Below are 57,671 nucleotides of genomic sequence, written 5' to 3'. Positions count from 1 at the left end.
ATCTGCCATCGCGACAGGCGGCTTCCAGCGCAGGTCGCCGGTCGGTGCCTCGGCATAGCGAATGCCGCGCCAGATACGCACGCCGCCATCGCGTATTCCGCGGAACGCTCCAGCGGGCGCTTCGGCGAGCGGTCCGTTCGGTGAAGGTGACGGGAGGCTTGCGCACCCTGTCACCGCCACTAGTGCAGCTGTTAGCAGGCTGGCTTTCAGGATCGTCATGTCGAGCCTAGAAATCGTAGCCGATGCGCACACCGAATGTGCGCGGACGCAGGCGGGCGTAACGGCTGTCGAAGAATGATTCGGGATGGACGTAGGTGATGTCGTCGGCATCGAGCAGATTCTCGACGTAGGCGGTTATCTTCGCCGCGCCGAGCTCCACTCCGGCAAGCAGGTTCACCACTTCGTAGGAGTCAGTAAAGTCGAAAACCGGATTACGGACAGCGGGATTACCTGGCAGATTTGGAAACAGACCCGGGAAGCTTCCGACATGCTGGATCGTGCCGGACACGAAGGCATCGGTATCGTCGCCGATCGGAAAATCGTATCGTGCTGTAGCCGACCCCTGGAAGTCCGGCCCCGACAGTTGCAGGCCCTCCAATGCGCCAGAAATGGCCGCTTCCTGCTCCGTCAGCTCGGTAATCTTTGCATCATTTATCGAACCATTGGCGAGCAGGCTGAGGCCCGGCATCGGACGAACTGCCAGTTCGAATTCGATACCCTTGCTGACCGCCGCACCAATATTCGTCGCGAACTGTAATTGGTCGGAGGTGCGGTTGACCTGCACCTGGATGTTCTTCCAGTCGATATAATAGGCGGCTATCGCGGCGGACAGTTTACCGTCAAGCCAACTGCCCTTCACACCGATCTCGTAATTGGTCAGATCGTCGGATTCGGCGCCTGGGGGGATGACCAGATCGTTTGGATTGACGACGCTGACCCGTCCGGCATTCGCGTTGACGACCGGGCTGCGGAATCCGGTGGAGATCGTAGCATAGGCAGTGGTACTCTCGACCGGCTTGAAGGATACGCTGGCTTTGTAGGACCACTGACCATCCGTCAGCTTGCGCCCTTCCGCTTCCGGGATTGGCGTCACCGTTAAAGGGATATCGCTCAACCCAACGATGCCTGCGACCAGATAATTGCTGTTGTAGCCGCCCTCCTCGGTAAAGCCCTGTGTTTCGTTGGAGGTATAGCGTACGCCACCGGTGACCCAGAATGCATCGGAGAACCGGTAGGTCAATTCGCCGAATCCAGCGAGCTCGCTCGAATTGATATGGACGCCGAACTGATTGTACACCTCGCCCGGCAGACCAGTAAGCCCGTGCGCATCGAGGAATTCCTGCCGCGAGCGGTAGTTGTAATCGACGTCGCGTCGCTTGTCGTAATAGAACCCGCCAATCAGCCAGTCGAAATTGCCGCCGCCCTGCGATGCCAGTCGCGTTTCCTGAACGAAGATATCGTCATAGGCGAAGGCATCAAGCGCGAACGGGAACGCCTGCGCGAACGTCCCGGCGAGATCGACCACGAAAAGCTGATCGAACGTGGCGTAGGTCGACGAGCTCGTGAGATTGGCGAAGCCGAGATCGGCATCCACCGTTAGGTTCGCGCTGGTCAGCTTCGCCCAGAACCGGTCCGGTCGGTCGGAACGCCGGACATAGGTTCCGAGCAGCGGATTGGTGAGCCCGGAATCTTCCGGCTTGCTGTTCTCGTGGATCAGGGTCGCACGAACGGTAACGCCGTCGAAGGGTTCACCGAGAAGGGAAGCGCGTCCGCCATAGGATTTCAGCGTATTCGCGTTGTCGATGCCCGTTCCGACATTGTCGACCCAGCCTTCCTCGTGGCGATAGAAACCGACCCCGCGGAAAGCCAGCCGACCATCGACGATCGGAATGTTGACCATACCGTTATAGCGCTGGCGGAAAGCATCGTCGTCGGTCAGGCCAAAATCGACCAGAGCCGAAGCTTCGAACCGGTCCGGATCGGGCGCATTCGTGATAATGCGCATCGCACCTGCCAACGAGTTCGCACCGAACAGGGTGCCCTGCGGACCGCGGAGGAACTCGACGCGCTCGACATCGAACAGCGAGGGGTCAAGAATGGTCGAGTTGCCGTTCGCCGAGATCGGTAGCTCGTCGATGTAGATGGCGACATTGCTGGCAAGGTTGGCGCCATACCCGTTCGTGGCGATGCCGCGGGCGGTAAAGTTATTGAAATTGGCCGTGGGCTTGTTGACCACCACGCCCGGTGTTTCACGTGCCAGATCTTCGTATCCGACCTGACCCTTCTCGCTCATCGCTTCCTGCTGGAACGCGGTGATCGACAACGGAACGTCCTGCAGGCGCTCTTCGCGTCGGGTCGCGGTAACAATGATGACGGAGTCTTCGTCGACGGCTTCGGCAGCCGGCGAAATGTCCTCGATCACATCTTCCTGCTGGGAATCGTCGGGCGCCCTCGTGCTGGCGGTTTGGGACTGTGCAGTCGCGGTTCCGCTCCACAGAACGGCCACGGCAGCAACTGAAACGAGCAGGCTGCTCTTCATACTTTCTCTCCCCGAATCGCGACGCATCTCCGGCGTCGATCCATGCACAGAAACTACTAATTCACTGGTGTGTCAACCTTCACTCTCATGTGCGAGAGTGTTTTTATGAAGTCGCATATCTGCTGATCGGATCGCTCTTGCGAGCATCACGAAAAGGGCGATGGCGATCGCGTAGAACGGCGTCAGCGTGTACAAAGCGAGTTGCAGGGAATTGGCGATGCTGCCCCTTGCTGCGAACCAGTCGCTGGCCGCTCCGACCCACGTCGGCCCCAGACCCAGACCGATGAAATTCATCACCAGCAGGAGGAGCGCTCCTGCAAGAACCCGCTGGTTGGGCGAGACCTCTTCCTGCACCAGCGTAATGGAACAGGAGAGATAGAAATAATTGAAGAACATCACGATGGTGAGGAGACCGAGGGCAAGTTCCCATGACGGTGCCCAGACGAAACCGAGATAGAAAGGCGCTGCGACGGCGAGCGAGGCAGCGGGCGCGGTGGCGAACGTCGTGCGGGATCGCCTGCTCAACCGGTCGATCAGCTTGCCCGATGCGATCATGCCGCCGCCCATTCCGACGATTATCGCCAAAGCGTACCAGAATGCGATCTCGGACAGCGTCATCCCCTTCTCGCGCATGAGGAACAACACCGCGAAATTGCCGAGCCCATAGGTAACGAATTGAGTCGCTCCGCTTCCAAGCGCAGCCAAAGTCAGGACGGGATTGGCGAAGAATGCGCGGACGGTCGTCCAGAACGGTGCGGCTTCCGGTTTGCTGTCGACATCCATCTCATCCGTCGCACCTCGCTTCGGCTCGGGAATGAGAAAGGGAAGCGCCGTAGCCGTTATAAGACCCACCACGCCGATCGCGATGAAAGCGTCGCGCCAGTCGAATACCGCAGCAATGGTTGCACCCAGCGCGATGCCCAGCGCCGCCCCTATCGGAGGCCCGAGATTGAATATTCCGAACGCGAAACCCCGCTTCCCGGCCGGAAAAGTATCGGTGATGAGCGCGTAAGACGGTGGAACCCCGCCTGCCTCTCCGAAGCCCACCGCCATTCGTGCAACGACCAATTGCGGATAGGTGCGGGCAAGTCCGCAGGCGATCGTCGCAGCGCTCCAGATACCGCATGCGATCGACAGGACGCCGACGCGGTTCGTACGGTCGGCCAACCAGCCTACCGGAATGGCGATGAAGCAGTAGAACATCGCGAAGTACAACCCGCCGATCAGTCCGAGCTGGCCGTCCGTGATTTGTAATTCGTCCTGGATCGGCTTCGCCAGAATGCCGAGCAGTTGCCGATCGAGAAAGTTCAGGATGTAGACGACAGTAAGCGCGGTCAGCACAACCCCCGGCCGTCGCATCTTTCTTTTGGTCGCAAACGCAGGCGCGCCTCCGCCGATCTCGACTTGCTGCACCATCTCTCTCCCATTCTTTTCTGCGACTCGTTTGACACCCGAAACCGCCTTCTGTCAATATACGCTCTCTTGTGTGTGAATGTTTTCGTGTTAGCGTTGTTGACGTGGCGCCGCTTTGTCGGGAGGGAGAACGGGATGGGTACAGTCAAGAAGCCGGTTCGGCGCTCGCGCAAGGCGGAACAGCGTGCTGAGACGCTCGAGCAGATCTACGATGCTGCCGAAGAGCAATTCTCCCAGCATGGATTGCATGGCGTGACGTTAAAGGATGTCGCCAAGCAGGTCGGCGTCCATCATACCCTGCTCAACTATTACTTCGACGACAAGAAAGCCCTGTTCGATGCGGTATTCGCACGGCGTGCAGTCGTTACCAGCGAGCGTCGTCAGCGAGCGCTCGATGAATATGAGGCCGCCGTTGGTGACGATGTGACCGTAGAAGGTGCGTTGCACGCGTTCCTCGACACCGATCTCGATACCTATATTGAAGGCGGACCCGGGTGGCAGAATTACGCCAAGCTCGGCGCGCAGGTCTCGAACACCCCCGAGTGGGGCGCGGAATTGATGGACGAGCATTTCGATCCGCTGGTGCTCAGACTGATCGGATTGCTGAAGAAAGCGCTACCCGATGCGGCCGAGGAAGACATCTTCTGGGGCTACCATTTCACCACCGGCGCTTTGATGCTAACGCTCGCGCGCACGGGCCGGATCGACAAGCTTTCCGAGGGTCTTTGCCGATCTGACGATTTCCCTGCCATAAAAGCTCGAATGGCAGACTTCATGGCAGCAGGAATTCGCGAAATCTGCGCACGGTAAGCTGGCCCCTGAGTTCGCTATGACGTAGGCTTGGTGTTTGCTCCGAGCGCAGGGCACAAACTGTTTAAAGCCCTTTGTTTGAGGCCATAATTGCCTTTCAATTAGTCCTGAACGAACGACGGCTTTCGGGTGGCGTCGCCAACCGCTCTAATGTCTCAATTGGGGCGCAAAGCGGACCCCGCCGGTCCCAAATTTAAACTGGGACTACTGGTCACCCCTTCGGATCTAGGCTCTTCGCTATCAAGTCGGACACATCATTTGCTGCTTGGAGCACCGGCTGGTTTGCTAAATGGGCGTACCGTGCTGTCGTCTGAACCTGTGTATGGCCGAGGAGCTTCCCAATCATCGGTAGGCTTTGACCGTGGCTGACAGCAACCGAGGCATAAGTGTGGCGCAGGTCATGAATTCGAGCATTCTTTAAACCTGCTCGGCCACGCAAGCGCTGCCAGAACGGCTGGAGATCGGTGAGGTGGGCGCCGGGATTGCGACCTTCGATCACAAAAGGGTTATCGGCTGCGGGAGTGATCTTCTCCAAAACGGCGAGCGCAGCATTGCCAAGATGGATTTCCTTCGCACCAGTCTTACTGTCGGGAAGGCGGAGCAGTTTGCTCTGGATGTCGACGTATTCCCATTTAAGCGTCATGATTTCATTCAGACGGCATCCGGTGAAAAGCAGGAGTCGAACAGCGGCGATGGCAGAGGGGAGCTCAATCCGCTCTTCTTCCATTTCGCCGAGCACACGACCGATGGACTGCAGTTCTCCTGCTGAATAATAGCGTTCGCGCTTCTTCTCTGGGTATTTTTTGATGTGCCGCCGAGGGTTGGTACCGTCCGGTCGCAATCCCCAGAGTTCAGCCAAATTGAACATCTTTGAGATGATCTCGAGATTGCGGTTGGCTTGGTAGGGACGGTGCCGCCAGTCGTGATGATACTTTGCAATATCGGCTCGGGTAACATCGACGATCCGCAAGTGACCGATGGCCGGTAGAATGAAGAGCTTAAGGTTGCGGCGGTACTCCTTAGCCGTGCTGGCCTTCAGGTGGATCGCGATATGCTCCTCATCGAAGCGATCTGCGAGTTCGCGAACGGTGAGGGCGGTGCGCTTAGCGCGCTTTTCGGCCATGGGATCGATATCTTGGCGGATTTTTACCATCGCCTCGAGAGCAAGGCCGCGTGCTTGGTCTGGTGTTATCGCGCCAAAGCGTCCCAAGCTCATCCGTCGTGATGTGCGACCGTAGCGATATTGCAGTACAAATTGTTTGCGTCCTGTTGGAAAGATCCGGACACCGAGGCCCGAGAGGTCCCCGTCCCAGACAAAGTAATCTTTGTCGGCTGGTTCAAGCGATTCTATCATGCGCTTAGTGAGCTTGGCCATTACGCCTCCTGTTACCAGTAGCGGTTTCGAGCCCCGACCCGTAAGCAAATAGGAAGCAGGCGGGAGCAAAGCATGGCGAAACCGTGCGTAGACACACAGTCCCAAATCCGTTCGACAGTCAATCTAACCTGTTGAAATTAAGGGCCTAAGCGTAAGAGCCAGTATTCAACGGTATTAAGACAGTGAAGCCCTCATAACCTGAAGGTCGTTGGTTCAAATCCAACCCCCGCAACCACAGAACCATCGACGCTATTGGGACAGCTCGCCTTGCTACTTACAGCGGGGTTTTTGGTGCGCATAACCGTAAGCATATAGTAGGCAGACTCTGAGCCACTCCCCATATCGCACGTTATGCAATTCGCGTCCGCTTTGCGTCCTAATCTAATATGTCCGCGGCGATCCCGGATGCGGTCATTCATTAGGTTGGTCAGCTAAGCCGCGATACGGCGCAGACAACCCCGCCATTCTAGGCGAACTATCTCGTCGCCTGGTCGACACGATGAACGGGCGGTTCAGCCTGATCGAGAGATGGCGGGAGTTCACCCTCGTGCCGTGAAGGCCCGCCGTGAACGGTGTTAGAAAAGGCGTGCAGCGTCAAGTCCGCGCGTCAGAAGGCTACTTGAGAAGCACGAGTGACTTAAAGGCATCGTTCGCACGGCTAAACTCTGCGTGAGCCGGCAATAGGTTCTCTGTGCTCTTCACGCATCTGAACCGCTCCCTTTGTAAAGGTTGCCTTAAAGCCTTTAAATTCATCGGCTGGCCTTACGGCCACCTTCGGCCATTTGTGCACGTTGTTGGCCGGCGCTCTGAGACGTTGAAGCGTTGTGTACTCAACGCTGAAGAATTCGGTTGCGATAGATCTCAATGCACCGCCCAGTAAGCCAATGAACAGTCGCTGGAGATTTTTCGGTTTGTGCCGGAGGACGGTCGCGTGGTCGATCGAGGTGAAGATGACGTGTAGCTTCGTTCTCTTCGAATAAGCAGGCGACGATCAGATCGAACTGAGCACAGAGTCTTTCAGGGAATGGAGAATGCCGCACCATGGGAGCTCTTAACTCCATGGGGAGAGGGTATTTTGGATATACAATTTTCTCGATGTCGGCTTTCGATAATTAAGGCGTCGATTTCCTCATGTCGGCGCGGAAATGTTGCGGCACTCCCGCTGCGGTCATGAAAAGTATGGTGATGTTATCGGAACCCTCGGCCTTTGATGTGGTCGGCGAAGCGCGGTTACCTTGCGCTTGCGTTACGGTCACGTCGCAGTCTGTCGAACGTCCGCAATGGTATTGCTTACCGAAATGCAGTTATCGGCTCGAAAAATTCCTAAAAAATTGTAACAATTACGAAGCGGAGTGCGACGGAGACGGTCTCGAGCATTTTTGTGAGGCTCGCTTAGGACTGTCCTACTCTCCTACCCGGCGCACGGGCACCGGAATGTTGCAGATGTCCGCCCCGCCTGCAGGCACTATAAAGAACGGGTCGCGGCGGTTGGCGCGGGCCTCGGCGTAGCGGGCGAAGGTCTCGCCTTCGGTCGAAAGGTACTCGAACCTGGGTCGCTGATCGGCAGGCAACTCGCTGGCGACGCGGATGGAGCGGATGGGCACACGCTTGGCTGTGTCCTCGTAAAAACCCAATGTGCCCTTGCCGCGGGGGAGGGACGAGAGATGCTCGATCCCCTCGACCACCCGCCCGATCAGCGCGATGTTGCGGTCGAGATGGCGAGGGGCGTGGCCGATCACGGTGTAAAGCTCGGCGCCGCTGCCCGTATCGGGCGAGAGGCTCCGCCCGACGCCGACCATGCCATAGCAGTGGACGGGCCATGCTTGCTCCAATGGCTGCGATCGCTCGTCTAAAGAAAACGGGGGGTCTTCCGTCAAACGTATTGGCGGGGGAAGGAGGGTTGTGGTCATCGCGATCGGCCAACCATTGCGATGAGAAACAAACCCAGCGTAAGCATCACGGCGCTTCATACGGTGCAAATTGGGTGTCTCGCGGCCCGTATCAGGCTTGGGAAGCTCCTGTGTATACTCGTCCTCCCCCATCACCCGCAGCCCCTCCGGCAGCGGCTTCGCCTCCCCGTCCGCTTCCGGGTTGTCGTAATTCGGATCGCCCCACTGAACGACGTAATTGTCCTGCACCCGGTTGACACTAATTCCGTCGTACCAGCCTGCGCGGGCGAGGGTGCGGATGTTCACCACCCACCCCTGGCTGAAGGGCGGGGGCATGAGCTGGATCACGACCTCGCGCGCCGACCCGTCCGCCGCATCCGCGAGGGTCATGACCAGCAGGTCTTCCGGCGCGATGGACGTCCATTCCTCCGGAAGCGCCTCGGCGACGATCTCATTGGGGCTGGGCGGCGCATCCGGCGCATCTTGCGCGAAAACGGCGGTGGAGAGCGAGAGACACACGGCGAGGCAGGTGAGGTGCGTTTTCATCGCGGGCGAAGGTGCCACGCCCCGCCCGCAAGCAAAAGCCCCTTTCCACGCATTGTGCCGTGCGGACAGGGGCTTTCCGGATAGCGTTCGCCGGGAATGCCGGGCCGTGGAGCGCCATCGAGACGGGTCGTCGGAGAAACGGCGGTCATAAAGGCGGGTTCGACCGTTCGTCGCATCGCTTGCGCCATCCCCGCAACCTCGCTAGAGGCGCGCGTTCAGCCAAGCAGGCAAGCGCCCGCGCAGCATATGCGCCGGCGCGGCTGAAATGCGGAGCGGTGGCCGAGTGGTCGAAGGCGCACGCCTGGAAAGTGTGTATACGGTAACCCCGTATCGTGGGTTCGAATCCCACCCGCTCCGCCATGGCCTCTCTTATCCATCGCTTCAGGGTAATCTATTACGATCTCTCGAATAGTGTTCGCTGTGATTCACAGTATCTACCAGCGACTTCAAAATAGTTGACGATCTAAATGTCGCTTGAGGAGAGAACGAATGTACAATCTTCTAGCCGAATTAACCTGAAATTGTCAGCTTGTGGCAAGCATTAATAAAGTTTCTAAAGTTGAATTGAGAGTTTATTGGATTAAAGATGATAGCTCGAGTATATACGCCATTATCCTGCAGCTTATACAAATTGAATACAAACCCGCCTAATCAGGTGCATAGGCATAAGGGCCGATCACCAGTCCGGTAAACAGCCCAGCGTGGACGGACGCCAAGGGCTCGACTTTGATCGGGCTGCACAACATCTGCCATTGATCCTCTTGCGCGCCCCGCCATGAAAGTTGTGCTGAACCCCCTCGTAGGGCGATCTGGAGTTCGAGCGGACCGTTCGTTTGAAGGGGTTGCTCTGCCACCACTTCACCTGTTTCATCTTGGGCAACATCGGTCCGTAAGCGGACAACGAGCCTCCCCTGTTCTTTTCCGACGGCAAGGAAATGGTTTTCATCCATAAGAGCCAACAGGCCGGCAAAGGCTCCCGGCCGAGATGGCTCGAAATCGATCCGCATAACGATGTCCGCGGAATGATGCCGTAGGCGACGCCCGACAAACGCCGGTTTGCCCGAGCTTCCGGCAGCGGCGGATCCCGCCACCAATTGCAACACGCCATCCGTAGTATCGACCGTCAGCTGTTGCTCCGGACCCGGGGTGCGCAGGCCGATCCACTCATCCGAAAGAGGGGAATTGAAATCGTCTCGCCACGAAGAATAATCGACAGGTTGGCTCGAAGGCAAATTCGGGCGGGGCAGTTCCATCGGAACTGGCTCGCCCTGTTCCAGAAAGCGCGGCCAGCCATCCTTCCATTCCAGAGGCAGCAGGAATGTCTCGCGTCCCAACAATGTCGATTGTCCGACGAAAGGTCGGGTGGCAAGAAACACACCCCACCAGGTACCATCCCCCAACTGCACGATATCAGCGTGGCCTGTCGCTTCCACCCTATCCTGCCGGTCGGCGGGCAAGTCTCGCTGCGTTAGGATCGGGTTGATTGGCCCCGGCCGATAAGGACCTTGAAGCTCCCGGGAGCGGTAGATCGTCTGCGAATGCTGGTACGCCGTTCCGCCTTCGGCAGTCAGCAAATAATACCATCCGTCAATCTTATAGATATGCGGTCCCTCGGCCCAGACCGGATTATCGGAAGGGTTTACGCCGCCGTCGACCAGCAATTCGCGTTCTGCCATCATCCGCATCGTGCCGGGGTCGAACTGCTGTATCCATATCGCCCGGTGCCCTTCGTATCGCGGGGGTCCGGGGGGTGCATCGTTATAGGTAATCCACGCCGTTCCGTCGTCCGCAAAGTAAAGCGAGGGATCGATCCCGCCGAAATCGAGCCACACCGGATCGCTCCATGGACCGGCCGGATCGGTTGCCATGATGACGAAATTGCCGCCGCATTCGATGCACGTATTTACGATCCAGAATTTGCCGTTGTGGTATGAAATTGCGGGCGCAAACAACCCGCGATTGGTGCCCAAGCCCGAGAAATCTACTTGACTGGGGCGGTCGATCGCATTGCCGATCAAGCGCCAGTTGACGAGATCCTTGCTGTGTAGGACCGGCAAGCCTGGAAACCAGCTGAACGTGGATGTTACGGTGTAGAAATCGTCACCTACACGGACGATCGAAGGATCAGGGTGAAAGCCGGGCAGGACCGGATTACGAAAGGTGTTGCTGGATGGGACAGCGGCAGCTTCCATGCTCGCTTGCGCGTTGGATGGAACGTCTACTGCAGCGTATTCCATATAATCTATGGTCGCAGTCGGCCCGGCAAGCGCCCCTTGAGAAAAAGCTGCCAGAAGAACAATCCCGCCCATTCCAATCGATCTCAGCATGCCATCCCCATCGCCGCCGCCAGGTAAATTCGGACTTGTTCCGCCCGTTCGCGATTAATATGATAGCGCTACCAACAGGGAGGGCAAGAGTTTCGATATGGCCTACGGAATCTTCGTTAGCCGGCTGATGGAATGTCCTTACGGCAGATTACTTGCCTACGTTCGGTCGTCAGAGATTCTACCTTGACCGGAATAGGCGCATCCCGCGGGTGTTGTTTTGGCAAAGGTAAAACGATGATGCGTCATGTGTTGGCATTTGCGGGATTTATCCTTTTTGCACCAACCCCAGTTTTTGCCGCGCCAACGCTAGGTCCGGCGTACGGCGATGGCATGGTGCTACAGCGCGATACTCCCGTGTTGCTGGAGGGACGTGCGAAGGCCGGCGATATTGTCACTGCGAGTATAGGCGGCGTGACCGTCCAGACGACGGCCAATGCTGACGGGACATTCAATCTGGCCATCCCTGCACGTTCGGCGTCCACAGTGCCAACGACGCTCTCGCTGAACGATACCACCGGGAACATCGAGTTTCGCAATATTCTGGTGGGCGACGTATTTTTGTGTTCCGGGCAGTCCAACATGGAGCTTCCGGTCAACCGCGCTCTGGATGCGTCGAACCAGTTGCGGATGGCGACCGACGACGCGATCCGTCTTCTCAAAATCGATCAGGCCACGGCAGCCGTGCCGCAAAGGGACTTCAAGAACCCGGTCGAATGGAATGCTGCGCATACAGAAACTGTCGGCGAATTTTCGGCTGCCTGTTTCTATATGGCGAAGCAACTACGGGCAGACGATCCTGCCGTGCCGGTGGGACTGATCCATTCCAATTGGGGCGGCAGCGCGGCGAGAGCCTGGCTTACGCCCGAAGGTATAGAAACCCTCTACGGAACAGAGGCACTGGAATTACTGCGCACCTATTCGGCCGACCCGCTGACGGCGACGCAGCGGTTTGTGCCCCGATGGTTCGACTGGTGGCGAGATCGAGATGAAGGGCGAGAACCGTGGGCCGATTCCTCGATCCTCGACTGGAAACCGATCCCGGAATTTTCTTTCTGGAACGAATGGAAGGGTACGGGCCTCGATACTGAGCCAAGGGCGAACGTCTGGTTGCGGCAGACACTGACGCTGACTGAGGAACAAGCGGCTGAGGAAGGGGCTCTGTCGATCGGAGCGATCGACGACTTGGATCTGACTTTCGTCAATGGTCATCCGGTCGGCTACACATTCGGCTGGGGCGTAGAGCGAACTTACAAGGTGCCGGCCGAATATCTGCGCGAGGGGCAAAACGAGATCCTGATCGCGGCAAACAACATGTGGGACACGGGCGGGTTCTATGCAGGACCGGAGAAGCTCTTCTTCATTTCATCCAGCGGGGATACGGTACCGCTAGGGGCCAATTGGGAATATTCGGTGGCGCGTGTAACCGGCGCCCCCCCGCGTGCGCCTTGGGACGCGAATGCCGGGCTGGGCGTGATGTATAACGCCATGATCGCACCGCTCGGTCCGATGCGTTTGGCAGGCGTCGCGTGGTATCAGGGCGAAGCCGATGTAGGACAGCCGAACTATGATGCGAAGTTGCGCGAGTTGTTCGCCGGCTGGCGCGACCAGTTCGGACCGAGGGTGAAGATGTTGGTCGTGCAGTTGGCTAATTTCGGAGGGCGTCAGTCCATGCCGAAGGAGTCCGCTTGGGCACAGCTCCGACAGGAACAGATCGACGCAGTTCAGACGGATCCTAACGCGGCTCTTGTGACTGCTATCGACATAGGCGAGCCAACCGATATCCACCCGGCAAACAAGAACGAGTTGGGTAAGCGATTGGCTTATGCATTCGAAGAAAAGGGGATGCCGATGCCTTCGGCGGCTGTGCGCCGGGGCTCTACGATCGAGGTGACATTCACCGGCATCGAAGGCGGGCTGGTCGCACTGGGCGGCCCGTTTCCGCTGGGAGTGGAATTGTGCGGCGCTGAAGAAAATACGTGTAGGTGGGCCGTGCCTCGTATCGAGGGCGCAATGCTATCGGTGCCTGTCGCAGGGGGCGTATCTGCCCTGCGCGTACGGCATGCCTGGGCCGACGCCCCGATCGTCAATTTGTATGATGGTCGCGGAATGCCGGTTCCGGGCTTCGAACTGGAAATCGCATCTTCGGACTAGCCAGTGTTAATGCGACTAATGCTCCGGTTTGTAACTGCGCTCTAAACGGCTAGGGCAGCGCGCTGCTCGACCTCACGAATTAGCCAAATACTTGCCACTGGTTACTGTCGCTCCAAGACTCGCCCCGGCGAAGCTAGTTACGTTCGGTTTGGCGCCAGCCCGTACTTCGCGCCGGAATGGACGTTGGCATGACGCCAAGAAACGTTCGCCGCGGAACCGCTGACAAGAGCGACGCGCCTGGCTAAGGCGTTGGCGTTAATGCAATCCCTGCGTGCCTTGATTCGAGATCATCGTCACTTGGCGCTTGCGCTGCTGGTGATGGCGTTCTGTATCAAGGCAACAATCCCGACGGGTTTCATGGTCTCGGCGTCGTCCGATACCGTATTGACCGTGAAGATCTGTTCCGATGCGACCGGCAATATCGAGCACGCACGCATCGTAGTTCCACGCAAGGAGCGAAGCGGCGAACATCGCGAAGGGGCGAACAAAGGCGAACACTGCGCTTTTGCGGGTCTCGCCAAGGTTGCGGTGGGCGGCGCTGATGCATGCCTGCTGGCGTTGGCTATTGCCTATACGCTCATGCTTGGCCTTGCCCCGCTGCGCCGTCTGTCGTTCCAGGAATATGCCCGTATCCGCCCGCCATTGCGTGGGCCTCCGGCTGCAGCCTGACAATCCAAGCCTGATTTGTCGGCGCTACCGGCTCGCTCCTGCGTTCGGACTGCAATTTCGCATCCGAAACGCAGGCGGCGACCGAGATGCAGTCTGCCATCAGTCGGATTGCCGTAACCAATCCATGGTCGCGTGAGGCGGAGGAAGGCCAGGATAAAAGCCGGCCCTCCATCCCAATTACCAACAGCGGCACGATCTCCAGCCAAAGCGCGCTCACCAAGTCCGAGCGGCTGGCCGTTTGACTAAGAAAGACACGTTCAGATGAGAAACGCCATTATCGCATCCTTTCTCGCCACCAGCGTTCTGGCTGCGCCGGTATCCGCGCAGGATGTCGCAGAAGACGAAGAACAGACCGGCAGCTGGCTTGCGGATACCATCGTGGTAACCAGTAAGCGGGAAGGATATGTTGCGCCTTCGTCGTCAGCATCCACCCGCACCGACACCCCGCTTATCGAGGTTCCCCAATCGGTTCAGGTCATCACCGACACCCTGCTGAGGGAGCAGGATCGCCGCCAGTTGAACGAGGCGCTGGTCAACGTGTCCGGAGTTACGCCGACCCGGTCCGAGGAAAACGTATTCATTCCGCCGATCGTGCGCGGCTTCCCGGCCGAGGTCTATCTCGACGGCCTGCCGATCTTCGCCGGAAACCAGCAGGCCTATGATCCCAGCAGTATTGTCGGGGTGCGCCGCATCGAAGTGCTCAAGGGGCCCACCGCAACCTTGTATGGGGGTGGCCTAGGGACACCGCTCGGCGGGCTAATCAATGTCGTAACGGCGCGGCCCGACGATGAGACGGGCGGTTATGTCGCGTTACGTGCTGGAAGCTTTTCGACGATCAATCCCTATGGCGACCTCAATCTGCCGCTCGGCGAAGGTATCGCCGCGCGGATCGTCGGCGAATACCAGAGCAAAGATAGCTGGATCGATCTCGTCGATGGAGAGCGCTGGTCGGTGCAGCCGAGCGTCTCGTTCCGGCCCGGGCCGGACACCGAGCTTCTGTTGCAGGGCCAATTAAATCACCGCAGCAGTCTCGAATATTCGGGCATCCCCGCAGGGCAAGCCTTGGCGGGCGAGATAGATCGCAATGCCTTTCCCGGCGCGCCAGTTGGGCAGCCGCGGACCGAGAACGACAACCGGATGGGCACAGCCAGCCTGCGCCATGCCTTCTCGGACGGGTTCGTCCTCAATGTTACCGGGCGCTATTACTCCGGCGAGATCGACGAGTTCGGCAGCTTCGTTTCGCCCTCTTTCTTCCCCGGCGATCCGGCGACCCCCACGGTCTTCCCGGTCGCACCGGTGACGATGGACACGCGCACGAAGGAAGCGACATTCGACGCGAACCTGATGCTGCGCACCCAAGCTCTCAGCGGCGAACACACGTTCCTGCTGGGTGCGAGTTATGACTGGACGAGCTTCTACAGTGCCATGGGCTTGTTCGTCAGCAACACGCCTTCGGGAACGATCGACCTCGCCGATCCGGCCTACGACTTGATCTACACGCCGCAACTTCCGGTGAATTCCTTCACCGACGACCGTTTCGAGACCTTCGCGGTCTATCTGCAGGATCAGGCGACCTACGGGCCGTTGCACCTTACCGGCGGTGTGCGGCTCACCTCGCTCAAGTTCATCGAAGACAGCAATATCGGAGTGGACAACGATTCCACCTATACGCGGCTTTCCCCGCGTATCGGTGCGACTCTCGACGTCGTTCCGGGCATCGCCCTCTACGCAGGCTATGCCACTGCCTTCCGCGCACCGTTCGGCTTCCTCGGCTTCGACAGCCCGCGACCCGAAAGCTCCAACAATGTCGAGGGTGGGATCAAGCTGGCGCTTCCCGAAGCGGGCGTATCCGGCACCATCGCTGCCTTTCGCCAGGTTCGCGAGAACGTGACCATCTCCGATCCCGACAATCTCGGTTTCTTCATCCAGAGCGGACGGCAACGCGCCAGTGGTTTTGAGGTCGATCTGGTCTGGGAGCCGAGCCCGGCTTTCTCGCTGCTGGCGAACTACGCCTATACCGACACGCGTGACGACGGCGCCGCGCCGAGCGATGAACTGACCCGCGTGCCCGAAAGCAGCGGGCGCATCGCTGCTCGCTACCGCGTGCTCGATGGACCGCTCTCCGGACTTTCGTTCGGTGCCGGCGTAACCGCCTTCACGTCGCGCGAACTTACCTTGCCCAACACCATCGCGGTGCCGGGCTATGCCGCGATCGATGCGCAGGCGTCCTACGATCTGGGTCGCTTCTCGCTTGGCGTATCGGTCATCAATCTCGGTGGTCGCGATGCATTCGATCCCTTCTCCTATTTCGGCGATGCTGTCGTCGCGCCCAATCAGCCGCGCTCGGCGTTCGTCACTCTCAAGGCGGAGATATGATGATGATCGGCAGGATAAATGCAGCGCTCGGCAAGCTGGCGATGATCGTTGCCGTGGTAGCGGCAGGTCACACGGCGCTGTCCGCACAAGAGCCCGGAATGGTGATACCCCTCTACGAAGAGGGGGAGATAGCGGCGCTTGGCGTGCCCGAAACACAGGTGCGGGTCGAGGAGATGGGCGAGACATTGATCTTCAATGTCAGCAACCCAACGCTGGAGCTGTTCCGCCCGGCGGAGGGGACGGCGAACGGCGCGGCGGTGATTGTCGCACCCGGCGGCGGCTTCGTCGCCATCGGTTACGAACAGGGCGGGACAGCCATAGCTCGCAGGCTGGCAGAGCACGGGATTGCCGCAGTCGTCCTGAAATATCGCACCATTCAGAGCTCGGGCGATCCGCAAGACATTCCGAAAGTCCATCTCGATGAAATGAGCGCGTTGATGGCACGCGCGCAATCCGGGACGCCAGAGGCGATCCCAACATTCGCAGGCGAGGCAGCTGGTATCGAGGATGGCGCCCGAGCTGTGCGCTTCGTAAGGGACCATGCCGTGCAATGGGGCATCGATCCGGAGCGCATTGGCATGCTCGGCCTTTCGGCAGGAGCATTCATTGCTGCAGACCTTGCCACCGGACCGGTAGAGAGCCGACCAGACTTTGTTGGCATGTTATATGGGGGAGTGCGGAATCGGGTCCCCGCCGACGCACCACCCGGTTTCATCGCAGCTGCGGCCGACGACGAGCTTCTGCCTATGGATAGCGTTCGTGCCTTCGCCGCGTGGCGTGCTGCTGGCGTACCTGCGGAACTGCACATCTACGATAGTGGAGGGCACGGCTTCGATCTTCGTCCAACGGGCGCGACTAGCGATGCGTGGTTCGATCAATTTCTTTTTTGGTTAAGCGCCCGGGAGATGCTCGCCCCTCAGAAATCGAATTAGGTTTTCTACCGAGGTAGGCGTCCTTGCGGTATGTATCAAAAAGCCGGGGGGTCAGTTCGACTTGAATGAATGCGTCGTGCCTTCGTGCGACGTATGCATCCGGTCGCTCAAGTCGGACATGATGTACCACGTGCCCCCGGCCATGATCGCCAGCAAGGTAACGGAGAACAGGACAAGCAACAGGTCCTCGCGCGATTGTTCGCCGGAGAAGCTGAGGTGCAGGAAGTTGCGCAAGTGTGTGACGATCTGCAGCAGTGCCGCGATGCAGATGAGAAGTACTTTCATCGTAGCCGATATGTCTGACATCGCGGCCGTAAATGCTCCGAGAGTGAGCAGCAGGCTGACGGCAAACCCGATGGCGTAGCTTTTGATCTCGGCCGCCATGCCGTCTTGCGGATCGACTTCTCCGGTGTTCGGCCGTGTCATGCGAGGGGGACCAGGAACACGAAGGAGAAGATGCCGACCCAAATAAGGTCGAGGAAGTGCCAGAATACACCGAGCATCGACAGGCGGACCTTCACCACGTCGTCGAGCCCGCGCACCGCGATCTGGGCAATCATGGCACTGATCCACAGGATGCCAGAGAATACGTGGACACCATGAAGGCCGACCAACGCCCAGTAAGCACTGAGCCAGCCGCTGGCCTGCGGCACGCCGCCCTTGCCTGCTTGGGTGATAAAATCCTTCACTTCGAAGAAGAGGAAGCCCGCGCCGAGCGCGGCGCATAGTAGCAGCGATGCTATCACTACGGTCCGGCCATGCTCGTATTTCGTGCCGATCGATACACCGCCATAGGCGACCCCGCCGACCAGAAGGAATGCGGTCTGAATGGCAACGCTCTTGATGTCGAATAAGGTCTGCGGTCCCGGGCCGCCCGCCATGCCGATGGGGTCGAGATAGGAGGCATAGGAGGCAAACAGGATGCCGAAGATGAAGAGGTCGCTCATCACGAACACCCAGAAGCCGAACACCGTCGTCTCTGCCTGATCGTGCGCCTCGCCGTGGCCGCTTCCGAGGTTGAGACCGGGATAGAGGTTGGTTTCGCTCATCCGGCGAACTCCGAAACATCGGGCACGCCGCGGTTGCGCGACGTTTCCTCGTCCGCGCGAGTGACCGCGGAAAGGTTGGCGACCTGTTGCCGGAAACGGCAATCGGCCTCCTCGACCTCGGCCGCCTTGATGATCTTAGGCTCGATTATCATCATGCCGCGGAGCGCGATCAGGCCGGGGACCGCGAGAAAGCTGAGTATTGCGAGCCACCAGATGTGCCAAACCATCGCAAAAGCGAAACAGAAAGACGCTCCTGCAATCAGCAATCCGTGCGGTGTGTTGGAAGGCATCTCGATATCACAGTATTGTTTCGGGGCCCTCCATGGATCGTTCGATCGCTTCGTCTCTCCCCAATCATGCCTTGCTTGAACATGCGGAATACGGGGAAACGTCCACTCGGGGGCCGGGGCAGGCGTCGACCATTCCAAGGTGGAGCCATTCCAAGGGTCTCCACCGGGAACCGCGAGCGCTAGCCGGTTGCGATAGCTGGTCCAGAAGGTCCAGAACAGGCTCGTCAAGGCGCACAGCATCAGCACCGCGCCGAAGCCTGCAATATACATCCATGGCATGAAATCGGGGTTCTGGAACGTCGGCGATCGACGAGGCATCCCCATCAGCCCCAGCACATAGAGCGGCAGGAAGGTGAAGACGAAGCCGCCGACGAAAAGGAATGCGGTGCGCCGCCCCCAGGCCTCGTCCAACCGGAAACCGAAGGCCTTGGGAAACCAGTAATGGATGCCTGCGAGCATGCCGTACAGCACGCCCGGAATGATGACATTATGGAAGTGCGCGACGAGGAAGGTCGAATTGTGAACCTGATAATCGATCGACGGATTAGCGAGAATGATGCCCGAAAGCCCCCCGATTACAAACAGCAGGAAAAAACCGGTAAGGTAGACGATTGGCGCCGTGATACGCACGCGTCCGCGCCACATCGTGGCCATCCAGTCATAGATTTTTACGCCCGTCGGAATGCCGATGATCATGGTGGCTATACCAAAGGCGATGTTCACCCCCGCGCTTTGTCCCATGGTGAAAAAATGGTGGAGCCAAACGGTGAAGCTGATGACCGCTATGCTCATGCTGGCGATCACCAGCGAGGTGTAGCCGTAGAGCCGTTTTCCCGAATAGGTGGAGCTAATTTCCGAGAAAACGCCAAACGCGGGCAGTATCAGGATGTAGACTTCGGGATGGCCGAACATCCAGAAGATGTTGGCGTAATTCATCATGTTCCCGCCCGCTTCATTGGTGAAGAAGTGGAAACCGGCATAGCGGTCGAGAGCCAGCATCGCGCTCGATACGGTGAGCGCAGGCATCGCGTATATCATCATGATTGCAACGCACAGGCTGGTCCAGCAGAACAACGGCATGCGCATGAAATGCATGCCAGGCGCGCGTTCCTTGAAGATGGTCACGGCGAAATTCATACCCGTGAGGGTCGAGCCGATTCCCGAAATCAGAATCGCCCAAAGCCAGTAATCGACCCCTTCGCCCGGGCTGTATTCAATGCCGGTATAGGGCGGATACATGGTCCACCCACCGGTCCCGAATTTGCCGATCAGCAACGAGATCATCACCAATGCCGCACCGACGGTTGTAAGCCCCAGACTAACCTGGTTGACGACCGGAAAGGCCATGTCGCGGGCACCCAGTTGCTGGGGCAGGACAAAGTTGATCAGGCCAATCAGCAACGGCATCGCGACGAAGAAGATCATGATCGTACCATGCGTGCTGAACAGTTGCGCGAAGTGATCCGGAGCGACGAGACCGCTTTCCTGTTGTGCCAACGTCCCTAATGCGGTCGCTTGATGCGTGCGCATTACGAAGCCTTCGATGATCCCGCGCGCCAGCATGATAAGGGCTAGCGCAATATACATGATGCCGATTTTCTTCGCGTCGGGCGACGTCAGCCAGTTGCGATAAAGCGGGCCCCACCAACGCATATAGGTGAGGAGCGCCACCCCGGCGATCGTCCCCAGCACCAGCACGCTGGCCGCACCGGCACCTACGATGGTGCTACTGTTCACATCGCGGAGCAGGTCGGTGTAAGGTGTCACCTGCCAGTTCAGGTTTCCAAAGATCGGGCTGGTTGCTTCGTTCATTCTGCGGTCTGAACCGAATTGTCGGATGGCCGCCCCGTGCCGCCCCACCCGTGCGCTCGCCGGCCGCTAGTGTGGTATTTGGCGACGATACGCTCAAGGATGCCGTCCTCGGTCGCCCTCATCCTGATCGGCTGTGCGGTCCCTTCCAGCCCAAGGTCCTGCCGCGCTTCGGCCAGCACTGTTTGGCGGCGCAGTATCGTGTACGTCGCTTCATCGAGCAGCAGGCCGCCGCCACCGCCCGCCGTCCACGTCGCATAATCGGTGGGCGTCATGGCACGGACGGTGAATTTCTGGCGCCCGAAGCTGGTGCCGTTGAACTGCGTGTTCTCGCCTTCCGCAACGCCGGGGCGGGTAGCCGCAAAGTTCAGCTTCGTCGTCATGCCCGGCATCGCGTAGATCTGCCCAGTGAGCGAGGAGATGAGCAGGCTCTGCATGACCGTATCGGTCGTCAGCGTCAGTTCCACGGGCCGTCCGACAGGGAGGGCAAGCTCGTTGACCGTGGCGATGCCTTCGTCGGGATAGATGAACACCCATTTCCAATCGAGCCCTATCGCCTGCACCTGTAACGGCTCCGGTCCCAATGGCTCGTAGGGATCGAGTTTCTGGGTCGAATACCACAGCCAGCTGGCCAGCACGACGACGACGAGTACCGGCACGCCCCATAGCACCCATTCGAGCTTTTTCGAAAATTCCCACCGCGGGGTGTATTCTCCAAGCGGCGCGGAATAGCGGTATCGCCACAGGATCAGCGGCACTCCGACAAGCACGGGCAGGATTACCACCATGGTAATACCGATCACGCGCAGCAGATGATTGAACTGCTCGTCGGCCACCGGCCCCATTGGCTGAAGGAAACTTTCGCGCATAGGCTCGGCTGCGCACAGGCCACTGGCCGAGCCGGCGATCGAAGCAAAAAGGAAGCATCTAGCGATCCATTTCGCCTCAACCATTTTCAATGCCTTCATTCAACTTTTTACGGCAGTCGCAATGGCGCGCAACGCGAGCAAAACGGCCCGTCAGCGATGGCACACTAAAGCCCGGCAGGCTTATCGCAAGAAGTTGTTCTTGAGCAAGTCCACGACTTCCCCGGTCCGGCCGTCGAGCACGGCTTTGACGCCGAACAGAGCGGTCGCTGCCACTTGCGAGGCCTCGATCTTCGGCGGCATGACCAGTTCCATTTGATTGACTTTTACATCCAGCAGGGCCGGCCCGTCGTGTCGCAGCCATGCGTCCATCGCCGGCTCCAGCGCGTTGGCGTTCTCGACATGCCAGCCTTCGATACCGCATGCTTTTGCAAGCTTGGCAAAATCCGGATTGTGCAGCCCGGTATAATGATCGACCAGCCCTTCCACGCGCTGTTCCATTTCCACGAAGCCGAAGGAGTTGTTGTGGAACACGATCAGTTTGAGCGCGATGTTCTCCTGCACCAGCGTTAGCAGCTCGCCCATCAGCATGGTCAGGCTGCCATCGCCGCACATGGCGATGACCTGGCGATTGGGATAGGCGAGCTTGATGCCCATCGATTGCGGCATTCCGCTCGCCATCGTGCCGTGAAGCAGTGTGTTAAGAAAGCGACGCCGTCCGGTCGCCTTGATGTGACGCAGCATCCAAACCATCGATGTACCCGCATCGGATACGAAGATCGCGTCATCCGCTGCCTTCTCATCCAGCATATGGGCGACGAACTGCGGATGGATCAGGTCGGGATCGACTTCCCCGCCCTGATTTTCGTAACCCTCGAGATCCTCTTCCCATTGCTTCTTCTGCGCTGTCAGATGTCCCTCATTCGATTTCGCGCCGACGAGCGGGAGCAGCGCGGCCATGGTGGTTTTCGCATCGCCCACCAGTCCAAGGTGAATGGCCGATCGCCTTCCCAAATGAGTGGGTTCGATGTCGATCTGCGCGATCTTTTTCGCTTCCGGATAGTACTGGGTGTAGGCAAAATCGCAGCCGAGCGTAATGACGAGATCGGCATCCTCCAGTGCTTCGACCCCGGCCTTGTTTCCCAGAATACCGTTCACACCGACATTGTAAGGATTGTCCGGTTCGAGAAATTCTTTCGCCCGCGTCGTGTGCACCATCGGTGCCTTCACCTTGTCGCAAAACGCGATAATCTCTTCGCGTGCGTCACGCGCCCCGATCCCGGCATAGACCGTGATCTTTCCTGCCGCATCGACCATTGCGGCCAGTTCCGCCATTTCCGCGTCGTTCGGGCGGCAGACCGGCTGGGGGCGATAGACCCGCCAGTCCATCGCATCGTCATCTTTCTCGGTGAACATATCGCCATTGACGATTACGACCGCCACGCCCCTTTTCGTCAGGGCGGCCTGCGCAGCCTTGGTAACGATGCGCCGCGCCTGCGACGGGTGCGAGATATATTCGCAGAAGTGCGAATGCTGTTCGTAAACCTTCTTCTGGTCGACCTCCTGCGGGAAATTGAACCCCTTTTCCGTGCGTGCGACATCCGATGCGATCAATAGCACGGGGGCACCGTTGCGATGGCTTTCGTAGATGCCGTTCACGAAATGCAGCGATCCCGGTCCGCAGGTTCCGGCGCAGACCGAAAGCTCACCGGTCATGTAGGATTCGCCGCCCGCCGCGAACGCACCCGCTTCTTCATGGCGAACGCCGACCCAGCGTAGATCGCTCTTGGCGACGGCGTTGGTGAAATGGTTGATCGTATCGCCGGGTATTCCGTAAACGCGCTTAGCACCTGCCTTCTGCAAAGCATCGATAACGATTTCCGCAACAGTTTTCAAAGTACACCTCTCTTAGTCGAGTGGATCACACACGAGCTCGAGACGTCGATCAAGAAGTCAGTTGCATGGCGCGGTACAATCTTCCCCGCCTACTGGAACCGTAGCTCTCATCCGATCCGTTCGACGATCACGTGCCGCTGCAATGGGTTCAAAGCTTTCACACAGTGCCGGGTTCCGGCGTACTGAACAATAGAAGCGCGCCTGCTTCTTGCATCGATCGTTTTCGTGGATCGTGACCGGCTTACTTACGGTAAACGAGATTTCGGTAGAGAGTACGTCTTCCTGTGAGTTTTAATGGAATCTGTCGATGCGACCGACCTAGCACGAGGAATATCGCCGGCAGAAAGATCCATATCTGCCGGTAGTTTACCGCTTCTTGATCGGACCTCGTTTGTTTTTCCCTCGGCCGCGACTGCCGTCTTTTCGCCCCGGACCCTTACCGTCAGACCTGTCACCGCCGTTTCGATTGAAGCCATTCCGTTCACCGTGCTTGCGGTTCTGACGTGCCTCGATCCGCGGACCGTCGCTGCTTTCTTCGATGGCGATTGCATCCTGCGCGTCTTCGGATTGGGATGTACGAGCCACCGCATCGGTAAATTTGGGGACAATCGCGCGGGGTATCTGGAACCAGCTCTCGCGTTGACCGATCCGGATCGCACCGATCTCGTTTCGCGTAATGTGCCCCCTTCGGCAGATCATGGGAAGCAACCAACGAGGTTCGGCGTTCTGCTTGCGGCCAATGTCGATCTTGAACCAGACCGTATCCTCGAAGCCGGGGCGATGCCGCTCGGCTTTGTCCTTTTGCCGCGCCTCTGGGGTGTTGGCGATCAGTTCTTCCGGTTCCGGGAGTTTGGCCCGGTGCGCCCGTGCCAGTGCCGCCGCGATATCCGCAGGCGACATACGCTCCATCAGATCCTTGGCCAGCGACAGGTCTTCATCTTCGAATTCAGTTTCCGCGGTAAGCCGCTCGAGCAATCGCGTTCGGTCCTGAGAGCGGATTGCATCGGCTGACGGGGCCTCGGTCCATTCGGCTACGATTTGCGCGCCTCGGAGCATCGATTCCACGCGCTTGCGACGGTTGTACGGCACCACGATGGCCGCCGTGCCTTTCCTTCCCGCCCGGCCCGTCCGGCCGGAACGATGCTGAAGGGTTTCGGCATCACGAGGGATTTCGACGTGGATCACGAGGCTCAGGGTAGGCAGATCGAGACCCCGGGCCGCCACGTCGGTGGCGACGCATACTCGTGCGCGGCGGTCACGCAGTGCCTGCATCGCATGGTTGCGTTCGGATTGAGAATGTTCGCCGGACAATGCCACAACCGCGAACCCTCTGTTCTGCAAGGTCGCATGAAGCCTCCGAACGCTATCACGCGTGGCGCAGAAGCAAATCGCGGTTTCGGCCTCGTGATAACGCAGAAGGTTAACGACAGCGTTCTCGATTTCCGACGGGGCAACCGTCACCGCCTGATATGCAATGTCGCCATGGCCGCGGCTTTCCCCGGCGAGCGATAGGCGCAACGCGTCCTTCTGATACCGCTCGGCCATACGCACGATAGGGCGCGGCAGGGTGGCGGAAAACAGCAAGGTGCGACGCCGGTCCGGCGTGGCATCGAGAATTTCCTCGAGGTCTTCGCGAAAGCCCATATCGAGCATCTCGTCGGCCTCATCGAGCACGACCCCAATAAGACCGGACAGGTCGAGCGCGCCGCGTTCCAGGTGATCGCGCAGCCGGCCCGGCGTCCCGACGACGATGGCCGGTCCGCTACGCAGCGCCCGCCGTTCCTTGCTCGCGTCCATTCCCCCAACGCATGTGGCGATGCGAAGCCCGGCCTTCGCGTATAGCCAGCCGAGCTCTCGGCTCACCTGTAGAGCCAATTCGCGTGTGGGAGCGATCACCAGGGCGCTCGGTTTTTCAGCGTCGGTGGAGGGCGCAGCTTGCGCGAGCATTTCCGGGGCCAGAGCCAGACCGAAGGCGACCGTTTTGCCAGAGCCGGTCTGAGCCGAAACGATGAGATCGCGACCTTCGGCATCGCCACCGGTCACGGCAGCCTGAACCGGGGTGAGCGCAGTATATCCGCGCTCGGCCAAGGCATCGCCGAGTATCGGCGGTAAGTTCTCAAAAGACATGTCTACTCACGAGGGAAGGGCCGCACCGCATTGCAACGGGATGAGCGAGGAAAAGGATTGCCCGGCGTTTGCACATCGCAGAAGCACGCGTGGGCGAATTCCCTTCGCACATAGCGTTCGTAGACGAGAAAAGCCCGCGTTTATTTCAGCTTTTTAGAGCGATCCGCACAAAGGATGGTCTGCTTTGCCGAAACGATACGGGAAAAGGTATCACGACTTCAGTGGATTGCGCCAGCAGATCGCACTCCCCGGCGTTGGAAGAACGCAGTAACCGTTCCCTCAACGAGTAACGACATCGCCGTACATCGGCGCCAGTTTCGCCAGGAAGCGGTTTTGCGCGACGAAGGAAACATCCGCTTCCCGCATGGCTTTTTGCAGATTTTCGACAATCGCATTGAGATCCGGTTTACGCGTACCAAGACCCTGGTGTGCGGTCGCCATATCGCGGCCGGTATATTCACAACCCGCATTGAGAATGTAGCAGAACTGCTCGTACAGAGTTCGGCGAAGGCGAACATGGTCGTGGCCGGCGAATATCGCGGCTACGCGAGGGTCGGAAATGTTCAGGTCGACAAATCGATCGGCGATTTGGCGAATACCGTCTTTCCCGCCGAAATCGGCTGCGATGCTGCTGCCGGAGAATGGCTTTGCACCCGCATTGGCATTGTCGACGTCGTAGGGATCCACTGGAAGCTCGCCTGTTTGCGGATCCCGTACCGCCTCTTCGACACCGAATGCTTCGTCCCAGTCCGTATTTTCTGCAGGCGCTTGCTGCATCATCAGAAAGGTAAGCGCGAGCTCGAACATATCGTAAATCCTTAGAATGCGAGCTGGGCTTGGGCGAACACGCCGCGTTGCCCCTCGAACGTCGCGATGGACCCGAGATCGGCATAAGCTGCCGTCACGGTAATATTATCGGTCGCGCCCCAGGCCGCAAAGATATCGATCCAGTCATCTTCGCCGAGACCGAGATTGTCCGGCTTGCTTCGATATTCCGCGCCCATGACGAAACGACGGGAAAACTGGTACGCGAGCGCCCCTTCGAACTGAACCGAGTAGTCATCATTGCCGACGCTCCCGAAACCGAGCAGCCCGTTCTGGTTCGCTTTGGTCATTCGCGCCGTCGCATCCAAGAGTATGCTTCGTGCGAGGAACAGCTTCGTCGCGCTGACGACAAAGTCGACGCCTTCGTCGTGTGCCGCCCCGACGGCAGCGGCAACGCCCCCGTCGAGCGACCGCTTGTACTGCACGCCTACGGCAATCTGCGGCAGCAGAGGGGAGCCGTATACCGTGTCTCCCGCGACCCGGAGCTTCGCGCCCCAAACATCCTGATTAAGGACATAACCCTGCCCAATTCCAAGTGCTGCACCGACATCCTGCGTATCGAAATTCTGCCGCGCATAGGAAAGTTCGACGCGGTCCGCTATTCCGACCGCTATTCCGTGGCTTTGCCACAGATAATCGGGCAACACCGCTCCGCTGACATGTAGCTGGACGCCGATTCCGCGATCGGATTGCCTGCCGGCTATGGTCGCCCAATCGGAGATTCCGCCGCCGCTGGCGCCGCCAATGGTTGAAATGCCATTCGTAAGAAGCAGCTTGGCATTGTAGTCAGCCGGCGGGGGCGATTCCACCAAGACGGATGGCGCTTCATCCACCTGTGCGGTGGCGGTCTGCGCGACGGCAACAAAATATGCGGTCTGCGCGAACGCTAAGACCCGAGCGACTCTTTTCATGAGTAGGATTTCGCAGATCGTGGTTTCAAAGTGATTAACCCTCGAGGGACGCTTTCTTAAGGGTTTCCGCCGTATTTCGGGCGTGCCATGAAACGCCTCGCCTTCGCTCTCGCCGGTCTATTGGTGCTTACTTCCGGCCTATTGCAGGCTGCGGCTCCGGTTCCGGTCAGGGTGCAGATCGTCGACGAGCGCGGAATGCCCGTTCGCGATGCTGTCGTGGAAATCCTTTCTTCCGGTGCTTCGACAGGGCGCATCAGTTTTCCCTGGCGCATGGCCATGGCGCAGAAGGGCGAGCAGTTCGTGCCCGGCACCCTGATCGTGGCGCGCGGAAGCACGGTAGCCTTTCCCAATCTCGATCGGGTGAGGCATTCCGTTTACAGTTTTTCCAAACCCGCGAAATTCGAGATCGAACTCTACGGTCGTGACCAGACCCGCACGCAAGGGTTCGCAAAGGCCGGGACCGTCGCGCTCGGCTGCAACATTCACGATCAGATGCGTGGGTATATCCGAGTGGTCGACACCCCATTCGCGTCAAAGACCGATGCGAATGGCTATGTTGCCTTGGATAACGTGCCGGGCGGGGCGGCGCAGATCACGGTATGGCATCCCCGCCTTCGTGCTCCGGCCGGCGAACTGCGGCGCGATGTATCTATCTCCGGAGCCAATAACCGCCACAAGATCGCTGTCCGGTTGCGCTGATGCAGTTTTCGGACCGACTTGCGCGATTGCGCTTCGGCTCGCTGCGGCAGCGGATCGCGGCGCTTTACGCCGTCCTGTTCGCCATCGTGCTCACCGTCATGATCATGCTGGTTAGCGCCGGCATCGAGCAATTCGGCGAGCACAGTGCGCAACGGGATTTGGCCGCCAATGCCCGGGTATTCGACGAAATCATCGAACTGCGCGCGCGCCAGATGCGTGGATCGGCGGATGTTCTCGCTCACGATTTCGGTTTCCGCGAAGCTGTCGCAACGGGGGATGGTCCCACGATCTCGAGCGCGTTACGAAGCTTGGGCGATCGGACCCACGCATCGTCGGCTTTCGTCGTCGATCTCGATGGATCGGTGACGAGTGCCGGTGGCACGACAACGCCCGATGGCGAAAGCATATGGTACGCCCTCGACGAGGGGCGGGAGCGGGGCATGGTCCGGATGGGTGATGGCCTCGCTCTGGCTGCGGCCGCTCCCATCGAAGCGCCGGACCTCTTGGGATGGCTAGTTATCGCGCAACCGCTCGACCAGAACGAGATGGCGCGGCTCTCCAAATTGGCGGCGGTAGAGACTTCCGCTACAGTGCGGGATATCGGCAATCTACCACAGGATTTGGCACTTACGCCGGTCGGCGATATTTACGAAGAGAATGGTGAAGCCCGAAACCTCTATCTGCTGAACGCATTGCCAAGTCTCGAGGATGGCCTTTCGCCCCGCCTCGTCCTCCGCCATTCACTGGGGGAGGCGCTTCAGGCCTATTCCGGCCTGAAATATACGCTGTTCGCTGTCGGCTTTGCCGGGCTTGCTCTGGTGATTGCTCTTGGCGGAAGGGTCGCGCAGGGCGTCGCCGGGCCGATCGCCAAACTCGATTCAGCCGTGCGACGTTTTGGCCAAGGGGAAACGGTCGAATTGCCGCAGCAAACCGATGATGAGGTCGGCAGGCTTGCCAGCAGTTTCGGTTCGATGATGGAGGCGATCGAGGAGCGCGAGCGAAAGATCATCCATGTCGGTTTGCACGACGGGCTAACCAATCTTCCCAACCGTCGCCTGTTTGCGGAACAGCTCTCCCAACACCTAGCGCGCCGTTCCAACGGGGAGCGCATACTCGTCGCCTATTGCGATCTCGACGATTTCAAGGTCGTCAACGATACGATGGGACACCCGGCTGGCGACACCATGCTTCGCCATGTTGCAGAGTGCTTGCGGCAAGAACTTCAGGATGCCGTGATTGCGCGGCTGGGCGGCGACGAATTCGCCATTCTGATGATCGAAAAAAATCCGAACGTTTCCCTGTTCGATCACGCCAGGCGCATCAAGGATTGCTTCGAGCGTCAGATCCGCATCGAAGGGCAATTGGCAGATTGTTCGGCAAGTATCGGCATCGCCATCGCGCCTTCGGACGGCGAGGATGGTGTCACGCTGTTAAAGCATGCCGATCTCGCGCTTTATCGGGCAAAGCGCGACGGAAAAGCGAATTTCCATTTCTTCGAAGCATCGCTGGACGAACAGGCGCGCCGCCGGCGGGAGATGGAGCTCGATCTTCGGCTCGCTCTGAAGGAGGGGCAGTTCGCGCTGCACTTCCAGCCGCTTTATTCCCTTCGAAAGAACGAATTGACTGGATTCGAGGCCCTTATCCGGTGGCAACATCCGACCAAGGGAATGATAAGTCCTGCAGAGTTCATCCCTCTTGCCGAAGAAACCGGCCTCATATTGCCGATCGGCGAATGGGTCATCCGTGAGGCTTGTCATGCCGCTTCGCAATGGCCGGGCAATTTCTCGGTTGCCGTCAATATTTCCCCCAAGCAGTTCTCGGCGCCGGGTTTGTCCTCGATTATCATGCAAGCCCTGACGACGTCCGGCCTCCCGCCTCAGCAACTCGAACTGGAAATCACCGAAAGCGTCTTCATCGCCGATGTCGACAAGGTGCTGAGCGTTCTGCACGGCGTTCGCGACCTTGGCGTGCGCATTTCCCTGGACGATTTCGGCACGGGCTACTCGTCGCTAAGCTATCTGCGCCAGTTCCCGTTCGACAAGGTGAAGATCGACCAGAGTTTCGTGCGCGATCTTTGCCAAGAGGGCAAGAATGCCCACGCCGTCATTCGCGCCATAACGACGCTCGCTGAAGCTCTGGGCATGGAAACGCTGGCCGAAGGGGTGGAAAGCCCCGAACAGCGTCAGGTTCTGGAAGACGAGGGCTGCGGCTTCGGGCAGGGCTATCTCTTCAGCCGCCCGGTCCCCGCCAGCGCGATGAATGCCATATTCGGCCAAGCGGTTTTCCCGGCGCGGCAATCGGCCTGAGCGCGGTCCGATTGCCTTTCCGGGCTATGCAAGAGGGAATACCAGGCGACGTCGATAGCCGTCATCGGTCGGTTCGCCCGTAGCCTCGCCGCGTAGCTGCCGCGCGGCGGTTTCGACCAGCCGTGTGCCGAAACCGGGCTTGGTATCGTGCGTAGAGCTATCGGTTCCCCCCTCTTCCGACCATTTCATGGCAACCGCACCGTCCTTCTCGGACCAGTGAACCTCGAGGCATCCGTCTTCGATCGACAGCGCGCCGTACTTCGACGAGTTGGTCGCCCATTCGTGAAGAATGAGGGCGAGGGAGGTGAGCTGACGGTCGGAAATCTGTATGTCGGGTCCCTTGACGACGACGTCCTGACCTGACCTGTTCGGTGCAATGACCGTCTCGATAAGATCGCCGAGAAGAACGACGCCCGCATCGTCTCCGGTAGTGCGCGTGGTAAGCGAATGCGACTGATCGAGCGCATGAATTCGGCTGCGTAGGCTTTCTGCGAAGCTCTTCACGTCCTCCGCGTTGCGCGCGGCGATAGTGACCATGGCCGAGATTACCGAGAACAGGTTCTTCACCCGGTGGTTCATCTCGCGAATCATCAATTCGCGTTGATCGAGCGCGGAATGTTCGGCGGTCACATCGAATGTGACACCGATAAATCTCTTCCGGTTTCCGGTTTCGATCAATTTGCCGAGACCGTGCAGCCAACGGAACTGCCCGTCATTCAGCGGCAGCCGGAAAATCTCGTTGAAGTCCCGATCGCCTTCCATCGCCATGCGAAGGGCACGGTTGATGCGGTCCCGATCCTCGCCAGGAAGCCTCGAAAGGATGGGTTCCATCGTATCCGCATCGTCTTCGACACCGAGGTCGAGAAGACTGCGCTCTTTCTCGTCCAATACGAGTTCGTCGGTGGAAGGTTCGTATTCCCAAATTCCGATCTTCGCGACATCCAGGGCGAGGCGTAACCGCTCCCTCTCTTCCTTCAGGTCACGTTCCAGCGAAAGCGCATTGGTGACATCGTTGAACACGATCGTCGCGCCGTCGATTTCTCCATCCGCCAATCGGTAGGGTGTCGTCCGCAATATATATTCGGCGCTCAAGGCCTCCGACTGTACTCTATGTTCCCCTGCTTCCCCGCGACTGGCCGCGCGGCGCGCAAGATCGACATAGGATTTTTTTTCGAAGCGGGTCGGCAGGTCGCCCAACCTGTCGCCGATCCGGTCGCGACCGATCGGGAAAAGTTCCAGCGCCGCGTCGGTAAAGCTGCGCAATTTCAGGTCGGCATCGACTACCAGCACCGCCATCTCGGTGCTGTCGAAGAAATTGCGCAGATCGGAATTGGCGACGGTAAGTTGATCGACCTTCGATTTCAGCTCATCGTTGACCGTGGTCAGCTCCTCGTTGGTCGATTGAAGCTCCTCGTTCATCGACATCATTTCTTCGTTGGAGCTTTTCAGTTCCTCGTTCGTCGTCTCGAGTTCTTCCACCGTCGATCGCAGTCGGTGGCGGGTCGCCTGCAATTCTTCTTCGAGAAATTGCTGCTGCTCCCCATCGATTTCGAATATATCGAGATCGTCGTCCGCCAATTCGAGTGATCCTGTTTCCTGAATGACGATCAGGAAGGTCGCGTGTTCGAGCGGTTCGCATACGATGCGCGCTTGCAGGCTGCCAAAATCCGTGCGGATTTCGACGTCCTTCGCGCCGATCCGGCGACCGGTATCCGAAGCCTTGCGAATCAAAGGACTGACGAGTTCGCGCAAACCAGGACGGGCGAGCGATGGCACATGAATATTGCGTTCGAGCCGTTCGGGAAAATCGAGATAGCGACCGGCGGCACCCCAACGATCGATCAGCAAGCCTTCGCGATCGACGAGCAGGCTGACGGGGGCATAGCGCTGAGCGATGAGCTTAAGCGCGGCGGTTTCGGTACTGTCGTTCCCACGCGGCGGCGGGCTCGGCGGCGAAAGCCGGCGGGGCTTTTGCGACATGCCGACATTGCCCGACAATTGCAGCGTATAGCGGCCTTTCACGTTCTTGCGCCGGAACAGGCGGTTGGCCTGATCGACGACTTCGAACAGGTCCTCATACCGACCGATCGCTTCCGAAGAGCCGAGGAAGAGCTTGCCGTCCTCCTTCAATGCGAAGTGGAACAGCGGAATCACGTTTTTTTGCAGCGTATCATCGAAATAGATGAGGACGTTACGGCAGGAGATTAGATCGATCTTGGCGAAAGGCGGGTCGCGCACGACGTTATGTACGCTGAAACGCACCATATCGCGGATGTGCGGCGCGATCGTAAAACGCTCCGACGAACCGATGACTGCTTCGTCGCGATATCCTTCGGGAATGTCGGTTATCGCAGCGATAGGATAGGTCGCGCCGCGTGCGATCTCGAGCATCTTGTCGTCGATGTCGGTGGCGAAGACCTGAACGTAAGGGCGCTTGCCGTGCTTCTTCATCGCCGCGTCGAACAGGATGGCGATCGTGTAGGCTTCCTCGCCGCTGGAACAGCCTGCCACCCATACGCGGATTTCCTCTGCGTCGCGTGCTTTGGCGACCAGTCGATCGATCACGACTTGATTCAGTGCTTCGAACTGGTCGTCGTCACGGAAGAAGCGGGTGACGTTGATCAGGAGATCCCGGAACAGGGCATCGCATTCACCCCGGTCGCCCTTCAACCGATCGAGATAATCCACCCCGTTCTCGATGCCGAGAACCTGCATGCGCCGTGCGATACGGCGATTGAGCGTACTGCGCTTGTACCGCGAGAAATCGTGGCCGACCGCATCGCGCAACACATCGCACAAATTGTCGATATGGTCTGCCACATCCGAAGCATCCTCGAGGTCGTCTTGCGAGAGGTCGCCGCGTTCGAAGAACTTCGTGAGGTAGGGCACGATGTCGCTCGGAGCGCTAACGATATCGACAAGTCCGGTGCCGATGGCCGAAGCGGGCATGCCGTCGTAAGCGGCGCTTTCCGGCTCCTGTACCAGACAGATGCCACCATGCTCTTTGATGGCGCGCAGGCCGCGACTGCCGTCGGCACCCGTGCCGGACAGGATGACGCAGGCCGCCTGTGTGCCGCGATCTTCGGCTAGGCTCTCGAAAAAATCGTCGATCGGGCGACGCATGCCGCGCGATTCCTTGAATTCGGTCAAGTTGAGCACGCCATTGTCGAGCGCCAACCCGTGGCCCGGCGGGATCACATACACGTTATCGCGCTCGATCGTTTCGCCTCCGCTCGCCTGGCGGACGGACATGGCGGTGTACCGTTCGATCAGCTGCGCCATCAGCGACTCATGCGTCGGATCGAGATGCTGCACGACGACAAACGCCATACCGGTCTGCCCGTCGAAGCCGCCGAACAGTTCGCGTAAGGCTTCGAGGCCGCCGGCCGAAGCGCCCACGCCGATGATTGGAAAAGGTTTGCTGACCCCCGTCACGACTACTCCGTCACTATTCGATCTTGGATTGCGCGATGATCGAATGGCTCGACGCAAGCGCTTCGAAGCTGCCGAGCAGCGCCCAATTGTTTTCGTTCGTAAGGACGTTCATTTGCCGCAGGTCTTCGGCCAATGCGCGATCGTACAAAGCAGGCGCCTGCCCGTCCTTTCCGCGTACGGCGAATTGTGAACCGAGAATTAGCTCGACTTTCCCCTTGCGGGTGAGTTTCGACATGTACACGAGGTTCAGGAAGCGCCGACCGTCCTTGGTGATATTCGGAATGAGAAACTTGTCGTCGGTCTGCCCCTCGTCCTGCAGAAAGGCGCGCATGCGATCCCGCACCGGACCTGCTCCATTTTCGGGCTGAAGGAAGCGGCAATTACGCCCCAGCACTTCGTCCGGCCCGTATCCGCTCAATTCGCAAAATTCTTCGTTTACCCCGATCAAGGGGCAGTCGGGCGAGGTGTAATCGGCAAGCGATAGAGAAATATTGCTCCGTTCGAAAACGCCCTTCAGGCCATCGGGAACGGTTGCATCAGCGAGGAAGGTTTCCATTGCCGCGTGCGTGGCACACAATGCTGGCTGTGAAAAGTATCGATGAAGCCTAAAAGCGCGGTTTTCTGCGCCATTGTAGCTTATGTTACACCTTGGGCGGGCGCTTGCTAAATGCGCGTGCCAATCCCTTTGCGATAAGGGCATTCGCCGCTTGTGCGATCTGATCGATCGCGGGATCGCCTTCTTCGCGCCAGATGGCGAAACGCAGGCCGAGGAATACGTTCATCCCCATCACCGCCCAGGCTTCGATCTCTCCAGCACTCTCCACGAACTTGCCATCCTCTGCCGCCTTTCGCAGCCGCCCAGTGATCCGCTGGGCAATAGTGGTGTAGTGGTAGCGATAGATTTCGGGATCGACGAATTCCGCTTCGTCGATGATGCGATAGATTTCCTTATGCTCGGCTGCAAAACGCAGGAACGCGGTCAACGCTTCGCGCTCGATCGTAAGCGGATCTGTCTCCTCGGCGATAGCGGCGCTGGCGTCCGACCGGATCTGCCCGCTCAGGTCGTGGATCAGTGCGCGAAACAGCGCGTCCTTGCTGTCGAAATAGGTGTAGAAGCTGCCGAGCGCGATCCCGGCACGCGTAGTGATCGAGCTTACCGACGCTTCGTGAAATCCACGCTCACCAAATTCGGCCGTCGCGGCATCCAGCAGTTTGCGCATCGTCTTCTCACCGCGCTTTGTTCGCGGTTGCTTGACGTCGATTTTCGGCCCTTCGGTCATGTAGCCTCCCATGGCGGTATCTAACCAGCCTAACGACAACCCTCAATCTAAAACTTGAAAGCCGGTTCAACTTTCAGTATCGCGGCAAAAAAGAGAGTTTGGGGAGAGAGACATGACGCTTCGTTGCACACGCCATTTGCTGCTGGGTTCCTCCGGGGCGCTCGCGCTAGCAATGTTCGCGCAGCCTGCTGCCGCGCAATCTACCGCGCCGCCTATCGACGATGAGGCGGACGTGGCAGTCGCGACGGACGAGGGCAATGTGATCGTCGTTACAGCACGGCGGCGCGAGGAACGGCTTCAGGACGTTCCGATTGCAGTCACGGCGCTCTCGGGTGATCAACTGGAAGCACGCGGCGCGATCGATATAACCGATGTCGCGCTTACGACGCCCTCGGTCACGCTCGAAGCATCGCGCGGCACCAACAGCACGCTGACGGCCTTCATTCGCGGTGTAGGGCAGCAAGACCCGGTCGCCGGTTTCGAGGCCGGGGTCGGGATTTATCTCGACGATGTCTATCTCAACCGCCCACAGGCCGCCGTCCTTGAGATCTACGACGTCGAACGGATCGAAGTCCTTCGCGGTCCGCAGGGCACGCTTTACGGTCGCAACACGATCGGCGGGGCAATCAAGTACGTTACCAAGCGGCTGGGCGACGATCCGCGGCTAAGTCTGCGCGCAACCTACGGTACATACGATCAGGCGGACCTCACGGCGAGTTTCGCGATGCCTATCGGTGATAGCGGTCTGGCGATTGGCGGCGGCGGCGCAGTGCTGACCCGCGAAGGTTTCGGCACCAATCTCACAACGGGCGAGGAGAATTACGACAAGGCGATCCTCGCCGCCCGCGGCAGCATCGAATACGACCGCGGCGCCGTGTTCGTCCGCCTGTCGGGCGATTACACCGACGACAACAGCAATCCGCGCGGGGGCCATCGTCTCATTCCGGGTCTCCAAAGCGGCACGCCGGTGCTTGACGACGTGTTCGATACACGGGGCGGGCTGAACGACCCGAAGCAGGATGTCGAGGCCTATGGGGGATCGTTGTTCGTCGAAGTGGAGGCCGGCGATGCTGTAACGCTTCGCTCCATCACCGGCTATCGCAAGGACGATAGCGGCACGCCGATCGATTTCGATGCGCTGCCCGCCGTCGATGTGGACGTACCGGCTTTTTACAACAACGAACAATTTAGCCAGGAAGTGCAGGCGCTGGTCGACCTAGGCCGCTTCAACGGTCTGGTGGGCTTCTATTACCTCGACGCCAATGCGCGGACCGTCTTCGATGTGCGGTTGCCCGGCACGGTGACGGCGCTGACCTTTGGTGATGTCGATACCGAGACCTACGCCGTCTTTGGAGATGCCACGTTCGAGATCACACCGCAGATCAGCATTTCCGGCGGGGCGCGTTACACGTGGGATACGCGCAGGTCCGATATCCTGCGGCAGGTGTTCGTGGGCGGCGGCTCGCCCTTCTTCGGCGGACCGGGAGTTCTGTTCCAGACCACGTCCAATTTCGAAGGCGAGCGTGACTTCGAGGAATTCACGCCGCGCGTATCGCTGAGCTTTCAGCCGACCCGCGACCACCTGTTCTATGCGAGCTATTCGAAGGGGTTCAAAGGGGGCGGCTTCGATCCGCGCGGCGTGACGACCGCCGCACCGGACCAGAACGGCGATGGCACGATCAGCGACGCGGAAGTGTTCGAGTTCATCACGTTCGATCCCGAAACGGTCGATGCTTACGAAATCGGTTACAAAGGCTCGTTGCTCGACAACCGGCTCAATCTCAGCCTTGCCGCATTCCGGTCGGACTATACGGACGTCCAGATTCCCGGCTCGGTCGGTGCCGTGGTCAACGGCCAGCAGACCTTTATCGGGGTCACGACCAATGCCGGCGAAGCGCGTATCCAGGGGATCGAAGCCGAAGGATCGGCCATCCTCGCAGAAGATTTCGCCGGGCCGACCAGCAATCTCGTGTTGTCCGGCATGGTCAGCTATCTCGACGCGGAATATCGCCAGTTCATCGACGCCCGCGGGATCGATGTCGCCGACCGACGTGCTTTTCAGAACACCCCCGAATGGGCGGCGAGCGGCACGATCAGTACCAATCTTCCCCTCGGCAGTGGATACGTGAATATCAACGGCACCGCATCCTACCGTAGCCGCACCCAGCAATTCGAACTGCGCAATCCTCTACTCGACCAGGAAGGCTTTACGCTGTTCCAGGCAAGCGTGGTCTGGCATGTGCCGGGCGACCGGTTCTCGCTGGGGCTGCACGGCCGCAATCTGACGGACGAGGAATATATCGTTTCCGGCTACAGTTTCCTCGCGCAGAATCCCGATACCGGTGAGTTCCTCCGTAATGCCGATGGCGGTTTTGTCCCGACGCTTGGCAGTGAGGGGGTGCTCACGGCTTACTACGGCAATCCGCGCCAAGTCTTCGTTACCGCAACGCTCGATTTCTGATCCGAACTTTCGGACATTAACGATTGCAAGGCTTTGGGGGATCGGCTTAACTCCCCCGACTGACCGCATCGGTCGCAACGGGGGCAGGCATGAACGCGAACAGCGAAGCGGATCGGCGAGAGCGGCTTACTGCCGCCATGCGCCGGACCGCGGAAGGCGACCGCGATGCCCTGCATACCGTCTATTCGCTGACCTCGGCGAAGCTGTTCGCCGTGATTGTGCGGATCGTCGACGACCGCGAACAGGCGGAAGACGTCCTGCAGGAGGTTTTCGTGAAGGTCTGGCATCGCGCCGGGCGCTTCGATCCCGCCAAGGGAAGCCCGATAACGTGGCTCTGCACCGTGGCGCGCAATACCGCCCTGAACGATATTCGCGGCCGCGGGATAGAAAGAACGACAGACGCGGCGTCGATGCCGGACATCGCCGATGAACGCTGCATCGCCGCTGACGACTGGCTGTGTTCGCAGGAAGATAATGCAGCCTTGAATCGCTGCATCGAGGATTTACAGCCCGATCATAAGCGGTCGATCAAGGCGGCCTTTTTCGGAGGGTACAGCTACAGCGAGTTGGCGCATCATCACGATGTGCCTCTCGGCACGATGAAAAGCTGGATCCGCCGGGGTCTCGCCAAGCTGAGGGGGTGCCTCGATGGCTGACGACCTTCCCAGCGAAAGCGATCGGTTCGTACTGGCCGGCGAATACGTTCTCGGTGTGCTCGAGGGCGAGGAATTGTCGCAGGCGCGCCGAATGCAGCTCGCGGATCGCGACTTCGCGCAAGCGGTCGAGTGGTGGGAATGGCGCCTCGGCACGATCGGCGAAGCTGCCGGCACGATCGAACCGTCCGAAGGTGTATGGCCCGCAATCGCTGCTCGGCTCGGCGACCGCGACGTATCAGCGTCGCCGACCGAGATCGCACCGCGCGCTACCGGGCCTTCGCGGGCAAGCCTTATCACTTTTGCAGCGGGCGCTGCTCTATCGATCGCCGGACTGGTGCTCTTTCTCTCCGCGCCGGAGCCTGCACCCATTCCACAGCCGACGGCGTCGGAAAGCCCGGCGCTGCCGTCCGGCCTGCTTATCGCACAATTCCAAAACGAGGAAAGCGGCCGGCGGCTTGCAGGTATCGTCGATCCGCAGGCCCGCCGCATCCGGCTCGATATCGCCGGTCTGGAAGCGGAGACAGGCCGGACGGCCGAACTGTGGGTCATTCCCGAAGGCGGCACACCGGTATCGCTCGGCTTCCTTCCGGGCTCTGGCCGGATTGAGCGGGGCGTGTCCGCCGAAGAGGCGCAACTGCTCGGTCAGAATGCGACCTTGGCGGTGACGTTCGAAGAAGACGGCGGTATCCGCCACGAAGCGCCTACCTTGCCCATTGTGCTGAGCGGAAGCGTGAGTTCTGTTTGATCGCCGTCTCTCCGTTCATGAACGGTAGCTAAAAAATAAATTCATAAAAATTACAGCGTTGGCGCATCCATCCAAGCCCCTCGTGAGTAACTGTAGGCATCTCCCACTTTATGGGAGGTGCCGACCGCATGGGTCGGGGGGTGGCGGAGCGACATATCGCCCGCCTTGGATACATACCTTTGTCGTTCGGCTTTCTGGTCCAAAACCACAAGGAAAGCATAATGATGAATTTCAAACCGGCCCGTTTCGCGGCCGCGCTTTTGACTGGGACCGCGATGTTCGCCATCGCCGGCTCCGCACAGGCGGACGAAACGCCCGAGTGCAACGATTCTGAAACCAATGCCACCGAATGCGGCACGGATTCAGACGCGACGTCCGCCGGCGCGACCGCTGTCGGCAACGGCGCGGTAGCGGACGGCGTGGACGCCATCGCCATCGGCAGCGACGATGCAGGCGCCGCACCCACGACCGCGACCGGTCCTTCGACCACTGCAGTAGGCGGCGAAGCGGTTGCCACCGGACCCGGCGCGACCGCATATGGCTGGCAGTCCGGAGCGACTTCGGAACGCGCAACCGCGCTCGGCCATCTTGCCACCGCACAGGGCGTTCGTTCGCTGGCCGTCGGCGAAAATGCAGATGCGCAGAGCGATCTCTCGACCGCCATCGGCAATGAAAGCATCGCCAATGGCGTCGATGCCCTCGCTCTGGGCGACAGCGCCGCTGCAAACGGCAATTCGACCTCGGCGCTCGGCGGCGAAAGCGTGGCGACGGGTCCGGGTGCGACGGCCGTCGGTTGGCAGTCCGGTGCAACTGCGGAACGTGCGACCGCGCTCGGCCACCTTGCCACCGCGCAGGGCGTTCGTTCGCTGGCAGTCGGCGAGAATGCCGATGCACAGAGCGACTTCGCGACCGCTATCGGTAACGAAAGCATTGCCAACGGCACAGACGCTCTCGCCATCGGCGACAGCGCGAATGCCAACGGCAACTCGACCACTGCCGTCGGCGGTGAAAGCAATGCCGAAAACCCGGGCAGCAGCGCCTTTGGTTGGCAGGCCGATGCGAGTGCAGAACGTTCGACCGCGATCGGTCATCTGGCCGAAGCGGCTGGCTTCGCCTCCACTTCGATGGGTGAAGCGGCAGCGGCCTTGGGTCGTGGCGGTATCGCGATCGGCGGCAATGTCGACGGCGGCCAGTATGGTGCCCTCGCAACCGACGAAGCCGGTATCGCGCTCGGCGCTGATTCCGAAGCGCGTCAGGTTGGTGCCATTTCGATCGGTAGCGATGCCGACGGCAACGGTGACGGCGCGGTAGCCGACGGCGTCGATGCTCTCGCACTCGGCGCGGATGCCATGGCGATGGGCAACTCGACCACCGCAGTCGGCGGCGAGAGTGTCGCCACCACACCGGGATCCACCGCCTTGGGCTGGCAGGCCAGCGCAACGGGCATGATGGGCACGGCCGTGGGCCACCAGTCGACCGCTTCGGGCGATCAGAGCTTCGCCGGCGGTGAAGATTCGGTCGCGTCCGGCAGCAATTCCGTGGCGATCGGCAACACCGCGCAAGCGACCGGCGGCGATTCGATCGCAATCGGCGGCAATCGCGACGGGGATGATGGCTTCTCGACCATCGCGAGCGGTCCTTCGACGACGGTCGTCGGCGGTCAATCCTCGGCCGTCGGTGCCGGTGCCACAGCTTACGGCTGGCGCGCCAATGCTACGGCGGAACGGGCTACGGCGCTTGGCCACCTCTCGACGGCATCGGGCGTACGCTCGGTCGCGGTCGGCGAAGCGACTTCGGCCACCGGTGATGGTGCGGTCGCGATGGGTAACGAGGCAGTGGCTTCGGGCACCAATTCGGTCGCTATCGGCAACGGTGCGCAGGCGACCAATGACGGCCAGGTCGTCATCGCCTCGCTCGGCACCAGCACGACCTCGCAGATGGGCCCGCTCGCTTTCGTGACGGCGGATGCGAACGGTACGCTCGGTGTCAGCACATCGGCGGGTACCACCAACCTCGCCAGCTTCGACGACGTACAGGCCAATACGATGATGATCGCCGATCTCGGCACACGGACCGATATGAACAGCATGATGATCGGTCAGAACAGCGCCGCGATCCTCGACCTGCAGGACCAGCAGTCGATGCTGTTCGATCTGGCAGAAGAGAACCGGCGTGAGTCGCGCAAGGCCAGCGAAGGTGTTGCCATGGCGCTAGCCATGGAATCGCCGATCATCATGCCGGGTCAGCGCATGGGCGTCGCCGGCGGCTTCGGTTACTATAACGAACGGGTCGCAGGTTCGGCCTCGGTCGGCTTCCGGATCAGCGACAGCACGTCGGTCAGCGGCGGTGTCGGCGTCGGGTTCGACTCCGGCGAAGTCGGTGCGCGGGCAGGCTTCCAGTCTTCCTGGTAATCACCGACCACGGGTTCACGAACTTCCTGTGGACCAGGAGAGGGGCGGGGCGCTTCGGCGCCTCGCCTTTTTTCGTGTTTGCCGCGGTCTGCGGCAGTGTCCGCTCCATAGCAAAATTTAGTAAAAGCCGGGATCTGGTGGAAAGTCGCCGGCCGCGAAAACCCCTGTAAGCGTCTGACCGCTAGCGCTAGGTCGTAATACGGGCTTCCGGAAAGAGCTCTCACGACCTTTCTATCGACACTCTGTTGTGAATGGATCCACGGCGTCCAGCCTGCCGGGAGCCTATAGCAAGCCTGCTCGCTGCCTTCTCGGATCACACTATGATCTCGAGCCGGTCGCTAACTGCTTGGGGCCGCAATATGCAGAGGTCCGGACGATCTTCGATGATGGATGCAAATATCGACGGAGAGGCGCGTCGAAAATGTCATCGGGGACTGATGACGCGATCGATCGCCCCCGAGGGCTCACTCTACCTCGTAATCAATGAGGAACCGGACCGCGAACGGCTCCTCTCACCGCACTTTCGACTTCTTCATGTGCCGGGCGACGGCGCGGCGTTCGGTTTGCTGCATCCATTGTTCGATCGACAGGCCGCCTTCGTCAAGGTCGGCCAGAACCGCGCCGCGCCGGCCCATCGGCTGTTCGGGACCGGTGGTGGTATCGACGGTGGTCTGGCGCTCGATCTCGGCGTTAAGCAGCGCACCGGCAAGCACGCCATAGCCCGACAGGAACAGCCACATAAGGAAGACGACGATGGCCGAAAGCGAGCCGTAAGTCGCGTTGTAATCGCTCACATAGGCTACGTAATAGGAGAAGCCGAACGAGATCGAGATCCACAGCAGGGTGGCGAGGAGGGCGCCGGGAAAAAGCCAGCGGAACTTCGCCGGTTCGCGGTCGGGGCCATAACGCATGATGACGGCGAACATGAATGCACCCAGCAGCACCGATGCCGCCCAGGCGCAAAGCTTGATCAGGAATTCCGCTTCCGCACCGAACATCGAACCCGCCTGCGTTTGCAACCATGCGAAAACGCCAGCGCTTACGATCCCGGTCACGGCCAGCAGGATCGCGGCCAGGGTCAGCGCTGCCACGCGCAGGGTCTTTTTGATGATGTTACGCGATTCGTGCTCTTCGTTGATGATGTTGAGGGCGCCGATGAGACCGTTCGCCGCCCGCATTCCGCCATATATCGCAAAGGTCAGCGCGATGATCAGCGCAAGGCCTGTCACGCCGGAATTGGCGGTTACGACACCAAGCATCTGGTCCTGAAGCAGCCGCGCGGCATCGGCAGGCAGGATCGTAATGATCGTCTGCATCTGGCGCTGCACCGTCTCGACGCTGCCGATCAGCCCGTAGATCATGACGGTGGCGGCAATCAGCGGTGTAATCGCCAGGAATGTGAAGAAGGCGACGCCCGCACCCAGCAGAGAAAGATTGTGGAATCCCCACATCGTGAACATGCGCTTCAGGATTGCGATCCATGCCGCTTTCGGCATCTGCCATGGTGAATTAGCGGTTGCACCCGGCGCCGGATCGCGCGAAACGTTGTTTTCGTTAACGGTTTGGTCGACGGCGCGAGTGCTGTCGGTTCCATTTTGTGGGTGTTGGGTCGATTCCAAGAAAACAGTCCCCGTCGATTGCTGGATTGGTCGGCTTGTCTGGTTTCGGAACGGAACCGCGGCAGGATCGGTCCCGGAACCTGCGAATTTCCGCCGCCGGGCTTGCTTTAGCTGCAGCGATGACGGCGTCGCCCGGGGTCGCGCAGGATACGCAGGCGCAGGCGGACGTGCAGCAGGACGAGTCCACACCGCTCGATATCCCCGCACCCCCGCCGGGTGCGAATCTTCCCGAAGTCGAACCGATCATCAGCGACGAGGAGTTCGAGGAAAGCGTGCCCGAGCTGGCGCCGGAGGACGATCCGGAACTGGACAGGCCGCTGGAATCGATCGCGGAATTCGAACGCAGGCTGGCGGCCGAAGAGGCGGAGACGCAGACTGCCGAAGGGCAGGCGCCGCCGTTGAACGATCCGGCACTGGCCGATGGCGATCCGGTCGAGGAAATCGGCGATGCGCCCATCCGCGATGCGGAGCTCGCAGCACCCCTGCCGCCGCTTGACCAGTTCCAGGTCGAGCCGGTCGAATTCGCCGAGGATGCCTCGGATGAGGAAACGGTCGAAGTCGCTTACGACGTGCGGGTCGACGGACTGGCGGCCGCCGACGAGGAAACCGAAACCGATCTTCGCGGTCTGTTCGATGGGCTCTCGGCCCTGGAAGAGGGCGACGGCGAGGCGGCGAACGTGGCGCAGGTTTCTGCCCGGCTGACCGAGGATTCCGCGCTGTTGCAGCAGATCCTCGCGTCGGAAGGCTGGTACAGCGCGACGGCGAATACGACGATCGATCGTTCGGACGAGGAAGGCAATCCGGCACTCGTGGCCGTGATAAACGTAGTGCCGGGCCAGCGGTATACAATCGCGGAAATCGTGATCGAAGCCGATCCCGTCGTGCCGGAGGATCTGATTACGTCGAACCTTGCGCTCGAGGTAGGCGAGCCGATCGTGGCCGACCGCGTACAGGGCGCCGAGGCAAAGGTTGCGGTAGAATTGCCGCAGAACGGTTATCCCTTTGCCCAGATCGGCCAGCGCGACATCCTGCTCGATGAAACGACGGGCGACGGTGTCTACACCTTGCCTATCACTGTCGGACCGCGCAGCCGGTTCGGCGGCATTCGCACGACCGGCAACCTCGCTTTCGATGCCGAGCATGTCGAAGTCTTGACCCGCTTCGAACGCGGCGAGCTTTACGACAGCCGCGACGTCGACGATCTGCGCAAGGCGCTGGTCGCAACCGGCCTGTTCAACACCGTATCCGTCGTACCCGAGCAGACCGGCGAAGATGCGGGCGATGGAACCGAATATGCGACTATCGTGGTCGAACAGGATGCCGGTCCGCCGCGCACCTTGGCGGGGAGCGCGGGCTACGGCACGGGGCAGGGTTTCAGGGTCGAAGGCAGCTGGACCCACCGCAACCTGTTCCCGCCCGAAGGCGCGCTGATCGCGGGTGCGGTTCTTGGGACGCGCGAGCAGGGCGCGAACGTCATCTTTCGCCGGTCCAATGCCGGGCGCCGCGATCGCACCTTCCAGCTTGCGGCCGAAGCGCTGCGTGCGGATTACGATGCCTACGAGGCGTTCACCGGGCGGCTTTCCGCGCTGGTCAGCTACGATTCCACCCCGATCTGGCAGAAGCCGTTTACCTATGCCTACGGCGTGCAGCTGATCGCGACGAACGAGCAGGATTACAGCTTCGAGGAAGAGGACCTCATCCGCCGCACCTTCTTTATCGGCGGATTGACGGGACAAGTCGGGATCGACCGGACCAACAGCCTCCTCGATGCGACCGACGGCTTCCGCGTGACGGCGCTTGTCGAACCGGAAGGCTCGCTGCAGGGCGGCTTCTCGCCCTATGTCCGCGCCCGGATCGACGGTTCGGCCTATTTCTCCGCGACCGATGCGATCGTGCTGGCGGGCCGGGTACGAGTAGGCACGATTCAGGGTATCGACCGCTTCGATCTCGCACCTTCGCGCAGGTTCTACGCCGGTGGCGGTGGATCGGTGCGCGGTTACGGCTTCCAGCAGCTCGGCCCCCGTGTAGTGCTCGACAATCCCGATTTCGATCCGGAGGACGAGGACAGCAACGAAGACGAATTCATCTACCGCCCGCTTGGCGGCACCAGCCTCAATGAAGCGGCGGCGGAAGTGCGCTATCGCTTCGGCAATTTCGGCGTGGTCGGCTTCGTCGATGCGGGCCAGGTTTACGAGGGTTCGGTGCCCAAGTTCAGTGACATCCGCTTCGGTGCGGGTCTCGGCGGCCGCTATTACACCAATTTCGGCCCGCTGCGCTTCGACGTCGCCATTCCGCTCGACAAGCGTGAGGGCGAGAGCGGGTTCGCGGTCTATGTCGGCATCGGGCAGGCGTTCTGATGGTGGACGAGGCGATCATGAACGACGAGCCGATGGCCCAAGAGCCGGAGCGCGCGCCACGCCGCAATATCTGGGCACGGATCGCCAAATGGGCGGCGATCGTGGTCGTCGGACTGCTGGTGCTGGTGGCAGCAGCTTTGCTGATCCTCAACACCGGCCCGGGTAAGCGCTTTATTGCCAACCAGATCGCCGGGCTCGAATTCGAGAACGGAATGGAGATCGACATCGGCCGGATCGACGGTTCGATCTACGGCGAGATGGTTCTGCACGATCTTACGGTAAGCGATCCGAAGGGCGCGTTCCTGACTTCGCCCGAAATCCGAATGGACTGGCGGCCTTTCGCCTTCATCAACAACCATGTCGACATCCGCTCGCTGACCTCTCGGCTGATCACGCTGCAGCGCCTGCCGGAATTCAACGAGACGCCGCCTTCCGACGATCCCCTGCTGCCCGATCTCGACATCGACGTGGGCGAATTGCGGATCGACCAGTTCGTCGCCGAAGCACCGGTTTCTGGCGAACGCCGGGTCGCCAGTCTTGCCGGAACGGTCGCCATCGCCGATGGCCGGGCACAGACACGCCTGAACGGGCGCACCATCGCCGGACCGGGCAGGGCAGGGGGCGACCGTGTCGCACTGCTGCTCGATGCGGTGCCGGAAGAGAACAAGCTCGATCTCGATCTCGACCTGAACGCGCCGGGGGACGGCGTGATTGCCGCGCTCGCCGGCCTCACCGAGCCGCTGCGCGTGCAGGTGTCGGGTCGCGGAGACTGGGAGCGCTGGAACGGGCGGCTCGATGCGGACCTCGCCGGTTCGCAATTCGCCCGCCTCGCCATTGCGGCGCGCGACGGGACTTTCGACGTCAAGGGGCCGACCCGCGTCGCCCGCCTGTTCGAAGGCCCAACCGCGCAGCTGCTCGGTCCGATCCTGAACGTCGATATGCGCGCCGCCCTGAACGAACGGCGGATCGACCTTGCGGGCAACCTCAACTCCGATGCCTTCCGCCTGAACACGAACGGCTTGGTCGATCTGTCGGATAACAGCTTCGAGGATCTCGAAGCGTCATTCGTGCTGCTCAAGCCGTCGGCGCTGGCGGAAAATCTCGGCGGCAGCGGCCTTCGCGCCCTGCTGACGCTGAACGGCGAATTCGCAACGCCGGAAGTAGAATACCTCATCAACGCCAACCGCCTCGTCATGAACGATATGGGGCTGCAGAACCTGCGGGCTTCCGGCAATGCGGTCATCGATTCCGATCGCATTCTGATCCCGATCGATGCCCGGGTCGCGCGGGTCACCGGGCTCGACACCGTGGCGGGTGGAACGCTGACCGACGTGCGGCTGGCAGGCGATCTCGCGATCGAAGGTACGCGCATCCTGTCCGACAATATGCGCTTGCGGTCCGACCGGATCGATGCGGGGCTGATCCTCCTCGCCGATACCTCGACCGGGCTCTATACCGGCGCGGTCGACGGGCGGATCGACAATTACCGGCTCGAAAGCGTCGGCATCTTCAATATCGAGACCGACATCGATCTTCGCACCGAACGCGAAGGGTTTGCCATGGCCGGCAGGGTCCGCGCGCGTTCCACCAGCCTGTTCAACGAAGGCGTGCGCGATTTCCTCGGCGGGAATGCGGTTGCGGCGACGGATGTGCGCTACGGGCCGGACGGCGTCGTGCGATTTGCCAATCTCTCGCTCAACGCGCCCGCCGTGCGCATCACCGGCGGGAACGGTTTCTATTCGCCCGACGGCCGCCTTGCCCTCAATGCCGATGGCACGACCGACGCCTATGGCCGGGTTGGCGTGCGCGTCGCCGGGACGATCACCAATCCCCAGGCCTTCGTCACGGCTGAGAGGCCTGACTTCGGCATCGGCCTCGCCAATCTGGAAGCGCGGATCAATGGCGCGCCGAACGGCTACCGCCTCGATGCGACCGCCGATACCGATTACGGACCGCTGACGGCGGATGTGACGCTCGGCACGGGCGATCAGCTCACGCTCGACATCAACAGCGCCAATCTTGCCGGAATCGATTTCGCCGGTTCGCTGCGACAGACAGCGGCAGGTCCGTTCGCCGGCAGGCTCGAAGCCGACGGGCGGGGCCTTCGCGGGATCGTCCGGCTGGACGGGCAAGGGCAGTATCAGGAAGCGCTAGTCAATCTGCGGGCGCGCGACACCACGTTGCCCGGCCCGGCCAACGTTTCGATCGGGTCGGCGATCATCGATGCGCGCGTGGTGCTGTACGACCAGCCCTATGTCGTCGGCGATGTGCAGCTGGGCCAGACCCGCTATGGCGAATTCGACGTTAATGCGGCCCGCGCGAAAATCGATTATCGCGACGGGCGCGGAAACGTCCGCCTGACCGCGGAAGGCACCAGCGGCGTGCCCTTCCGCATCGCCGCGAATGCCGAGCTCGAGCCCGAACTGTGGCGCGCCGCCCTGACCGGACGGGTTCGTGGCATCGATTTCCGCACGGTCAATCCGGCGCGCATCGTGCCCGGTTCGGGCGAATACCGTCTGCTCCCGACCACCATAGATTTCGGGCGCGGTAATGTGCGCTTGGCGGGATCCTACGGTGAAGGCATCACCTTGCAGAGCCGGCTCGACTCGCTCGATCTCGGAATCATCGACGCGTTCGTGCCCGGCCTCGGCGTGAATGGGTCCGCGAGCGGCAGCCTCGATTTCGCGCAGGCCAGTTCCACCGCGTTCCCGCGTGCCGATGCACGCCTGAAGATCAGCAATTTCAGCCGCACCACCGCTGCATCGGTCAGTCAGCCTATCGATATAAACTTTGTCGGCAAGCTGTTGGCCGATGGCGGCGAGGCCCGCGCGGTCATGCGTCGGCGCGGCACGGTGATCGGCCGCATGGTGGCGAGCCTCAATCCCCTGCCGCCCGGCGCAGGCCCATGGACCGAACGGCTGCTCTCCGCCCCGCTCGGTGGCGGCATCCGCTATAACGGCCCGGCCGACACGCTGTTCTCCTTTGCGGGGCAGCCCGACCAGCGCCTGTCCGGCCCGATCGGCGTCGCCGCCGACTTCTCGGGACGGGTGCAGCAGCCGGAACTCTCCGGGGTCATTCGTGCCAATTCGCTGACCTACGAGAACCAGACCTACGGCACCCGTCTGTCCGACATGACGCTGGCCGCGCGGTTCAACGGCGAGCGACTCGAAATAGAGCGACTGCGCGCCACCGCCGGCGACGGCACGGTCAGCGCGCAAGGCTTCGTCAGCCTCGCCGAAGCGAGCGGCTACCCGATGGACGTGCGCGTCACGATGGACGATGCGCGCCTCGCCCGCAGCGAAGCCATCGATGCGACCGCGACCGGCGAATTGCGCCTGACCAAGGCCGCCAACCAGACGGCGCTGCTCGCCGGCGACATCCGCCTGCCCGAAACCCGCTACGAGATCATCCGCCAGGGCGCGGCCGAAATTCCGCAGCTCACCGGCGTGCGTTTCGCGCCGCCCAAGGGGCCGAAGCGCATCACCGGCGACGAACCGGCAGAGCCGAGCCCGGGCCTGTTCGACCTTTTGCGGCTGGATATCGGCCTCACCGCGCCAGAGCGCCTCTACGTGTCCGGCATGGGTCTGGAATCTGAATGGGATGCTGATCTCAACATCGCCGGCACCAGCGCCGCCCCGCGCATCAGCGGCGACGTCGAACTCATTCGCGGCACTCTCGGGTTTGCGGGCCGCTCGTTCGAACTGCAGGAAGGCCGCGTCGCCTTTACCGGCGGGACCTCGATCGATCCGGTCATCACCCTGGTCGCCTCGGAAGATATCGAGGACGTTACGGTCCGCGTGAACGTATCGGGCCGCGCCTACGATCCGCAGATTGCGTTTTCGAGCACGCCCGGCCTGCCGCAGGACGAGATCGTCTCGCGCATCCTGTTCGGCAGTTCGGTCGGCAATCTGTCTACCATCCAAGCGGTCCAGCTTGCCGCTTCGCTCAACTCGCTGCGCGGCAGCGGCGGCGGCCTCAATCCGCTGGGCAAGCTGCGTTCGGCCACCGGCGTCGACCGGCTACGCATCCTTGGCGGCGACGAGACGACCGGCCGCGGCACCGCGCTGGCGGCGGGCCAGTATCTGACCGACGACATCTATGTCGAATTCATCACCGATGCGCGCGGCTTCACCGCCACGCAATTGGAGGTCAGCCTGACCCCGGCGCTATCGATCCTGAGCCAAGCGGGCGGTTCTGGCCAGACGAACGTGAACGTGCGCTATCGGAAGAACTATTGATGCGCCGCGCTTTCGTCATCGCATTGCTGCTCCTTACGGCCTGCCGTTCCGAACCGAGCTTCGACGAACGCTACGAGCGGGCGGAAGAGGAGATCAACGCCAAGGCGGCGGAACTGGACGAGGATCTGGACGAGCCGATGGATCAGGAATGATCTCGCTCCCGTAGAGCTTAATGCCCATTTCCATCACATGCCGAAACTGATTCGAATTCTTCCGCCTTTCGGTACAGCAGCCTTGCTCGCATCATGCTTGGCAGCTTGCAACGAAGCACCGGCGGACAGAGGTGATGCCGTAGCGAAGGCGATGGAACGTGCATGTATAACCCCTTCCGATACCGCAATCCGTATTGAAGGAGGCACTTTCGCTATGGGCCAGGAAGGGGTCTACAGCGAAGAGGGGCCGGTCCGCCAAACGACGGTCGATGGATTTTGGCTGGATGCGCACGAAGTCACCAATCAGCAATTCGGCGAGTTCGTAGAAGCAACCGGGTATGTAACGGTGGCGGAGAGACCAGTCGATACTGCGGCTTTCGGCGTCCCGATTGATCAGATACCGCCTGATCTTCTCAAGCCGGGTTCAGCCGTTTTCACTCCGCCCAATCGACCATCTCAAAACTATGCCGATTGGTGGGAGTATCGCCCCGGCACGAACTGGAAAAAGCCGTATGGCCCCGCCGGACAAGACTATCGATCCGAAGAGCCGGTTGTACATCTCGCCTATGAGGACATGAAAGCCTTTGCGAGTTGGCGGGGCGGACGGTTGCCGACCGAGGCTGAATGGGAATTTGCAGCCGGGGCAGGCGAGCCTTCGAGCACGGACCAACCCGAAGAGGCCAACAGTTGGCAAGGCCCGTTCCCGATGGTCAATCAGGAAACCGATGGCTTCGAAGGTATCTCCCCCGTCGGATGCTATAAGCCGAACCCACACGGTCTTTACGACATGATTGGCAACGTGTGGGAGATGACATCCGATCTGTATCGGGCAGGCCATAACCTAAAGGATCGCGAGAACCCGAGGGGTCCAAGCGAAAACGCTGCTTACGATCCACACAACCCTGGATTCATATCACGCGTAATCAAAGGCGGAAGCTATCTTTGTGCTCCGAATTACTGCCAGAGATACCGCCCCGCCGCACGCAGCGGTCGCGATCCGGGAATGGGCGCAAGCAATGTCGGTTTTCGATTGGCGTACGATGAGAAGCCATTTGCGCGCTGAGATCGGCGGGCTTGTTACATTCGAACGACAGCCGTTCCATTCGAATGGTGGGCGCGGCAAGGATTGAACTTGCGACCCCACCCGTGTGAAGGGTGTGCTCTACCACTGAGCTACGCGCCCGCCCCGGATGTGCCGTCAGGGCAGGGGCGGGCCTTTACGAAAGCGCAGGCGCGTTGGCAAGCGGAAGGTCATCGTCAGTCGGTAACCATTGCGAGCAGTCGGACCAGCCAGCCAGTCGACTCACGCGATCCATGTGTCGCTGCACTGACGGGGGCTGGGCAACCGAGGCAGTAGGCCTGCGCTCCGCTCGTTCCCATGAAGCGCTCCATATCGGCACCCATCCTCGCCAAAGCGGCCTGATTGCGCCGCGCGAACAGCGCGAAGACGTCGGCCCGCTGGACGCTTTCTTCCCCGGAAAGCCACTGCCGTAGCAGGGCATCGGTGGCACTCGGCTGGCGCCCGAGATAGGCGGCGTGCCATTCGCCATCGCCGAGGCCAGCGCGACCGGCAACCCAGGCGAGGGCTTCGTCCATGCCGCCATACTGATCGACCAGGCCGATCTGCCGGGCGCTTCCGCCGTCCCAGACACGGCCCTGCGCGATGCGCTCGACAGCGGCCGGGGTCATGTTGCGTGATGTTGCAACGAGCGAGGTGAAATCGCGGTAGCCGTTTTCAATGCTCGCCTGGAATACGGCTTCCATTTCAGGTGTCAGCCCGCCGATAAGATCGGGCTGACCCGAAAGCGGCGAGGTGCGCACCCCATCGCTGGTTACGCCGATACTAGCGGCGGTCCGTTCGAAAGTGGGGAGGACGGCAAAAATGCCGATCGATCCGGTGATGGTTTCCGGCTCCGCGAAGATCCGGTCAGCGGGTGTGGAAACCCAGTAGCCCCCGCTGGCCGCGACATTCGCCATCGAAACCGCGACAGGAATGCCCTTCGCCTTGTGGCGCTCGATCGCCTCGCGAATTTCCTCGCTTGCCAGTACCGATCCGCCCGGCGAATCCACGCGCACCACCAGCCCCGCAAGGTCGCGGGCCAGCGCTTCGTCCAGCAGATCGGCGATCCGCGTGCCGCCTGCCGTGCCAGGGCCGGCATCGCCGTCGACGATCGGCCCGGCGACAGTGATGACGCCGATCTCGCGCCCGGTCGTCGGGTACGGGTTGGCCTGTAACCAAGGCTGAAACTCGGTGGCGGGATAAGCGCCGGGAAGCTCGCTCCATTCATCGCCGCCGACGAGTGCGACGACCCGTTCCTCGAACGCGGTCTTGCTGCCGATCTTGTCGACCAGCCCCGCCTGAAGCGCCGCGGTGGCGAGATCGCCATCGGCATTCTGCACGAGCGCAACGGGATCGGTCACGATGCGCTCAAGCTGCGCCTTGGGTCGCGCTTTCTTGACGTTGGCCTGCCATTCTTCCCACAGCGCACCGTACAGCGCGGCATAGTTTTCGCGCGCTTCGGGCGACATGGAGGAGCGGGTATAGGGTTCGACCGCACTCTTATATTCACCGACCTTGAAGACATGCGCGTTGACGTTCAGCCGCTCGATCAGACCGGCGTAATATTGCGTTTCGCCGCCAGGTCCGGTCACTACGGCGACGCCTTCGGGATTGACCCAGACCTCGCTTGCATGGGCGGCCAGCATCATCGCGGAATCCGCGTAGGCGGTGGCATAGGTAAGCACGGGTTTGTCGGCCGCGCGCACCCGGTCCATCGCCGCGCCGATCTCCTGCATGTGGACCTGGCCGCCGCCAAGGAACAGGTCGAGATCGAACACGACCGCCTTGATCCGCGCATCGTCCGCCGCCGCGTTCAACGCGTGGACGAGATCGCGCACCTGATACTCGCCGACCGGCGCTTCGGATGCCAGCAGGGCAGAGAGCGGATCGATCTCGGAGCGTTCCTCCACCACCACGCCGTCGAGCTTCAGCAAGAGCGCGCCTTCGCGCACTTCGGCCGGGCTGGGCCGCGAAGTGAGGATGGCGAACAGGGCCCAGAAGAACAGCAGCATTAGGAGGAGGACGAGGCCGTCCTTGATCCCGACCAGCAAGCGCCAGACCTTGCCCGCAAAATGCATTCCGTATCCCTTTGAATTGCGCGTTTCGATCCGCTTAGGCGAGGGTGGGGCGGGGCGCCACCCGAATGTGCTTGAGGGGGCTATGGCACTCGATTAAGGGCATGGCTTTAATGACAGCTTCGTCCGCCCCGCCGCCTGCGACCCGCTATCCGCCGGGTGCACAGGCCTTCCCGCACCGCGACCTGCTCGGCATCGGCCATCTGCAGCGGCACGAAATCCTGTTCCTGCTCGACGAGGCGGAACAGTGGATCGCGCTCAATCGGAAGAGCGCCAAGCACGCCGAAACGCTGGCGGGGCTGACGATCATCAACGCCTTCTTCGAGAATTCCACCCGAACCCTGCTGAGCTTCGAGATCGCGGGGAAGCGGTTGGGCGCGGATGTGGTCAATATGCATGCCGCGACCTCCAGCGTGAAGAAGGGCGAGACGCTGATCGATACGGCGATCACGCTGAACGCCATGCGCGCCGATGCAATCGTCATCCGGCACGGATCGAGCGGGGCGACGGCCCTGATCGCGAGCAAGGTGGATTGCCCGGTCCTCAATGCGGGCGACGGGCAACACGAACACCCGACGCAGGCGCTGCTCGATGCGCTGGCCCTGCGCCACGCGCTGCGCGAACGGGGCGAAACGGCGGACGATTTCACGGGCCTCAAGGTCGTGATCTGCGGCGACATCCTGCATAGCCGGGTCGCACGTTCGAACCTTTTGTGCCTGCAAGCGCTGGGCGCGACGGTCCGATTGTGTGCGCCGCCTGCACTGATGCCCTCCGGCATCGCGGAGATGGGCGCGGAGGTTCATTACGATTTCGATAAGGCGCTCGCCGGTGCCGATGTCGTGATGATGCTGCGGCTTCAGGCCGAGCGGATGAGTGGGCAGTTCATCCCGTCCGAGCGGGAATATCACCATCTCTATGGCCTGACGCGCAAGCGCCTCGCCGCGGCGGCGAACGATGCGCTGGTGATGCATCCCGGGCCGATGAACCGCGGGGTGGAGATCGACAGCGACGTCGCCGATATGCTCGACCGGTCGATCATCACCCGGCAGGTGGAGATGGGCGTCGCACTACGGATGACCTGCCTCGACGTATTGACGCGCCGTCGGCGCGGAATCGCGGGTTGGGGAGACGGCGCATGAAGCAGGCCGCGCCGCTTACGATTGTGAACGGGCGCATTGTCACGCCCGAGGGCTTGCAGGACGGGGCCGTTCGGCTGGTGGACGGCATGATCGAGGAGATCGGCGATGTCGCACCGCTGGATGGCGACGAGACGCTGGATGCAAGGGGAAAACTAATTGCTCCCGGCCTCGTCGATTGCGGGGTGTTCGCGGTCGACAAGCCGGCATTCCATTTCGGCGGGATCACGCGCGCCGCCTTGATGCCCGACCAGACGCCGGCGCTCGATCTCCCGAGCCGCGTCTCGTACATTGCGAAAAGCGGGAAGCCCGATCTCTGGGTGCATCCGCTGGCCGCCGCGACGCGGGATTTGGGCGGCGCGCAGATCGCCGAGCTTGCTTTGATGCGCGAGGCGGGTGCGCGCGGTGTTGCCACCGGGCGGCGCTGGATCGCCGACAGCGGGACGATGCTGCGCCTGCTGCAATATGCTGCGATGCTGGATATGCCGGTCGTCGTCCATGCAGAGGACGGCGGATTGACCGGCGATGCAGTGGCGACGGCGGGCGAATACGCGACGCGCAGCGGCCTTCCCAGCGCCCCTGCCGAAGCCGAAGCCATCGCCATCGCGCGCGACCTTGCGCTGGCACGGATGTCTGGCGCCCAAATACATTTCCGGCAGGTGACGACACGCGCCGGCCTCGATCTCGTGCGCCGCGCCAAGGCGGCAAGCGAGAAGGTGACGGCCGGGGTGACGCCGGCGCATTTCATGCTGTCCGACCTCGCGACTGCCGATTTCCGCACCTTCGCGCGCCTCTCCCCGCCGCTGCGCTGTGAGGACGATCGGCATGCGGTGCGCGAGGCGATCGCGGACGGCACGATCGACATCGTCGCCAGCGGCCACGATCCGCGCGGTCCGGAAGACAAGCGCTTGCCCTTCGCGGATGCGATGCCGGGTATGGCGGGGGCGGAAACGCTTCTGGCCATGGTGCTGGGCCTGGTGCGCGACGGCCTTATCGACACTGTGCGCGCCTTCGACCTTGTCGCCCGCGCGCCTGCCCGATTGCTGGGCGTGAAAGCCGGGATGATTGTTCAAGGGGCGGAGGCGGATATCGCCATCGTCGATCCCGAAAAGCCTTGGATCGTGCAAAGCGAGAAGATGGAAGCGAGTGCTGGCAACACTCCGTTCGACGGTCAGCCGGTGCAGGGCCGGGTCCTTGCATTGTTCAAGGGCGGGGTTCGCATCGAAGCCTGAAAAAAGCCCCCGCAAGTTGTGCGGGGGCGGTTGGGTATTCGGTGGAGGAGTTGGATGCGCGGAGCGTTGAATTACCGCGCTGCTACCCGGATATTTCCGTTGGAGAGTGCACCGGGAAGCGGATTGCTCGCCGCATAGGCAATGCAGCCGCCCCCTTTGCCTTTGACGGTGGAGCACATGGCCCGCGCCGAATGTTTCGCGAAGCCGGTTGCAGCGACCCGGTAGTAGATTTTTCCGCCCACGCGCGCCTTCGTGATCGAACGCTTGGCATTGCCGAGTTCGGGATAGTTCCGCTGGAACTTGCTCCACGCCGCCTGGGCGTCGGACATCGAGAAATACGAGCCGAGCTGAATATTGTAGTCACCGGTGCCGAGCGCGATCTGCGGGACCGGGCTGGGCTTGGCGTTGCGGGGCGTCGTCGCATTGGCGGTCCGGCGCGGTGCCGGAGCGCGCTTCGCCGTGTCTGGCAGCGGCTGGACCACTTCGCGGCTGACGAAGCGCGTACCGCCGACCATTCGGCCCGGCGCGGCCTCCGGTCCTTCGGCATAGGCCACTTCACCTAAATCAGCGGGAGCGGCCGCATCGCTGTCGAGCGCCGGCAGCTCGCTCGCCATGGCGAAGGCGGACGCTTCGGCGGACGTATCTGATGCTGCGAAAGCTTCGGTAGCAAGTTGATCGATGCTGGGATTGTTCGACAGTGCGAGCATCGAAGGCTGGCCCGCATCGTTTTGCATCTCGACACCGAGGAGATGGGCGACGCGAACACGGCTGTTTGCCGGGTTGGCGAGTGCGCCCCATTCGGCCATGCGCGTGCCGAGTTCTCCGGCAGGCACGTCCTGCGACGCCATCAGGCGCGCCTCTCGCCACTGGCCGGCCATCGCGTAGGCATAAGCAAGGTTCTGCCGCGTCTTCGCCGTGTTCTCGCCGCCACGGATGGCGTTGCTCAGGATATGGACACCGCGCTGCGGCTCGCCGGCCAGCGCGATGGCAAGACCGAAATCGGCAGGATCGATCGCCGCTTCCCAGCGCTCCAGCGTTTCGACTGCCGACCGAGAATCCCCCATTCCGGTCTGTGCGAGTGCGAGGCTGATGACGGTGCGCGGCGAGGTGTCGCCAAGCGCGATCGCGTCGGAAAAGCTCGTCGCAGCGGAAAGGAACCGGCCGTCTTCCAGATAGGCGTTGCCCAGCAGGACGCGGGTCTGAGCATCGCGAGGTGCTGCGAGCACCGCCGCTTCCGCATGGCGAACCGCCTTTTCGCCCTTGCCCTTTTCCAAGGCGACCTGCGCCTTCGCGGCCGAAGCCGACGCAGTGGGCGCAACCTTTCCGGTGCAGCCTGCCAGCGCCGTCGTGGCGAGCGCGGTGGTCACGGCGAGGCGGACGAAGCGGGTGTTTCTAGTCTTGGTCATTCTATCCCCCTGAAGGCGATCCCACGCATCTTAAGGTTTCGGTCTTTTGGGCGGTCACTTCGGCTAGCGTTTCACCTGCGCGGCGAGAGAAGCAATTTCCGGCATTTCGGCGAGCACGCCGTCAAGCGCATCGCTTACGAGCTGTTGTGCGCTGCAACCTCTTACAGTGCATGCGAGCTTGAGCATCAGGTGGCGCTGCTGATCGAGGCGGAGCGTGAAGGCCGCACGGCGCGCGCTCGTAATGACGGCCTTGGGCCGCGGCGTCGGAACGGGGTCCGGCTCTGGCTCGGCGGGCACGACCGTCGGCTCCTTGGCTTTCTCTTCCGGTGGAACGGTCAGCGAGGCGAAGACCTTCGGTTCGCTCTCCGCGTCTTCGACTTCCGGCGTCGTCTCCATCTGCTGCGCGATACGGTCCAGCGATTCGCGAACGTCGTTGCGGCTCTCGCCGTCGATTTCCGTATTGTCGCCGAAGGAGATGACCTCGGCGAACTTGTATTCATTCGCCTCATCCGCGGGTTTCGGCGATGCAGCGGTGAGCGCCGTGGCACCTTCGCCCATGTCGTTCCAGCCGAGATCTTCCAGATTCGCGGCGGCGGCTGCGCCGTTCACCAATCCGGGGATGGTCGATTGGGGACGCATGGCGGGCTTGGCCCCGCCCTTGCGCGCAAGCAGGGTCGAGGAAAGGGAAGCAAAACTGGCGTCAGTCATCCGGCAGTCCTCCGCCTGAGCGTGTCTCTTACTGCGCCACCCGGCGACCGAAGCCACCGGCGGGGCGATACGCACCGGCCATCACCGATTGCGAGTTGGGCGCGGCGAAAACCGTGCGGCGGAAATTCTTTTCGAGACGATCCGCGATGTATTTCCACAGCGCGGTGACCTCTGCGGCCGAGCGGCTTTCCGGATCGACTTCCATCACCGTCCGTCCGTCGATCATCGAAGCGGCGAAATCGGTGCGATGATGAAGGGTGATCGGCGCGACCGTGCCGTGCTGGCTCAAGGCCACCGCAGCTTCGGAGGTAATCTTGGCCTTCGGCGTCGCCGCATTGACGACGAAGATCAGCGGCTTTCCGGCCCGTTCGCAAAGATCGACCGTGGCCCCTACGGCGCGCAGATCGTGCGGGCTGGGGCGGGTCGGCACGACGATCAGTTCGGCCACCGAGATTACCGACTGGATCGCCATGGTGATGGCGGGCGGCGTATCGATCACCGCGAGCTTGAAACCCTGCTGGCGCAGGATGGCGAGGTCGTTGGCAAGACGCGCCACCGTGGTCTGCGCGAAGGCGGGCAGTTCCGCCTCGCGCTCGTTCCACCAGTCGGCGAGCGAACCTTGCGGGTCGATGTCGATCAGGACGACCGGGCCTGCACCTGCAAGCTGGGCCTGAACGGCCAAGTGTCCCGAGAGCGTGGTCTTACCCGATCCGCCCTTTTGCGATGCCAAAGCCAGTACACGCAAGGCTGGTCCCCCTGATTGCGCCTGTTCGATCCGATGCCGCATCGAAATTATGCGGCGACTTCGAGAACCGAATTCGCAGACTAGAACTAATTTTGCGTTAATCGCGGACCGGCTTTTCGCGCGGCGGCGGGCGGGGCGTCAGGCAATGTT

General features: G+C 61.0%; 40 protein-coding genes and 2 tRNA genes (1 of these 42 running past the window's edge). 19 read left to right on the top strand and 23 right to left on the bottom strand.

Annotated features, from left to right (window positions below; all coding sequences use genetic code 11):
• The 3 genes from E3U23_RS02590 to E3U23_RS02580 form a co-directional block, all read right to left on the bottom strand.
• Positions 1–219, bottom strand: the beginning of a protein-coding gene (locus E3U23_RS02590; protein WP_279349619.1) for a carboxylesterase/lipase family protein. 1,437 nt of this gene lie to the left of the window's left edge; 219 of the gene's 1,656 nt are visible here — the first part of the coding sequence; it begins with the start codon at positions 217–219; its stop codon lies off the left edge, out of view.
• Positions 220–226: 7 nt separating this feature from the next.
• The gene (locus E3U23_RS02585) at positions 227–2,539 is read right to left on the bottom strand and encodes a TonB-dependent receptor (RefSeq protein WP_279349618.1); all 2,313 of its coding nucleotides are present in this window, start codon (positions 2,537–2,539) and stop codon (positions 227–229) included.
• Between the two features lie 72 nt (positions 2,540–2,611).
• The gene (locus tag E3U23_RS02580; protein WP_279349617.1) at positions 2,612–3,898 is read right to left on the bottom strand and encodes a spinster family MFS transporter; all 1,287 of its coding nucleotides are present in this window, start codon (positions 3,896–3,898) and stop codon (positions 2,612–2,614) included.
• A gap of 189 nt (positions 3,899–4,087) precedes the next feature.
• Between E3U23_RS02580 and E3U23_RS02575 the strand changes: the two genes are divergently transcribed.
• Entirely contained in the window at positions 4,088–4,762 is a 675-nt protein-coding gene (locus E3U23_RS02575; RefSeq protein ID WP_279349616.1) for a TetR/AcrR family transcriptional regulator, read from the top strand.
• Between the two features lie 211 nt (positions 4,763–4,973).
• Here the strand turns inward: E3U23_RS02575 and E3U23_RS02570 are convergent, their stop codons facing one another.
• Both E3U23_RS02570 and E3U23_RS02565 read right to left on the bottom strand, forming a co-directional pair.
• Positions 4,974–6,137 carry a tyrosine-type recombinase/integrase gene (locus E3U23_RS02570; protein WP_279349615.1) on the bottom strand — a complete coding sequence of 388 codons (1,164 nt, stop codon included), beginning with the start codon at positions 6,135–6,137 and terminating at the stop codon, positions 4,974–4,976.
• Positions 6,138–7,540: 1,403 nt separating this feature from the next.
• Positions 7,541–8,572, bottom strand: a complete 1,032-nt coding sequence (locus E3U23_RS02565) for a peptidylprolyl isomerase (protein ID WP_279349614.1) — start codon at positions 8,570–8,572, stop codon at positions 7,541–7,543.
• A gap of 269 nt (positions 8,573–8,841) precedes the next feature.
• On the opposite strand from E3U23_RS02565, the gene E3U23_RS02560 reads away from it, so the two are divergent.
• Positions 8,842–8,932 (top strand) — tRNA-Ser (locus tag E3U23_RS02560).
• Positions 8,933–9,219: 287 nt separating this feature from the next.
• Here E3U23_RS02560 and E3U23_RS02555 read toward each other — a convergent pair.
• On the bottom strand, positions 9,220–10,899 hold the full coding sequence (locus E3U23_RS02555; protein WP_279349613.1) for a glycoside hydrolase family 43 protein: 1,680 nt from the start codon (positions 10,897–10,899) through the stop codon (positions 9,220–9,222).
• Between the two features lie 330 nt (positions 10,900–11,229).
• Between E3U23_RS02555 and E3U23_RS02550 the strand changes: the two genes are divergently transcribed.
• From E3U23_RS02550 to E3U23_RS02530, 5 genes are all read left to right on the top strand, one after another.
• On the top strand, positions 11,230–13,050 hold the full coding sequence (locus E3U23_RS02550; protein WP_279349612.1) for a sialate O-acetylesterase: 1,821 nt from the start codon (positions 11,230–11,232) through the stop codon (positions 13,048–13,050).
• Positions 13,051–13,308: 258 nt separating this feature from the next.
• Positions 13,309–13,719 (top strand): DUF2946 family protein, encoded by a 411-nt coding sequence (locus tag E3U23_RS02545; RefSeq protein ID WP_279349611.1) that lies wholly within the window; start codon positions 13,309–13,311, stop codon positions 13,717–13,719.
• 86 nt (positions 13,720–13,805) lie between these two features.
• The gene (locus E3U23_RS02540; protein WP_279349610.1) at positions 13,806–13,961 is read left to right on the top strand and encodes a hypothetical protein; all 156 of its coding nucleotides are present in this window, start codon (positions 13,806–13,808) and stop codon (positions 13,959–13,961) included.
• Positions 13,962–13,980: 19 nt separating this feature from the next.
• Positions 13,981–16,095, top strand: a complete 2,115-nt coding sequence (locus tag E3U23_RS02535) for a TonB-dependent siderophore receptor (protein WP_279349609.1) — start codon at positions 13,981–13,983, stop codon at positions 16,093–16,095.
• On the top strand, positions 16,092–17,027 hold the full coding sequence (locus E3U23_RS02530) for an alpha/beta hydrolase (protein WP_279349607.1): 936 nt from the start codon (positions 16,092–16,094) through the stop codon (positions 17,025–17,027). Before E3U23_RS02535 ends, E3U23_RS02530 begins: the two co-directional genes overlap by 4 nt.
• Before the next feature lie 51 nt (positions 17,028–17,078).
• Here E3U23_RS02530 and E3U23_RS02525 read toward each other — a convergent pair whose 3' ends face one another.
• The 8 genes from E3U23_RS02525 to E3U23_RS02490 all read right to left on the bottom strand — a co-directional run bounded on the left by E3U23_RS02525 (position 17,079) and on the right by E3U23_RS02490 (position 26,800).
• Positions 17,079–17,453, bottom strand: a complete 375-nt coding sequence (locus E3U23_RS02525) for a cytochrome o ubiquinol oxidase subunit IV (protein ID WP_279349606.1) — start codon at positions 17,451–17,453, stop codon at positions 17,079–17,081.
• Positions 17,450–18,076 (bottom strand): cytochrome c oxidase subunit 3, encoded by a 627-nt coding sequence (locus E3U23_RS02520; RefSeq protein ID WP_279349605.1) that lies wholly within the window; start codon positions 18,074–18,076, stop codon positions 17,450–17,452. The genes E3U23_RS02525 and E3U23_RS02520 overlap by 4 nt, the downstream gene beginning before the upstream one ends.
• Positions 18,073–20,178: a cbb3-type cytochrome c oxidase subunit I gene (locus E3U23_RS02515; RefSeq protein ID WP_279349604.1), complete on the bottom strand. Its 2,106-nt coding sequence runs from the start codon at positions 20,176–20,178 to the stop codon at positions 18,073–18,075. Before E3U23_RS02515 ends, E3U23_RS02520 begins: the two co-directional genes overlap by 4 nt.
• Positions 20,175–21,143, bottom strand: a complete 969-nt coding sequence (locus E3U23_RS02510) for a cytochrome c oxidase subunit II (RefSeq protein WP_279349603.1) — start codon at positions 21,141–21,143, stop codon at positions 20,175–20,177. Before E3U23_RS02510 ends, E3U23_RS02515 begins: the two co-directional genes overlap by 4 nt.
• Positions 21,144–21,224: 81 nt before the next feature.
• Complete coding sequence (locus tag E3U23_RS02505) at positions 21,225–22,937, bottom strand: thiamine pyrophosphate-dependent enzyme (protein ID WP_279349602.1); 1,713 nt, start codon at positions 22,935–22,937, stop codon at positions 21,225–21,227.
• A 366-nt stretch (positions 22,938–23,303) separates the two neighbouring features.
• Positions 23,304–25,064, bottom strand: coding sequence for a DEAD/DEAH box helicase (locus E3U23_RS02500; protein ID WP_279349601.1), 1,761 nt, complete (start codon positions 25,062–25,064; stop codon positions 23,304–23,306).
• Between the two features lie 279 nt (positions 25,065–25,343).
• Complete coding sequence (locus E3U23_RS02495; RefSeq protein ID WP_279349600.1) at positions 25,344–25,871, bottom strand: group I truncated hemoglobin; 528 nt, start codon at positions 25,869–25,871, stop codon at positions 25,344–25,346.
• Between the two features lie 11 nt (positions 25,872–25,882).
• Positions 25,883–26,800, bottom strand: a complete 918-nt coding sequence (locus E3U23_RS02490; RefSeq protein ID WP_279349599.1) for a DUF3034 family protein — start codon at positions 26,798–26,800, stop codon at positions 25,883–25,885.
• A gap of 87 nt (positions 26,801–26,887) precedes the next feature.
• Between E3U23_RS02490 and E3U23_RS02485 the strand changes: the two genes are divergently transcribed.
• Both E3U23_RS02485 and E3U23_RS02480 read left to right on the top strand, forming a co-directional pair.
• Positions 26,888–27,499, top strand: a complete 612-nt coding sequence (locus tag E3U23_RS02485; protein WP_279349598.1) for a methylamine utilization protein — start codon at positions 26,888–26,890, stop codon at positions 27,497–27,499.
• Positions 27,499–29,805 carry a putative bifunctional diguanylate cyclase/phosphodiesterase gene (locus E3U23_RS02480; protein ID WP_279349597.1) on the top strand — a complete coding sequence of 769 codons (2,307 nt, stop codon included), beginning with the start codon at positions 27,499–27,501 and terminating at the stop codon, positions 29,803–29,805. The genes E3U23_RS02485 and E3U23_RS02480 overlap by 1 nt, the downstream gene beginning before the upstream one ends.
• Before the next feature lie 24 nt (positions 29,806–29,829).
• Here the strand turns inward: E3U23_RS02480 and E3U23_RS02475 are convergent, their stop codons facing one another.
• From E3U23_RS02475 to E3U23_RS02465, 3 genes are all read right to left on the bottom strand, one after another.
• The gene (locus tag E3U23_RS02475; RefSeq protein WP_279349596.1) at positions 29,830–33,240 is read right to left on the bottom strand and encodes a CheR family methyltransferase; all 3,411 of its coding nucleotides are present in this window, start codon (positions 33,238–33,240) and stop codon (positions 29,830–29,832) included.
• 13 nt (positions 33,241–33,253) lie between these two features.
• Positions 33,254–33,796, bottom strand: coding sequence for a PAS domain-containing protein (locus E3U23_RS02470; protein WP_279349595.1), 543 nt, complete (start codon positions 33,794–33,796; stop codon positions 33,254–33,256).
• An 85-nt stretch (positions 33,797–33,881) separates the two neighbouring features.
• The gene (locus E3U23_RS02465; protein WP_279349594.1) at positions 33,882–34,520 is read right to left on the bottom strand and encodes a TetR/AcrR family transcriptional regulator; all 639 of its coding nucleotides are present in this window, start codon (positions 34,518–34,520) and stop codon (positions 33,882–33,884) included.
• Positions 34,521–34,632: 112 nt separating this feature from the next.
• On the opposite strand from E3U23_RS02465, the gene E3U23_RS02460 reads away from it, so the two are divergent.
• The 4 genes from E3U23_RS02460 to E3U23_RS02445 all read left to right on the top strand — a co-directional run bounded on the left by E3U23_RS02460 (position 34,633) and on the right by E3U23_RS02445 (position 40,793).
• The gene (locus E3U23_RS02460) at positions 34,633–36,981 is read left to right on the top strand and encodes a TonB-dependent receptor (RefSeq protein ID WP_279349593.1); all 2,349 of its coding nucleotides are present in this window, start codon (positions 34,633–34,635) and stop codon (positions 36,979–36,981) included.
• Positions 36,982–37,070: 89 nt separating this feature from the next.
• Positions 37,071–37,637 carry a sigma-70 family RNA polymerase sigma factor gene (locus tag E3U23_RS02455; protein ID WP_279349592.1) on the top strand — a complete coding sequence of 189 codons (567 nt, stop codon included), beginning with the start codon at positions 37,071–37,073 and terminating at the stop codon, positions 37,635–37,637.
• Positions 37,630–38,382: an anti-sigma factor gene (locus tag E3U23_RS02450; protein WP_279349591.1), complete on the top strand. Its 753-nt coding sequence runs from the start codon at positions 37,630–37,632 to the stop codon at positions 38,380–38,382. Before E3U23_RS02455 ends, E3U23_RS02450 begins: the two co-directional genes overlap by 8 nt.
• Before the next feature lie 221 nt (positions 38,383–38,603).
• Positions 38,604–40,793 carry a hypothetical protein gene (locus tag E3U23_RS02445; RefSeq protein ID WP_279349589.1) on the top strand — a complete coding sequence of 730 codons (2,190 nt, stop codon included), beginning with the start codon at positions 38,604–38,606 and terminating at the stop codon, positions 40,791–40,793.
• 512 nt (positions 40,794–41,305) lie between these two features.
• Here the strand turns inward: E3U23_RS02445 and E3U23_RS02440 are convergent.
• A complete protein-coding gene (locus E3U23_RS02440) occupies positions 41,306–42,289 on the bottom strand; it encodes a YihY/virulence factor BrkB family protein (protein WP_279349588.1) in 984 nt (327 codons plus the stop codon).
• A 242-nt stretch (positions 42,290–42,531) separates the two neighbouring features.
• On the opposite strand from E3U23_RS02440, the gene E3U23_RS02435 reads away from it, so the two are divergent.
• The 4 genes from E3U23_RS02435 to E3U23_RS02420 all read left to right on the top strand — a co-directional run bounded on the left by E3U23_RS02435 (position 42,532) and on the right by E3U23_RS02420 (position 50,222).
• Positions 42,532–44,769, top strand: coding sequence for an autotransporter assembly complex protein TamA (locus tag E3U23_RS02435; protein ID WP_279349587.1), 2,238 nt, complete (start codon positions 42,532–42,534; stop codon positions 44,767–44,769).
• Positions 44,769–49,007, top strand: coding sequence for a translocation/assembly module TamB domain-containing protein (locus E3U23_RS02430; RefSeq protein WP_279349586.1), 4,239 nt, complete (start codon positions 44,769–44,771; stop codon positions 49,005–49,007). Before E3U23_RS02435 ends, E3U23_RS02430 begins: the two co-directional genes overlap by 1 nt.
• Positions 49,007–49,159 (top strand): hypothetical protein, encoded by a 153-nt coding sequence (locus E3U23_RS02425; protein WP_279349585.1) that lies wholly within the window; start codon positions 49,007–49,009, stop codon positions 49,157–49,159. The genes E3U23_RS02430 and E3U23_RS02425 overlap by 1 nt, the downstream gene beginning before the upstream one ends.
• A 151-nt stretch (positions 49,160–49,310) precedes the next feature.
• Entirely contained in the window at positions 49,311–50,222 is a 912-nt protein-coding gene (locus E3U23_RS02420; RefSeq protein ID WP_279349584.1) for a formylglycine-generating enzyme family protein, read from the top strand.
• Between the two features lie 45 nt (positions 50,223–50,267).
• On the opposite strand, the gene E3U23_RS02415 is transcribed toward E3U23_RS02420, so the two are convergent.
• Both E3U23_RS02415 and sppA read right to left on the bottom strand, forming a co-directional pair.
• Positions 50,268–50,342, bottom strand: a tRNA-Val gene (locus tag E3U23_RS02415).
• 74 nt (positions 50,343–50,416) lie between these two features.
• Positions 50,417–52,297 carry a signal peptide peptidase SppA gene (sppA, locus tag E3U23_RS02410; protein WP_279349582.1) on the bottom strand — a complete coding sequence of 627 codons (1,881 nt, stop codon included), beginning with the start codon at positions 52,295–52,297 and terminating at the stop codon, positions 50,417–50,419.
• Between the two features lie 110 nt (positions 52,298–52,407).
• Between sppA and E3U23_RS02405 the strand changes: the two genes are divergently transcribed.
• Both E3U23_RS02405 and E3U23_RS02400 read left to right on the top strand, forming a co-directional pair.
• On the top strand, positions 52,408–53,433 hold the full coding sequence (locus E3U23_RS02405; protein WP_279349692.1) for an aspartate carbamoyltransferase catalytic subunit: 1,026 nt from the start codon (positions 52,408–52,410) through the stop codon (positions 53,431–53,433).
• Positions 53,430–54,662: a dihydroorotase gene (locus tag E3U23_RS02400; RefSeq protein WP_279349581.1), complete on the top strand. Its 1,233-nt coding sequence runs from the start codon at positions 53,430–53,432 to the stop codon at positions 54,660–54,662. Before E3U23_RS02405 ends, E3U23_RS02400 begins: the two co-directional genes overlap by 4 nt.
• Before the next feature lie 71 nt (positions 54,663–54,733).
• Here the strand turns inward: E3U23_RS02400 and E3U23_RS02395 are convergent, their stop codons facing one another.
• The 3 genes from E3U23_RS02395 to E3U23_RS02385 form a co-directional block, all read right to left on the bottom strand.
• Complete coding sequence (locus E3U23_RS02395; RefSeq protein WP_279349580.1) at positions 54,734–56,068, bottom strand: SPOR domain-containing protein; 1,335 nt, start codon at positions 56,066–56,068, stop codon at positions 54,734–54,736.
• Positions 56,069–56,131: 63 nt separating this feature from the next.
• Positions 56,132–56,776, bottom strand: coding sequence for a hypothetical protein (locus E3U23_RS02390; protein ID WP_279349579.1), 645 nt, complete (start codon positions 56,774–56,776; stop codon positions 56,132–56,134).
• A gap of 28 nt (positions 56,777–56,804) precedes the next feature.
• Positions 56,805–57,521, bottom strand: coding sequence for a ParA family protein (locus tag E3U23_RS02385; protein ID WP_279349691.1), 717 nt, complete (start codon positions 57,519–57,521; stop codon positions 56,805–56,807).
• Positions 57,522–57,671: the final 150 nt, after the last annotated feature.

The organism is Erythrobacter litoralis (assembly GCF_029760855.1).
Lineage (GTDB): Bacteria > Pseudomonadota > Alphaproteobacteria > Sphingomonadales > Sphingomonadaceae > Qipengyuania > Qipengyuania litoralis_A.
The sequence above is the reverse complement of the archived record's forward strand: the minus strand, read 5'-3'. Positions and strand labels throughout refer to the sequence as shown.

Bases quoted from the DNA above. Each gene is read 5' to 3' on its own strand.
- E3U23_RS02585 (WP_279349618.1), bottom strand. From the start codon at position 2,539: ATGAAGAGCAGCCTGCTCGTTTCAGTTGCTGCCGTGGCCGTTCTGTGG.
- E3U23_RS02580 (WP_279349617.1), bottom strand. From the start codon at position 3,898: ATGCGACGGCCGGGGGTTGTGCTGACCGCGCTTACTGTCGTCTACATC.
- E3U23_RS02575 (WP_279349616.1), top strand. From the start codon at position 4,088: ATGGGTACAGTCAAGAAGCCGGTTCGGCGCTCGCGCAAGGCGGAACAG.
- E3U23_RS02570 (WP_279349615.1), bottom strand. From the start codon at position 6,137: ATGGCCAAGCTCACTAAGCGCATGATAGAATCGCTTGAACCAGCCGAC.
- E3U23_RS02565 (WP_279349614.1), bottom strand. From the start codon at position 8,572: ATGAAAACGCACCTCACCTGCCTCGCCGTGTGTCTCTCGCTCTCCACC.
- E3U23_RS02555 (WP_279349613.1), bottom strand. From the start codon at position 10,899: ATGCTGAGATCGATTGGAATGGGCGGGATTGTTCTTCTGGCAGCTTTT.
- E3U23_RS02550 (WP_279349612.1), top strand. From the start codon at position 11,230: ATGGTGCTACAGCGCGATACTCCCGTGTTGCTGGAGGGACGTGCGAAG.
- E3U23_RS02545 (WP_279349611.1), top strand. From the start codon at position 13,309: ATGCAATCCCTGCGTGCCTTGATTCGAGATCATCGTCACTTGGCGCTT.
- E3U23_RS02540 (WP_279349610.1), top strand. From the start codon at position 13,806: ATGCAGTCTGCCATCAGTCGGATTGCCGTAACCAATCCATGGTCGCGT.
- E3U23_RS02535 (WP_279349609.1), top strand. From the start codon at position 13,981: ATGAGAAACGCCATTATCGCATCCTTTCTCGCCACCAGCGTTCTGGCT.
- E3U23_RS02530 (WP_279349607.1), top strand. From the start codon at position 16,092: ATGATGATGATCGGCAGGATAAATGCAGCGCTCGGCAAGCTGGCGATG.
- E3U23_RS02525 (WP_279349606.1), bottom strand. From the start codon at position 17,453: ATGACACGGCCGAACACCGGAGAAGTCGATCCGCAAGACGGCATGGCG.
- E3U23_RS02520 (WP_279349605.1), bottom strand. From the start codon at position 18,076: ATGAGCGAAACCAACCTCTATCCCGGTCTCAACCTCGGAAGCGGCCAC.
- E3U23_RS02515 (WP_279349604.1), bottom strand. From the start codon at position 20,178: ATGAACGAAGCAACCAGCCCGATCTTTGGAAACCTGAACTGGCAGGTG.
- E3U23_RS02510 (WP_279349603.1), bottom strand. From the start codon at position 21,143: ATGAAGGCATTGAAAATGGTTGAGGCGAAATGGATCGCTAGATGCTTC.
- E3U23_RS02500 (WP_279349601.1), bottom strand. From the start codon at position 25,064: ATGTCTTTTGAGAACTTACCGCCGATACTCGGCGATGCCTTGGCCGAG.
- E3U23_RS02495 (WP_279349600.1), bottom strand. From the start codon at position 25,871: ATGTTCGAGCTCGCGCTTACCTTTCTGATGATGCAGCAAGCGCCTGCA.
- E3U23_RS02490 (WP_279349599.1), bottom strand. From the start codon at position 26,800: ATGAAAAGAGTCGCTCGGGTCTTAGCGTTCGCGCAGACCGCATATTTT.
- E3U23_RS02485 (WP_279349598.1), top strand. From the start codon at position 26,888: ATGAAACGCCTCGCCTTCGCTCTCGCCGGTCTATTGGTGCTTACTTCC.
- E3U23_RS02480 (WP_279349597.1), top strand. From the start codon at position 27,499: ATGCAGTTTTCGGACCGACTTGCGCGATTGCGCTTCGGCTCGCTGCGG.
- E3U23_RS02470 (WP_279349595.1), bottom strand. From the start codon at position 33,796: ATGGAAACCTTCCTCGCTGATGCAACCGTTCCCGATGGCCTGAAGGGC.
- E3U23_RS02465 (WP_279349594.1), bottom strand. From the start codon at position 34,520: ATGACCGAAGGGCCGAAAATCGACGTCAAGCAACCGCGAACAAAGCGC.
- E3U23_RS02460 (WP_279349593.1), top strand. From the start codon at position 34,633: ATGACGCTTCGTTGCACACGCCATTTGCTGCTGGGTTCCTCCGGGGCG.
- E3U23_RS02455 (WP_279349592.1), top strand. From the start codon at position 37,071: ATGAACGCGAACAGCGAAGCGGATCGGCGAGAGCGGCTTACTGCCGCC.
- E3U23_RS02450 (WP_279349591.1), top strand. From the start codon at position 37,630: ATGGCTGACGACCTTCCCAGCGAAAGCGATCGGTTCGTACTGGCCGGC.
- E3U23_RS02445 (WP_279349589.1), top strand. From the start codon at position 38,604: ATGATGAATTTCAAACCGGCCCGTTTCGCGGCCGCGCTTTTGACTGGG.
- E3U23_RS02440 (WP_279349588.1), bottom strand. From the start codon at position 42,289: ATGCCGAAAGCGGCATGGATCGCAATCCTGAAGCGCATGTTCACGATG.
- E3U23_RS02435 (WP_279349587.1), top strand. From the start codon at position 42,532: ATGACGGCGTCGCCCGGGGTCGCGCAGGATACGCAGGCGCAGGCGGAC.
- E3U23_RS02430 (WP_279349586.1), top strand. From the start codon at position 44,769: ATGGTGGACGAGGCGATCATGAACGACGAGCCGATGGCCCAAGAGCCG.
- E3U23_RS02425 (WP_279349585.1), top strand. From the start codon at position 49,007: ATGCGCCGCGCTTTCGTCATCGCATTGCTGCTCCTTACGGCCTGCCGT.
- E3U23_RS02420 (WP_279349584.1), top strand. From the start codon at position 49,311: ATGGAACGTGCATGTATAACCCCTTCCGATACCGCAATCCGTATTGAA.
- sppA (WP_279349582.1), bottom strand. From the start codon at position 52,297: ATGCATTTTGCGGGCAAGGTCTGGCGCTTGCTGGTCGGGATCAAGGAC.
- E3U23_RS02405 (WP_279349692.1), top strand. From the start codon at position 52,408: ATGACAGCTTCGTCCGCCCCGCCGCCTGCGACCCGCTATCCGCCGGGT.
- E3U23_RS02400 (WP_279349581.1), top strand. From the start codon at position 53,430: ATGAAGCAGGCCGCGCCGCTTACGATTGTGAACGGGCGCATTGTCACG.
- E3U23_RS02395 (WP_279349580.1), bottom strand. From the start codon at position 56,068: ATGACCAAGACTAGAAACACCCGCTTCGTCCGCCTCGCCGTGACCACC.
- E3U23_RS02390 (WP_279349579.1), bottom strand. From the start codon at position 56,776: ATGACTGACGCCAGTTTTGCTTCCCTTTCCTCGACCCTGCTTGCGCGC.